Annotated in this window: 52 protein-coding genes and 2 tRNA genes (2 of these 54 cut by a window edge); 24 read left to right on the forward strand and 30 right to left on the reverse strand. The window is 69.0% G+C overall.

All coding sequences use genetic code 11. The features are described from left to right. The 3 genes in view from prpD to FCG67_RS01005 are tightly spaced (at most 1 nt apart) and all read left to right on the forward strand, a layout consistent with a single transcriptional unit that may run on beyond the window. Positions 1–1,274: the 3' portion of a 2-methylcitrate dehydratase PrpD gene (gene prpD, locus FCG67_RS00995; RefSeq protein ID WP_136906363.1), read on the forward strand. 229 nt of this gene lie to the left of the window's left edge; the window shows 1,274 of its 1,503 coding nt (coding positions 230–1,503); the start codon falls outside the window, past its left edge; its stop codon occupies positions 1,272–1,274. A 1-nt stretch (position 1,275) separates the two neighbouring features. Continuing rightward, on the forward strand, positions 1,276–2,217 hold the full coding sequence (prpB, locus tag FCG67_RS01000) for a methylisocitrate lyase (protein WP_136906365.1): 942 nt from the start codon (positions 1,276–1,278) through the stop codon (positions 2,215–2,217). Then, positions 2,214–3,335, forward strand: a complete 1,122-nt coding sequence (locus FCG67_RS01005; protein WP_136906367.1) for a bifunctional 2-methylcitrate synthase/citrate synthase — start codon at positions 2,214–2,216, stop codon at positions 3,333–3,335. The genes prpB and FCG67_RS01005 overlap by 4 nt, the downstream gene beginning before the upstream one ends. Positions 3,336–3,343: 8 nt before the next feature. Here the strand turns inward: FCG67_RS01005 and FCG67_RS01010 are convergent, their stop codons facing one another. Genes FCG67_RS01010 through FCG67_RS01020 form a run of 3 tightly spaced genes read right to left on the reverse strand, consistent with a single transcriptional unit; the run spans position 3,344 to position 7,967 of the window. Beyond that, positions 3,344–4,066, reverse strand: coding sequence for an HNH endonuclease family protein (locus tag FCG67_RS01010; RefSeq protein WP_136906369.1), 723 nt, complete (start codon positions 4,064–4,066; stop codon positions 3,344–3,346). Between the two features lie 17 nt (positions 4,067–4,083). Further along, positions 4,084–6,324: an ATP-dependent DNA helicase RecG gene (gene recG, locus FCG67_RS01015; protein ID WP_136906371.1), complete on the reverse strand. Its 2,241-nt coding sequence runs from the start codon at positions 6,322–6,324 to the stop codon at positions 4,084–4,086. Between the two features lie 8 nt (positions 6,325–6,332). Further along, a complete protein-coding gene (locus tag FCG67_RS01020) occupies positions 6,333–7,967 on the reverse strand; it encodes a DAK2 domain-containing protein (protein ID WP_246044709.1) in 1,635 nt (544 codons plus the stop codon). 225 nt (positions 7,968–8,192) lie between these two features. Between FCG67_RS01020 and rpmB the strand changes: the two genes are divergently transcribed. From rpmB to FCG67_RS01040, 4 genes are all read left to right on the forward strand, one after another. Beyond that, positions 8,193–8,384 (forward strand): 50S ribosomal protein L28, encoded by a 192-nt coding sequence (rpmB, locus tag FCG67_RS01025; protein WP_072750141.1) that lies wholly within the window; start codon positions 8,193–8,195, stop codon positions 8,382–8,384. A gap of 82 nt (positions 8,385–8,466) precedes the next feature. Then, positions 8,467–9,264 (forward strand): enoyl-CoA hydratase/isomerase family protein, encoded by a 798-nt coding sequence (locus tag FCG67_RS01030; protein ID WP_136906373.1) that lies wholly within the window; start codon positions 8,467–8,469, stop codon positions 9,262–9,264. Between the two features lie 402 nt (positions 9,265–9,666). After that, a complete protein-coding gene (locus FCG67_RS24860) occupies positions 9,667–9,819 on the forward strand; it encodes a hypothetical protein (protein ID WP_169310414.1) in 153 nt (50 codons plus the stop codon). A 302-nt stretch (positions 9,820–10,121) separates the two neighbouring features. After that, positions 10,122–11,564, forward strand: coding sequence for an HNH endonuclease signature motif containing protein (locus FCG67_RS01040; protein ID WP_136906375.1), 1,443 nt, complete (start codon positions 10,122–10,124; stop codon positions 11,562–11,564). A gap of 30 nt (positions 11,565–11,594) precedes the next feature. Here FCG67_RS01040 and FCG67_RS01045 read toward each other — a convergent pair whose 3' ends face one another. After that, positions 11,595–11,936: a YciI family protein gene (locus tag FCG67_RS01045; protein ID WP_136906377.1), complete on the reverse strand. Its 342-nt coding sequence runs from the start codon at positions 11,934–11,936 to the stop codon at positions 11,595–11,597. A gap of 165 nt (positions 11,937–12,101) precedes the next feature. Here FCG67_RS01045 and FCG67_RS01050 point away from each other — a divergent pair, with 165 nt between their 5' ends. Then, positions 12,102–12,755 (forward strand): DMP19 family protein, encoded by a 654-nt coding sequence (locus FCG67_RS01050; protein WP_136906379.1) that lies wholly within the window; start codon positions 12,102–12,104, stop codon positions 12,753–12,755. A gap of 83 nt (positions 12,756–12,838) precedes the next feature. Here FCG67_RS01050 and FCG67_RS01055 read toward each other — a convergent pair whose 3' ends face one another. Genes FCG67_RS01055 through FCG67_RS01065 form a run of 3 tightly spaced genes read right to left on the reverse strand, consistent with a single transcriptional unit; the run spans position 12,839 to position 15,025 of the window. Next, on the reverse strand, positions 12,839–13,519 hold the full coding sequence (locus FCG67_RS01055; RefSeq protein WP_136906381.1) for a uracil-DNA glycosylase: 681 nt from the start codon (positions 13,517–13,519) through the stop codon (positions 12,839–12,841). Then, positions 13,519–14,040, reverse strand: coding sequence for a gamma carbonic anhydrase family protein (locus FCG67_RS01060; RefSeq protein WP_136906383.1), 522 nt, complete (start codon positions 14,038–14,040; stop codon positions 13,519–13,521). The genes FCG67_RS01055 and FCG67_RS01060 overlap by 1 nt, the downstream gene beginning before the upstream one ends. 13 nt (positions 14,041–14,053) lie before the next feature. Continuing rightward, complete coding sequence (locus FCG67_RS01065) at positions 14,054–15,025, reverse strand: thiamine-phosphate kinase (protein ID WP_211243098.1); 972 nt, start codon at positions 15,023–15,025, stop codon at positions 14,054–14,056. Positions 15,026–15,157: 132 nt separating this feature from the next. Between FCG67_RS01065 and FCG67_RS01070 the strand changes: the two genes are divergently transcribed. Together FCG67_RS01070 and FCG67_RS01075 are read left to right on the forward strand one after the other, a co-directional pair. Then, positions 15,158–15,385 carry an Lrp/AsnC ligand binding domain-containing protein gene (locus FCG67_RS01070; RefSeq protein WP_077041177.1) on the forward strand — a complete coding sequence of 76 codons (228 nt, stop codon included), beginning with the start codon at positions 15,158–15,160 and terminating at the stop codon, positions 15,383–15,385. Further along, a complete protein-coding gene (locus tag FCG67_RS01075) occupies positions 15,364–15,987 on the forward strand; it encodes a DUF3515 domain-containing protein (RefSeq protein WP_136906387.1) in 624 nt (207 codons plus the stop codon). The genes FCG67_RS01070 and FCG67_RS01075 overlap by 22 nt, the downstream gene beginning before the upstream one ends. A 22-nt stretch (positions 15,988–16,009) precedes the next feature. Here the strand turns inward: FCG67_RS01075 and FCG67_RS01080 are convergent, their stop codons facing one another. Continuing rightward, a complete protein-coding gene (locus FCG67_RS01080) occupies positions 16,010–17,116 on the reverse strand; it encodes a D-alanine--D-alanine ligase family protein (RefSeq protein WP_136906389.1) in 1,107 nt (368 codons plus the stop codon). An 82-nt stretch (positions 17,117–17,198) separates the two neighbouring features. After that, positions 17,199–18,197: an NAD(P)H-dependent glycerol-3-phosphate dehydrogenase gene (locus FCG67_RS01085; RefSeq protein ID WP_136906391.1), complete on the reverse strand. Its 999-nt coding sequence runs from the start codon at positions 18,195–18,197 to the stop codon at positions 17,199–17,201. 109 nt (positions 18,198–18,306) lie between these two features. Here FCG67_RS01085 and cofC point away from each other — a divergent pair, with 109 nt between their 5' ends. The 3 genes from cofC to FCG67_RS01100 all read left to right on the forward strand — a co-directional run bounded on the left by cofC (position 18,307) and on the right by FCG67_RS01100 (position 22,238). Beyond that, complete coding sequence (cofC, locus tag FCG67_RS01090; protein WP_136906393.1) at positions 18,307–19,014, forward strand: 2-phospho-L-lactate guanylyltransferase; 708 nt, start codon at positions 18,307–18,309, stop codon at positions 19,012–19,014. Between the two features lie 128 nt (positions 19,015–19,142). Further along, positions 19,143–21,278, forward strand: a complete 2,136-nt coding sequence (locus FCG67_RS01095; protein WP_425467788.1) for an RNA degradosome polyphosphate kinase — start codon at positions 19,143–19,145, stop codon at positions 21,276–21,278. Between the two features lie 33 nt (positions 21,279–21,311). Beyond that, complete coding sequence (locus FCG67_RS01100; RefSeq protein ID WP_136906397.1) at positions 21,312–22,238, forward strand: NUDIX hydrolase; 927 nt, start codon at positions 21,312–21,314, stop codon at positions 22,236–22,238. An 84-nt stretch (positions 22,239–22,322) separates the two neighbouring features. Here FCG67_RS01100 and FCG67_RS01105 read toward each other — a convergent pair whose 3' ends face one another. The 3 genes from FCG67_RS01105 to leuC all read right to left on the reverse strand — a co-directional run bounded on the left by FCG67_RS01105 (position 22,323) and on the right by leuC (position 25,254). Then, positions 22,323–23,036, reverse strand: coding sequence for an HU family DNA-binding protein (locus FCG67_RS01105; RefSeq protein WP_136906399.1), 714 nt, complete (start codon positions 23,034–23,036; stop codon positions 22,323–22,325). A 154-nt stretch (positions 23,037–23,190) separates the two neighbouring features. Then, the gene (leuD, locus tag FCG67_RS01110) at positions 23,191–23,802 is read right to left on the reverse strand and encodes a 3-isopropylmalate dehydratase small subunit (RefSeq protein ID WP_097213562.1); all 612 of its coding nucleotides are present in this window, start codon (positions 23,800–23,802) and stop codon (positions 23,191–23,193) included. Positions 23,803–23,829: 27 nt separating this feature from the next. Then, positions 23,830–25,254 carry a 3-isopropylmalate dehydratase large subunit gene (gene leuC / locus FCG67_RS01115; RefSeq protein ID WP_211243080.1) on the reverse strand — a complete coding sequence of 475 codons (1,425 nt, stop codon included), beginning with the start codon at positions 25,252–25,254 and terminating at the stop codon, positions 23,830–23,832. Positions 25,255–25,393: 139 nt separating this feature from the next. Here leuC and FCG67_RS01120 point away from each other — a divergent pair, with 139 nt between their 5' ends. The 3 genes from FCG67_RS01120 to FCG67_RS01130 all read left to right on the forward strand — a co-directional run bounded on the left by FCG67_RS01120 (position 25,394) and on the right by FCG67_RS01130 (position 26,956). Beyond that, positions 25,394–26,113 (forward strand): IclR family transcriptional regulator, encoded by a 720-nt coding sequence (locus tag FCG67_RS01120; protein ID WP_136906403.1) that lies wholly within the window; start codon positions 25,394–25,396, stop codon positions 26,111–26,113. A 76-nt stretch (positions 26,114–26,189) separates the two neighbouring features. After that, a complete protein-coding gene (locus tag FCG67_RS01125; RefSeq protein WP_077041172.1) occupies positions 26,190–26,687 on the forward strand; it encodes a pyridoxamine 5'-phosphate oxidase family protein in 498 nt (165 codons plus the stop codon). A gap of 86 nt (positions 26,688–26,773) precedes the next feature. Then, positions 26,774–26,956 carry a DUF5302 domain-containing protein gene (locus tag FCG67_RS01130; RefSeq protein ID WP_077041171.1) on the forward strand — a complete coding sequence of 61 codons (183 nt, stop codon included), beginning with the start codon at positions 26,774–26,776 and terminating at the stop codon, positions 26,954–26,956. 123 nt (positions 26,957–27,079) lie between these two features. Here the strand turns inward: FCG67_RS01130 and FCG67_RS01135 are convergent. From FCG67_RS01135 to FCG67_RS01150, 4 genes are all read right to left on the reverse strand, one after another. Next, a tRNA-Glu gene (locus FCG67_RS01135) sits at positions 27,080–27,152 on the reverse strand. A 124-nt stretch (positions 27,153–27,276) separates the two neighbouring features. Beyond that, positions 27,277–27,348, reverse strand: a tRNA-Gln gene (locus tag FCG67_RS01140). A gap of 138 nt (positions 27,349–27,486) precedes the next feature. Then, positions 27,487–28,962, reverse strand: coding sequence for a glutamate--tRNA ligase (gene gltX, locus FCG67_RS01145; RefSeq protein WP_136906405.1), 1,476 nt, complete (start codon positions 28,960–28,962; stop codon positions 27,487–27,489). A gap of 102 nt (positions 28,963–29,064) precedes the next feature. Then, on the reverse strand, positions 29,065–29,838 hold the full coding sequence (locus FCG67_RS01150; RefSeq protein WP_136906407.1) for a fumarylacetoacetate hydrolase family protein: 774 nt from the start codon (positions 29,836–29,838) through the stop codon (positions 29,065–29,067). A gap of 129 nt (positions 29,839–29,967) precedes the next feature. Here FCG67_RS01150 and FCG67_RS01155 point away from each other — a divergent pair, with 129 nt between their 5' ends. After that, entirely contained in the window at positions 29,968–31,182 is a 1,215-nt protein-coding gene (locus FCG67_RS01155) for an MFS transporter (protein ID WP_211243081.1), read from the forward strand. Between the two features lie 73 nt (positions 31,183–31,255). Here FCG67_RS01155 and FCG67_RS01160 read toward each other — a convergent pair whose 3' ends face one another. The 6 genes from FCG67_RS01160 to FCG67_RS01185 form a co-directional block, all read right to left on the reverse strand. Further along, positions 31,256–32,269, reverse strand: a complete 1,014-nt coding sequence (locus FCG67_RS01160) for a 3-isopropylmalate dehydrogenase (protein WP_077041169.1) — start codon at positions 32,267–32,269, stop codon at positions 31,256–31,258. A gap of 30 nt (positions 32,270–32,299) precedes the next feature. Then, on the reverse strand, positions 32,300–33,892 hold the full coding sequence (gene serA / locus FCG67_RS01165; RefSeq protein ID WP_136906409.1) for a phosphoglycerate dehydrogenase: 1,593 nt from the start codon (positions 33,890–33,892) through the stop codon (positions 32,300–32,302). Positions 33,893–34,057: 165 nt separating this feature from the next. After that, the gene (locus FCG67_RS01170) at positions 34,058–35,752 is read right to left on the reverse strand and encodes a SulP family inorganic anion transporter (RefSeq protein ID WP_136906411.1); all 1,695 of its coding nucleotides are present in this window, start codon (positions 35,750–35,752) and stop codon (positions 34,058–34,060) included. A 153-nt stretch (positions 35,753–35,905) separates the two neighbouring features. After that, positions 35,906–36,907, reverse strand: coding sequence for a ketol-acid reductoisomerase (gene ilvC, locus FCG67_RS01175; RefSeq protein WP_179800683.1), 1,002 nt, complete (start codon positions 36,905–36,907; stop codon positions 35,906–35,908). Between the two features lie 64 nt (positions 36,908–36,971). Further along, positions 36,972–37,475 (reverse strand): acetolactate synthase small subunit, encoded by a 504-nt coding sequence (ilvN, locus tag FCG67_RS01180; RefSeq protein ID WP_027499209.1) that lies wholly within the window; start codon positions 37,473–37,475, stop codon positions 36,972–36,974. Beyond that, complete coding sequence (locus FCG67_RS01185; protein WP_136906413.1) at positions 37,472–39,424, reverse strand: acetolactate synthase large subunit; 1,953 nt, start codon at positions 39,422–39,424, stop codon at positions 37,472–37,474. The genes ilvN and FCG67_RS01185 overlap by 4 nt, the downstream gene beginning before the upstream one ends. 259 nt (positions 39,425–39,683) lie before the next feature. Here FCG67_RS01185 and FCG67_RS25130 point away from each other — a divergent pair, with 259 nt between their 5' ends. Together FCG67_RS25130 and ilvD are read left to right on the forward strand one after the other, a co-directional pair. Further along, a complete protein-coding gene (locus tag FCG67_RS25130) occupies positions 39,684–40,223 on the forward strand; it encodes a PH domain-containing protein (protein ID WP_211243082.1) in 540 nt (179 codons plus the stop codon). A gap of 142 nt (positions 40,224–40,365) precedes the next feature. Beyond that, positions 40,366–42,207: a dihydroxy-acid dehydratase gene (gene ilvD, locus FCG67_RS01195; protein WP_097213571.1), complete on the forward strand. Its 1,842-nt coding sequence runs from the start codon at positions 40,366–40,368 to the stop codon at positions 42,205–42,207. 98 nt (positions 42,208–42,305) lie between these two features. On the opposite strand, the gene FCG67_RS01200 is transcribed toward ilvD, so the two are convergent. Continuing rightward, on the reverse strand, positions 42,306–43,325 hold the full coding sequence (locus FCG67_RS01200) for a Glu/Leu/Phe/Val dehydrogenase family protein (RefSeq protein ID WP_246044715.1): 1,020 nt from the start codon (positions 43,323–43,325) through the stop codon (positions 42,306–42,308). Between the two features lie 422 nt (positions 43,326–43,747). Here FCG67_RS01200 and FCG67_RS01205 point away from each other — a divergent pair, with 422 nt between their 5' ends. Beyond that, positions 43,748–45,280 carry an amino acid permease gene (locus FCG67_RS01205; RefSeq protein ID WP_136906417.1) on the forward strand — a complete coding sequence of 511 codons (1,533 nt, stop codon included), beginning with the start codon at positions 43,748–43,750 and terminating at the stop codon, positions 45,278–45,280. A 28-nt stretch (positions 45,281–45,308) separates the two neighbouring features. Here FCG67_RS01205 and FCG67_RS01210 read toward each other — a convergent pair whose 3' ends face one another. Then, positions 45,309–46,145, reverse strand: coding sequence for a DoxX family protein (locus tag FCG67_RS01210; RefSeq protein WP_246044717.1), 837 nt, complete (start codon positions 46,143–46,145; stop codon positions 45,309–45,311). A 98-nt stretch (positions 46,146–46,243) separates the two neighbouring features. On the opposite strand from FCG67_RS01210, the gene FCG67_RS01215 reads away from it, so the two are divergent. Then, positions 46,244–47,383: a PQQ-dependent sugar dehydrogenase gene (locus tag FCG67_RS01215; protein WP_136906419.1), complete on the forward strand. Its 1,140-nt coding sequence runs from the start codon at positions 46,244–46,246 to the stop codon at positions 47,381–47,383. Positions 47,384–47,447: 64 nt separating this feature from the next. On the opposite strand, the gene FCG67_RS01220 is transcribed toward FCG67_RS01215, so the two are convergent. From FCG67_RS01220 to FCG67_RS01230, 3 genes are all read right to left on the reverse strand, one after another. Beyond that, on the reverse strand, positions 47,448–48,659 hold the full coding sequence (locus FCG67_RS01220) for a cation:proton antiporter (protein ID WP_136906421.1): 1,212 nt from the start codon (positions 48,657–48,659) through the stop codon (positions 47,448–47,450). A 62-nt stretch (positions 48,660–48,721) separates the two neighbouring features. Next, positions 48,722–50,242, reverse strand: a complete 1,521-nt coding sequence (gatB, locus tag FCG67_RS01225; RefSeq protein ID WP_136906423.1) for an Asp-tRNA(Asn)/Glu-tRNA(Gln) amidotransferase subunit GatB — start codon at positions 50,240–50,242, stop codon at positions 48,722–48,724. 10 nt (positions 50,243–50,252) lie between these two features. Beyond that, positions 50,253–50,879, reverse strand: coding sequence for a TetR/AcrR family transcriptional regulator (locus FCG67_RS01230; RefSeq protein WP_136906425.1), 627 nt, complete (start codon positions 50,877–50,879; stop codon positions 50,253–50,255). Positions 50,880–51,013: 134 nt separating this feature from the next. On the opposite strand from FCG67_RS01230, the gene FCG67_RS01235 reads away from it, so the two are divergent. Next, on the forward strand, positions 51,014–52,636 hold the full coding sequence (locus FCG67_RS01235) for an MFS transporter (RefSeq protein ID WP_136906427.1): 1,623 nt from the start codon (positions 51,014–51,016) through the stop codon (positions 52,634–52,636). A gap of 7 nt (positions 52,637–52,643) precedes the next feature. Here the strand turns inward: FCG67_RS01235 and FCG67_RS01240 are convergent, their stop codons facing one another. The 3 genes from FCG67_RS01240 to FCG67_RS01250 all read right to left on the reverse strand — a co-directional run bounded on the left by FCG67_RS01240 (position 52,644) and on the right by FCG67_RS01250 (position 55,678). Further along, entirely contained in the window at positions 52,644–53,675 is a 1,032-nt protein-coding gene (locus FCG67_RS01240) for a 6-phosphofructokinase (RefSeq protein WP_136906429.1), read from the reverse strand. 86 nt (positions 53,676–53,761) lie between these two features. After that, a complete protein-coding gene (locus FCG67_RS01245; RefSeq protein WP_097213578.1) occupies positions 53,762–54,424 on the reverse strand; it encodes a response regulator in 663 nt (220 codons plus the stop codon). A 9-nt stretch (positions 54,425–54,433) separates the two neighbouring features. After that, positions 54,434–55,678 carry a sensor histidine kinase gene (locus FCG67_RS01250; RefSeq protein ID WP_425467776.1) on the reverse strand — a complete coding sequence of 415 codons (1,245 nt, stop codon included), beginning with the start codon at positions 55,676–55,678 and terminating at the stop codon, positions 54,434–54,436. A gap of 166 nt (positions 55,679–55,844) precedes the next feature. Between FCG67_RS01250 and FCG67_RS01255 the strand changes: the two genes are divergently transcribed. Further along, positions 55,845–56,495, forward strand: a complete 651-nt coding sequence (locus FCG67_RS01255) for a hypothetical protein (RefSeq protein ID WP_246044718.1) — start codon at positions 55,845–55,847, stop codon at positions 56,493–56,495. Further along, positions 56,492–57,131 carry the 5' end (the start) of an alpha/beta-hydrolase family protein gene (locus FCG67_RS01260; RefSeq protein WP_136906433.1) on the forward strand. The gene runs 773 nt beyond the window's last position, so only the first 640 of its 1,413 coding nucleotides appear in the window; its start codon is at positions 56,492–56,494; the stop codon falls past the right edge of the window. Before FCG67_RS01255 ends, FCG67_RS01260 begins: the two co-directional genes overlap by 4 nt.

A 57,131-nucleotide genomic window follows, 5' to 3' on the forward strand; every position in this document is an offset into this window, starting at 1 on the left:
CCGGATCGACCGTGTTCGGAATCGGCGGCACCTTCTCCCCCGAGTGGGCCGCCTGGGCCAACGGCGTCGCGGTCCGAGAACTCGACTTCCACGACACCTTCCTGGCCGCCGAGTACTCGCACCCCGGTGACAACATCCCGCCGATCCTCGCCGTTGCCCAGCACGCCGGTCGTAGCGGTGCCGAGCTGGTCCGCGGGCTGGCCACCGGATACGAGATCCAGGTGGACCTGGTGCGCGCGATCTGCCTGCACGAGCACAAGATCGACCACGTCGCGCACCTCGGCCCCTCCGCCGCCGCGGGCATCGGCACCCTGCTGGGCCTGGACACCGAGACGGTGTACCAGGCCGTCGGCCAGTCGCTGCACACAACTACCGCGACGCGTCAGTCCCGCAAGGGCGAGATCTCCAGCTGGAAGGCGTACGCACCGGCGTTCGCCGGCAAGATGGCCGTCGAGGCCGTGGACCGCGCGATGCGCGGCGAGGGCGCCCCGTCACCGATCTGGGAGGGCGAGGACGGCGTCATCGCCTGGCTGCTCGGCGGACCGAAGGCCGAGTACCAGGTTCCGCTGCCCGGACCTGGCGAGGCCAAGCGCGCGATCCTGGATACCTACACCAAGGAGCACTCGGCGGAGTACCAGAGCCAGGCCCCGATCGACCTGGCCCGCCGGATGCGTGGCCGGATCGGTGATCTGGACGAGATCGCCTCGATCGTCCTGCACACCAGCCACCACACCCACGTGGTGATCGGTACCGGCTCGAACGATCCGCAGAAGTTCGACCCCACCGCGTCCCGCGAGACCCTCGACCACTCGGTGATTTACATCTTCGCCGTCGCCCTGCAGGACGGCACGTGGCATCACGAGCGCTCGTACGCGCCCGAGCGGGCGCAGCGCGCGGACACGATCGAGCTGTGGAAGAAGATCTCCACGGCCGAGGATCCGGAGTGGACCCGCCGCTACCACTCGACCGATCCGGACGAGAAGGCGTTCGGCGCCCGCGCCGAGGTGACGCTCAAGAGCGGCGAGGTGATCGTCGACGAGCTCGCGATCGCCGACGCACATCCGTTGGGCGCGCGCCCGTTCACGCGGGACCAGTACATCGCCAAGTTCCGCACGCTCGCCGAGGGCGTCGTCGCCCCGGCCGAGCAGGACCGCTTCCTGGACGCCGCGCAGCGCACCCCCGACCTGAAGCCCGGCGAGCTGAACCAGCTCACGTTCACCGTCACCGAGGACGTGCTCGACCGCGCACCGAAGTCGCCGAAGGGGCTGTTCTGAGATGACCGGGCTCATCGCCGCGTCCGCCACGGCCGCCGACAAGCGTGTGGCCTTCCGCGCGGGGCTGGCGTCGGGCACGATCCAGCGTCTGCCGGGTGCGATCAATCCGTTGACGGCCAAGCTCATCCAGGAGATCGGATTCGAGGGCGTCTACGTCTCGGGCGGTGCGTTCTCGGCCGGACTGGGCCTGCCGGACATCGGACTGACCACGCTCACCGAGGTCGTCTCCCACAGCAGGCAGATCGCCTGCGTCACCGACCTGCCCGTGCTGATCGACGCGGACACCGGATTCGGTGAACCCATGTCGGCGGCACGCACCGTCCTCGCCGCCGAGGACGCCGGCATCGCCGGTCTGCACCTCGAGGATCAGGTCAACCCCAAGCGCTGCGGACACCTCGACGGCAAGGCCATCGTGCCCACCGACGAGATGGTGCGGCGCCTTCGGGCCGCGGTATCGGCGCGGCGTGATCCGAACTTCGTGATCTGCGCCCGCACCGATGCCGCCGGGATCAGTGACACGACCGCCTCCGGCAAGGGCGGCATCGACGACGCGATCGAGCGGGCCAAGGCCTACGCGAACGCGGGCGCCGACCTGATCTTCACCGAGGCCCTCCACACCGAGGCCGAGTTCGAGAAATTCCGCGCCGCCGTGGACATCCCGCTTCTCGCGAACATGACCGAGTTCGGCAAGTCCCAGCTCATCCCGGCGAAGACGCTCGAGGACATCGGCTACAACGCGGTGATCTACCCGGTCACCACGCTGCGGCTGGCGATGGGCGCGATCGAGCGGGGCCTGCGCGAGATCCACGCGACGGGCACACAGGAGGGTCAGCTCGATCAGATGCAGACCCGCTCCCGCCTCTACGAACTGCTCGAGTACGAGCGCTACAACGAATTCGACAGCGGCATCTTCAACTTCCGCATTGAGGAGAGTGGCTCATGACCGAGGCGATTCCGACCATCTACAAGGGCCTCGCGGGCGTCGTCGTCGACACCACCGCGATCTCCAAGGTGGTCCCCGAGACCAACTCGCTGACCTATCGCGGGTACGCGGTGCAGGACCTCGCGGCGCACTGCAGCTTCGAGGAGGTCGCGTACCTGCTCTGGCACGGAGAACTCCCCACGCCCGCGCAGCTGGAGCTGATGTGCCAGCGCGAACGAGCGGCACGCCGGGCCGACCGCTCGCTGCTATCGCTGTTGGCGAAGATGCCCGACAACTGTCACCCCATGGACGTCGTGCGCACCGCGATCAGCTACCTCGGCGCGGAAGACCCTGCGGAGGAGGACAACTCGCCCGAGGAGAACCTCGCGAAGGCGCTGCGGATGACGGCGGTGCTCCCGACGATCGTCGCGGCCGACTTCCGGCGCAGGCGCGGGCTCGATCCGATCGCGCCGCACTCACATCGGGGTTTCGCGGAGAACTTCCTCAACATGTGCTTCGGCACCGTCCCCGACCCGGCGATCGTGCGGGCCTTCGAGGTGTCGCTGATCCTGTACGCGGAGCACAGCTTCAACGCCTCGACCTTCGCCGCGCGGGTGGTCACCTCGACGCTCTCGGACATCTACAGCGCGGTGACCGCCGCAATCGGCGCGCTCAAGGGCCCGCTGCACGGCGGCGCCAACGAGGCCGTCATGCACGACATGCTCGAGATCGCCACCCCCGACCGTGCCGAGGAGTGGCTGCTCGCCAAGCTCGCCGCCAAGGAGAAGGTGATGGGCTTCGGGCATCGGGTCTACAAGAACGGTGATTCGCGAGTGCCGACGATGCGGTCCGCGCTGGTCGATGTCGCCGCGCACACCGGCGGCGAGAACTGGGTGCGGATCTACGAGATCCTCGAGAAGACGATGGTCGGCGAGACGGGCATCAAGCCGAACCTCGACTTCCCGACCGGGCCCGCGTACTACCTGATGGGTTTCGACGTGGAGATGTTCACGCCGATCTTCGTGATGAGCCGGATCACCGGGTGGACCGCGCACATCATCGAGCAGGGTGGCTCCAACGCACTGATCCGTCCGCTGAGCCAGTACTCGGGGGTGCCGCAGCGCACGGTCGTCGCCTGACCCCGGGATCAACAAGCCTGCAGCACACCGCGCAACGCCTCGGCGGACGCCCTGTCGATGGGCAGCCCGTACTGCCGCAGCACCGAGGTGTAGCGATCTGCGTAGTCGCAGCGGAAGGCCTCGTTCGGCGGCATCCAACTGGCGGGCGTGTGCGAGGCCTTGGCGAAGTTGGCCTCACCCGCCACCGCGATGAGGTTCGCGGGGTCGTTCGCGAACCTCGCCCGCAGTTCCGGGGTCCAGGTGCTCGCGCCCATGTCCCAGGCGAGGGCCAGCGAGACGATGTGGTCGATCTGGACCGCGTTGCTGGTGTCCTCCCCGTGCTGGAACGCGATGACGGCGCCGCTGTACGGGTCGTGCAGGGTCCCGCTCCGCACCGCCCACGGGCAGCGCCAGATGTCGAAGTTCACCCTGTCCACCAGGTCCCGCTCGAGAATGTCGTTGCGGGTATCGCAGCCGTTGCGGCCGAGCGGGGCATCGGTGTCGTCCGTCCACGCCGGGCCGAAGTCGTCGCGGTCGTAGCCGGGCACCTTGGTGCGCTTGGCCACGACCGCGATGCCCGCCAGCGGATCGGGCGCCGGATCGCCTACCGGCGCGGTGCTCACCGCACCGGATCCGGCGACGGCCGGGTCGCTGTCGGTCCCGCGGGACTGCAGTAACCCGACCACGATCAGGCTCGCGACGGCGAGCAGCACCACCAGCCCGAGACCGCCGCGAAACCCCAGACGCCGCATGGCAGGAAGTATGCCGCCTAGGACTTCTCCAGGTACTCGATCTTCTCGGCATCGATCGCGGCGGTCACCATCGAGGCCAGGCCCGGATGCCGGGCCAGGTCCGGATCGGCGTCGATCACCGCGCGCGAGAACTCGCGTGCGGCCACGATCACGTCCTCGTGGTCGAGCAGCGAGAGCAACCGGAGGGTGGTGGTGCTGCCGGACTGCGCGGCACCGAGCACGTCACCCTCGCGCCGCTGGGCGAGGTCCAGCTGGGCGAGCTCGAAGCCGTCGTTCGTGCCCGCCACCGCGGTCAGTCGTTCGAACGGCGGTGAGCCCGGCTTCGTGTCCGTGATGAGCAGGCACAGCCCCTGGTGGGCACCACGACCCACCCGGCCGCGGAGCTGGTGGAGCTGACTGACGCCGAACCGGTCCGCGTCCTTGAGCACCATCACGGTCGCGTTCGGGACGTCCACGCCGACCTCGACCACGGTGGTGCACACCAGCACGTCGATCAGTCCCGCGGTGAAATCGCGCATCACCGAGTCCTTCTCGTCCGCGGGCAACCGGCCGTGCAGCAGACCGACCCGCAGATCGGACAGCGGGCCGAACCGAAGCTCCTCGAACAGCGCCAGCGCCGCCGTCGTGGGCTGCTCCTTCGCGTCCGGGGCGTCGTCGCCCTCGCCGATCCGCGAGCACACCACATAGGCCTGCCTGCCGTCGGCGACCTCCTCGCGGATCCGTTCCCATGCGCGGTCCACCCACGCCGGCTGGGTCAGGGCGGGCACGACCTTGCTGACGATGGGCGACCTCCCGCCGGGCAACTGCCGCAGCGTCGAGGTCTCCAGGTCGCCGAGCACGGTCATCGCGATGGTTCGGGGAATGGGCGTCGCCGTCATCACCAGCAGGTGCGGGCTGAGCCCCTCGCGCGCACGGCCACGCAACTCGTCGCGCTGCTCGACGCCGAACCGATGCTGCTCGTCGACCACCACCATGCCGAGGTTGAAGAACTCGACACCGTCCTGGATGAGGGCGTGGGTGCCGATCACGATCCCGGCGTCGCCGGTCACCGCCTCCAGCAACGCGGCGCGGCGAGCCGCGACCGACATCGACCCGGTCAACAGGGTCACCCGCGTGGCCAGCTCGTCGGCGCCGAGTTCGCCTGCCATGGCGAGGTTTCCGAGCATCTGCCGCAGCGACCGGGCATGCTGCGAGGCGAGGACCTCGGTCGGCGCCAGCAGCGCGCACTGGTAGCCGGCATCGACCACCTGCAGCATGGCGCGCAACGCGACGACGGTCTTACCCGAACCGACCTCACCCTGCAGCAACCGGTTCATCGGGTGCGCCCGGCCGAGATCGGCGGAGATCTCCTCGGCGACCGCGTGCTGCCCCTCGGTCAGGGTGAACGGCAGCCGCGTCTCGAATGCGGCAGCGACACCGTCCGGCTTCGGCGGGCAGGCGGGTGCCACCCGTCCCGCCACCTCATGGCTGCGCTGCGCCAGCACCAACTGCAAGGCGACCGCCTCGTCGAACCGGAGGCGCTCGCGGGCGAGATCCACCTCGTCCTTCGTCTCCGGCAGGTGCACCGACCGCAGCGCCTCGTCGAGACCGATCAGACCGTGCTCACGCCGAATCTCCTCGGGCAGCGGGTCCTGCACCTCGTCGAGTTGGTCGAGCACCTGGCGGATGCACCGGAGCAGCGTCCAGCTCTCGACCTCGCGGGTCGCCGGATACAGCGGGATGAGGTTCCGTTCGAAGATCGACATGTCGACTCCTGCGCCCGGATCCTGCGCGCTGCGCGCCATCCCGGCCAGGGCGCCACCGCCGCGCACCTTGCCCGCGGCCACCACCGAACCGTCGTCCTCGTCGCGGTTCGGCAGGATGAGATAGCTGGGATGCGTGAGACCCAGCTTTTCCCTGAAGTACTTCACGTTCCCCGAGAACATCGCCCGCACACCAGGTTTGATGGCATGGGCCACCTTCTGCGGATTGAAGAAGGTGGCGTCGACCTTTTGCGTGTCGGAGGTGAGGACGACCTTGAGCATCTTCCCGGGTCGCGACTTCATCGATACCAGCGTGGCGGAGGTCACCGTCGCCAGGATCGTCAGGTGAGTGCCCTCGGGAGGCTCCTTCTCGCCGAGCTCGGCGCCCTGCGTCGCGTACCGGTGCGGATAGTGCCGCAGCAGGTCCTGCACGGTCTCGATCCCGAACGCCTCCGCGAGCGGCTCCGCGACCTTGCGGCCGAGCAGGTGATCGATCCGATCGGTCAGAGTTGCCATCACACCGCCTATTCGACGCCGAGCTGCAGCAGATCCCCGGACTGCCCGCCCTCGTAGATCAATACCTCGACGCCCGGGTGGCGCGCGGCGACATGCTCCGACAGGAGGTCGGCGAAGCCCGCGGGAATCTCGGCCCCCAGCAACAACGTCAACAGTTCGCCGCCGACCCCGAGAACCTGGTCGATCAGGCGCCTGCCAGCCTCGGCCGGGTCGGGCGCGATCACCACGACCTCGCGTCCGATCAGACCGAGCCCGTCGCCTGCCTCGCACGTACCCATCAGGGTGAGCGCCCGCTCCGTCGCCACGCGCAACGATCCCCAGCGCGTCGTCGCGGCCGCCTCGGACATCGCGAACACGTCGTCGACGGCGGCCCGCCCCGGGTCGTGCACGGCGAGGGCGGCGAGTCCCTGCACCATCGACGAGCAGGGCAGCAGCAGCACCTCGTGGCTCTCGTCGCGGGCGGCGACACCGATGGCCACCAGCTCCGGCGCCGAGAGTGCCCCGTTCGGGAGCACCAGCACCTCACCGCAATCGAGCCCGCGAATCGCGTCGAGCAGCTGATCGGGGGTGACCGGTTCGTCGCAGCGGAGCACCGTCGCACCCTCCCCCGCGAAGAGGTCGGCGGCGCCGTCGCCCGCGACGATCGCGAGGACCCCGCGGTCGGTCGAGTCCGCACGCCTGCCGACCCGCCCGGCCCGCGTCTCGTCGAGGGCAAAGCAGGAGATCCGGATGTCGTGGGTGCGACCCGCGGCGAGTCCGGCCTCGACCGCGGGGCCGGGATCCGAGCAGTGCACGTGCACCGACCAGGAGCCATCGCCGTCACCGACGATGATCACCGAGTCGCCCAGCTCACCGAGCCGGGACCGCAGGGTGTCCACCCGTCGCGAGTCGGACCCGGAGAGCAGGTACATCACCTCGTAGTCCTGGTCGCCCGGCTCGTCCGCGCAGGCGGACGGCGGTGCGACCGCGCCGGGGGACGCAAGCGTGACCGGCACGACCACGATGTCCTGACGCTCGGGTGTCGCCCCCGTGACCACGCCGACGAGCGCGTCGAGAATGACCAGCAGCCCGAGCCCGCCCGCGTCGACCACGCCTGCCGCGCCGAGAACGGAGAGCTGCGAGGGGGTGCGCGCGAGCGCCTCGGCGGCGGCGTCGGCGGCCTCCGCGGCCACCACAGACAGCGCCGCGTCGTGCGGGCACCCGTCCGCCGCCGCTGCTGCGTGCCGGAGCACCGTCACGATCGTGCCCTCGACCGGGATGCTGATCGCCTCCGTCGCCAGCACGGCGGCCTCGTTCAGCGCACCGCGAAGCAGCCGGGCGTCCAGCGGCTCGTCGCCTGCGACCTCGGCGATCCCACGCAGCACCTGGGACAGGATCACGCCGGAGTTGCCGCGGGCTCCCGCTACTGCGCCTCGGGCCAGGGCCGCGGCCACCGCGCCCACCGAGGCGGCCGGGCCGACGACCTCGGCGCTTTCGGCGGCCGCGCGCATGGTGAACAGGAGATTCGTGCCGGTGTCCGAGTCCGGAACCGGGAAGACATTGAGGCTGTTGATCTCCTCGCAGCGGGCGACCAGGCCGTCCACGCACCGCCGCGACCAACGCAGCAACGCCTCGCCGTCCACGCTGTCCAGGGCAATGAGCAACTCGACTCTTCCTCTCTGCCCTAGTGGGAACTGCTCGGCTCGGCCAGACTATCCTTCTCCACAGACGGTCCGCCCGGCTCCACGTGCGGGACAGGCCGGTTTGGTCAATCAACACGGATACGGTTACTCTTGCAGGGTTGCCTCGCAAGGGTCACTTCGGTGTCCCGTGTTCGTAGGCCAGCACCAAAGAAGATATCCGTACATCAATTCAAGGAGTTCGCGACTATGGCTGCCGTCTGCGACGTATGCGCCAAGGGGCCCGGCTTCGGTAAGTCGGTCTCGCACTCGCACCGGCGTACCAACCGTCGTTGGAACCCGAACATTCAGACTGTCCGGGCCCAGGTTGGACCCGGTACCCGTCAGAAGCTCAACGTGTGCACCTCCTGCCTCAAGGCAGGCAAGGTCGTCCGCGGCTGACGCGTTCCACGCTTTCACGACTGTGCCCCGACACCTCAGGTGTCGGGGCACAGTCGTATTTGCGGCCCGATATGGTTCATCGGTGACTTCACTCGACGGCTTCAGCCACGTCCGCCTCGAAGGCGACGTACTCCGAATCGCAATCGCCACCGCCGACAACGGCACCTCCCTCGACTTCGACGGGGTGAGCCAGGGCACCACGGCGCTGCAGGCCTTGGCGGCGGGCACCCTCGCCGCGCGCAGCGTCCTGTTGATCGGCGAGGGCGCCAACTTCTGCGCGGGCGGCAACGTCCGGGCCTTCGCCGCCGCCGAGAACCGCGGCGAGTTCGTCGACTACCTCGCGCGCACCCTGCACGACTTCGTCCGCGCGATCGATGCCACCGAGATCCCGGTCGTCGCCGCCGTTCAGGGCTGGGCGGCCGGCGCGGGCATGAGCCTGGTCTGCGCCTCCGACGTCTCCATCGGTGGCCCGTCCACCAAGCTCCGCCCGGCCTACCCCTCGATCGGGTACACCCCCGACGGCGGCATGTCCTGGACGCTGCCGCGGATCGTCGGGATCGCCAAGGCCCGCGAGATCCTGCTCACCGACGCGATCATCGGCGGTGACGAGGCGGTGCGGCTCGGCATCCTGAGCCGGCTGGTCGGCGACGACGAGATCCGCGAAGAGGCGCTGCGGGTCGCCCGCACCCTCGCGGCAGGTCCGACCGCCGCCTATGCGGGCATCAAGCGCCTGCTCGCGCAGTCGGGTCAGCGTTCGCTGTCCGAGCAGCTGGACGCGGAGACCGCCTCGATCTCGGCCGCGGCCGCCGGCCCGACCGGCAGGGAGGGCGTCGACGCCTTCGTCGAGAAGCGCCGCGCCGACTTCGCCGCAGGCCAGTAGCTCGACCAGCGCTTCCGACAGATTCACCACGTGCGATAGGAGGCCGGAGGGAGTGCTCGCGAGCTGTCCCTCCGGCCCACGTATGCGGTCTGGCCGACTCAAAAGGCCACCCGGGCAACGGACCCAAGCGTCTACGGGAGTTGGAAAACACCGATCCCAGGGCTGACCGGCACCTGAGGCCAGGTGCCGCTCCCGTGTGGGAAGGCGCGGGCGTCGACGCCGGCGATCGAGGCGACCGTGCCGCTACCGGCGACCACTGTCGCGGGGGCGTATCGGCACCACTCGTCTGGTGCGATGGACCGACTGAAGTCAGCGGGCTGCAGGGCTCGGAGCACGGTGGTACCGGCCGCGCCTGTGGTCAGGTTTCGCCAGTTCACCGAGACGTCAATACAGTCGAGCGTGGTGATCGAGGTCGTCGTCGGAGGACCGGCCGCGAACGTCACCACGCCGGGTGCACCCGTCGTGGCCGTCGGCGTCACCGCTGCCAGCTGGTGCGGCACCCAGCACCTGAACCCAACCGTGCTACACGCCGAGACGAACGTCACCGGGACCTGAAACACCGTGGTCGCCGGGGTCGGCATGGGCGGCGCGTCCGCCTGCGCCGCGGCGGGTGGGCCGAGAGGGAGTGCCAGAACCGCCACGGACGCAACGGCCCCGGCAACGAACCGACGATGACTCGCGACATAGCGCATGGCGTGACCCTCCACGACGGAATCCGCCCCGACCTGCTGCAATGTCAGCGTACTCGCGAGTTCCGACCGCCCCGCCGAACGCTGATTCGGCGGCCACAAAATGTTTGCCGACCGGATCCGAATTCGATGCTGTGTCGTGTCGGACCCCGGCGGTAGAATTCGAACATGAGTTCGAACGACGTCGTCGGGGTCTCGGAACAGGTGCACGGCCACCTGTCCGCATTGGCCGCCGCCATCGACGGGCTCACTGAGTGCGATCTGACGGGGTTGCCGGGCGGCGAGCTGACATCGGTCATGCAACAGGTCGAAATATCACTTCGCCGGGCCGGTACGGTGGGGCACCGGCTGATCGTGGAAACAACCGAACGCTCACCCCCGACCGAGCTGGGCCACACATCCCTCAACAAGTTCCTGATCGCCGTGCTTCGGATCTCCGCCGCTGACGCCTCCGCAAGGGTCACCGCGGCAAAGTCACTGGGCACCTGGCATGCGCTGTCCGGCCAGCCGCTACCTGCAGATCTGCCTGAAACCGCTGCCGCGCAACGCGACGGCGATATCGGGGCGGATCACGCCCGGGCAATACGCGAGGTCATGCGCAAGACCCCCCACGCTGTGAGTAGTTCCGACGTCGCCGCCGCGGAGCAGATCCTGGCGGAACTCGCACGCTCGGCCACCCCCGAGGACGTCGAGAAGGCCGGACACAACCTGCTCGCGCATCTGAACCCGGACGGCAACCTCACCGACGAGAGAGATCGCAAGCGTCTGCGCGGGATCCGGCTCGGCCGCCAAGACAAGAATCTGATGACCCCGATCTCTGGTCACCTCGACCCCGAGGCCCGCGCATTGCTCGACCCGATTTTGGCGAAGTGGGCTCGGCCCGGGATGAACAATCCCGACGACCCCGAATCACCCACCGGCGCCGCCGAACACCCCGGTGTCGACCGCGACCAGCTCGCCGCCGCCGCGGGCCGCGACACCCGCACCGCCGCGCAACGCAACCACGACGCTGTCAAGGAAGCGCTGCGCACACTCCTCGGCTCCGGCATCCTCGGTTCCCACCGAGGCCTGCCGGTGACGACGATCATCACCATGACCCTCGATCAACTCGAGCACGCCACCGGCGTCGCCACCACGGCGTCCGGCGGGACCCTCCCGATTCGAGACGCATTGAAGATGGCCCAACGGTCACATCCGGTGCTGGTGCTCTTCGACCACAACGGCAGACCACTGCACCTCGGACGGAGCAAACGCCTCGCCACCGCCGACCAACGACTCGCATTGATCGCCGCCGACGGTGGCTGCACCCGGCCCGGCTGCGACGCCCCCGCCACGATGACCGCCGTCCACCACATCCACGACTGGTCCAAGGGCGGCGCCACCGACATCGGCGTCCTCACTCTGGGCTGCGACGGCTGCCACGCCCTCATCCACGACGGCCCCGGCGGCTGGCACACCCGCACCGCACCCGAAGGCACCGAGTACGCCGGACGCACCGAATGGATCCCGCCGCCGCACATCGATCCCGACCGAAAACCCCGGATCAACCACCGCCACCACCCGAAAGAGCTCCTCGCGCGTGCCCGACGAAAAGCGCGGGCGCGTCGATAGACAGCGAGCGCCCACAATGCAGCCGTACGTTCAGCTCGCGGGGTCGTAGTGGAACGCGCGTACCTCCTGCGCGCACCGGCAGGCAACCGCGATCTTCGCAGCCCATTCCAGTGCCGCCTCGCGGGAGGGCAACTCCAGCACCGTGTAGCCGCCTTCGAGCTGCTTCGTCTGCGGGTACGTGCCCTCGGTCACCGTGCCATCCCCATCGACCAGGACAGGCGGAACGCTCTCGTCGATTCCACCGCCGAACACCCAGACGCCTGCGGCCTTCGCCTCCTCCACCACCGCGTGCGATGCATCCGACGCTGCCTGCAGAACCTCGTCGGGAAAGTCCATGGCGCCACTCGGGAACGAGATCAGGTACTTCGTCATCGCGTCGACTCCTTCTTGACGTTTCAGGGATCGGATCCATCCTCGCCGAGGCGGGCGCGCGCTGCACACAAGATGAGACTCGACTCGGACCCCAGTACCCGCGCTCACCGGATCCGAGAGGGACGTGTCATCACCCCAGTTCAGGAGGCTGATTAGGATTTCCGCGTGACGGACGAACGATCGGACACCAATGAGACCTACCGCATCACCGGCGTCGCCCTCACCGATACCTCCATCCTGCTGACACTCGCCGACGGGCAAACACTCACAGAGCCGCTCCGGCGCCACGTTCGTCTGGAGAAGGCGACACCAGCGGAGCGGGAACGGTGGGGGCTGACCGATGACGGTCACGGCGTGAACTGGCCGGAGCTGTGGGAGCCGAGCCCGGAGGGAATGGTGAGCGTGTGGGAGATCCTGCAGGATCGCCTCTACGACGCCGCACTCGGCCGACTCAAGACCGCCGATTGGAACGTGGACGCGATCTCGCCGCGCGACTTCGACCTGGTCGCGCTGTGGCGGGCGGAGGCCGATATCAACAACGGCGGGTTCCTGCAGTTCCTCGGAAACTGGGGCATCCGCAATCACGAGACCGCGGTCGAGGCGCTGGATGCGATCGGCGCTACGGCGGCCGCGGGCCTCGTGCGGGCGATGTTCATCGTCGTCGAGCCGCACCTCGCCGCAGGCGGGATCGAATCGATCTCGGACATCTACGGCCGTCTGACCGAAGCCGAGAACGAACGCCTGGGCGTGCTGGACGAAGCCTTCTGGGATTACCCCGACCCGCTCACCCGCCTCGTCGTCGAGCATTACGGCCCCTGATCTCAAGGGAGCCAAGCGTTCCTAACGGATGCTCAGTTCCCCCGACACCGTTGCATGAATACCGACCTACGGCGGGCAATGACTCAGGAGGGCAGCCGCCAGTCGACCGGCCCCTCCCCCAATTCGTCGAGGAGCCGGTTGGCGCGGCTGAACGGCCGCGACCCGAAGAATCCGCGGCGGGCGGACAGCGGCGACGGGTGTGCGGACTCGATCACCGGCACATCGCCGAGCATCGGCTTCAGGGTGCCCGCGTCCCGCCCCCACAGGATCGCCACCATCGGCTCGGCCCGCGCTACCAGCGCCCGGATGGCCTGCTCGGTCACGGCCTCCCAGCCCTTTCCTCGATGCGCGGCCGCCTTGCCGGACTCGACGGTGAGCACCCTGTTGAGCAGCAACACCCCCCGCTCGCTCCACGGCGTCAGGTCGCCATTGCCGGGCGTCGGCAACCCCAGATCCTCGCTGTACTCGGCGAAGATGTTGCCGAGGCTTCGCGGCACCGGACGCACGTCGGGCGCCACCGAGAAGCTCAGTCCCACCGCATGTCCCGGCGTCGGGTAGGGATCCTGGCCCACGATCAGCACCCGGACGTCACGAAACGGCTGCCGGAAGGCCCGCAGCACGTTCTCCTGGGCAGGCAGGGGGTCGCGGCCCTGCGCGGCCTCGTCACGAACGAACTCCTCCATCGCGGAGATCTGTCCCGCGACCGGCGCCAGGGCCTGCGCCCAGCCCGCCTCCATCAGCTCGTCCAGAGATCGGGCCGGCATCAGTCGAGACGCCGGAGCGCGTCCCGGTAGAACGCGGCGTTTGCCGAATAGGTCTTCACGTTGATATCCAGGTGCCCCTCGGGCACCTCGTAGCCCTCGCGGATCTTCGCGGGCACACCGAGCGCCATCCGGCGCGCAGGCACCTCGAACTTGAACGGGATGACGGCTCCGGCGCCGACGATCGCGCCGCTGCCGACCTTCGAGCCGTTCAGCACGACCGATCCGGACGCGATCAGGCAGTTGTCGCCGATGGTGGCGCCCTCGATGTGCGCGCTGTGCCCCACCACGCAGCCCGACCCGATCACCGTCGGATCGATCGGGGTGCAGTGAATGACGGTGCCGTCCTGGATGTTGGTGTCCGCACCGATCGTGATGGTCCCGTAGTCGCCGCGCAGCACCGCCTGCGGCCACACCGAGGCGCCCGCGGCCAGGGTCACCGCACCGATCACCACGGCGTCGGGGTGGACGTACGCGTCCGGATGGATGTCGGGAACGCGGTCGCCGAGGGCGTAGATAGGCATGGGGGCAATCTATCTAATCGAAGCTCTGCCATCCGCCGCCGCCCGCCCAGGAACGGCCGTCGACCTGCACGCCGTCGCCGTCCAGGACCCACCCGATCCGACGCCAGCCCGCAGGTAGCGACGTATCGGCGGGGAAGGTCGCGGCCAGGGCATGGTCCTCGCCACCGGTGAGTACCCAGTCGAGCGCGTCCGCCCCCAGCGCCGTCGCGGCTCCGGAGAGCTCTGGCCCGGGTTCGAGCAGCGCGCTGTCCAGGTCCATCGCGACCCCCGAGACTGTGCACATGTGCCCCAGATCGGCGATCAGTCCGTCGGACACATCGGTCATCGCGGTGGCCCCTGCGCGCGCCGCAACCGGACCGCTCTCGTAGGGCGGTACCGGAACCGTGTGCGCGGCAACCAGTTCCGGGAAACCATCCGATTCGGCGAGCAGCGCGGCCAGTCCCGCCGCCGACCAACCGAGCCGCCCCGCGACGGCCACCTGATCGCCGGGACGCGCCCCCGATCGCAGCACCGGCGCATGCCCGCCCAGGTCTCCGAGCACCGTGATCGAGACCACCAACTGCTCCGCCTGCACCATGTCCCCGCCGATCACACCCGCGCCGAACCCGGCCACTTCGGCCCAGATCCCGTCCGTCAGCGCGTCGGTGACGGCCACCGGCGTGCTCGGCGGGCACCCGATCGCCACCAGGAACGAGGTCGGCCAGGCCCCCATCGCGACGATGTCCGCGCCGTTCTGCGCGACCGCCTTGCGCCCGACCTGGTCGGGCGTCGACCAATCCAGCCGGAAGTGCCTGCCCTCGACCAGCATGTCGGTCGAGGCGACCACCGCGCCATCCGGCGCCCGCACCACCGCGGCGTCGTCACCGGGGCCGAGGAGCGTGCTCTCGGGTTGCGCTCGACCCGCCACCGCCCGGTCGATCACCGCGAACTCGCCGATGTCGGCGACCGTGCGCCCGGCATCGGTGCCGCGATCAGTCGATTCGATGACGCACCTCCGAGGAATGAGAACCGGTACCCTTTATCGCAGCCGGGAGTGACCCGACCGTGCAAGTGGCAGGCCAGGGCCACCGCGACTCTACCGAGGTCGCGGGCACTGCACCGAGAAGGGGCGTCAGCGATGCAAGCTTTCGTTCTGATCCAGACCGAGGTCGGCAAGGCCCTGCTCGTCTCCGAGGTGATCAGCCAGCTACCTGGCGTTCTCAGCGCGGAGGACGTCCTCGGCCCCTACGACGTGGTGGTCCGGGTCGAGGCCGCGGACACGACCGAGCTACCAGGCGTGGTGCAGCGGATTCAACGCGTCCAGGGAATCACCCGGACCCTCACATGTCAGGTTGCGGCACACTAGTAACCGTGAACGACCCCGATCTCCCCGATTCCGCTGACGCTCCCGAACCCGCAGAACCCCATCCCACCGCCCGGCGCAGCCCGGCACTGATCGCCGTCGCGGTCGCCCTCCCTGTCGCCCTTGTGGTCGGCGTGCTCGTCGCTGCCGTGATCGCCGGACGCGACCCCATCCGGGAGCCGGTCGCGCTCGGCACGGTGCCCGCCCCCGCCGCCGAGTCCCCCGAGTGCGCCGCCCTGATCGCGGCGCTGCCCGAGAACCTCGGCGACTTCGAGAGGGCCGAGCTGATGGATCCGGCCCCCGTGGGCGCGGCCGCCTGGCAGGCGGACGACGCCAAGGAGGTCGTGCTGCGCTGCGGGGTGGACCGTCCGCTCGAGTTCAACGCGGCATCGCCGTTGACGGTGGTCGACGCGGTGCAGTGGTTCGAGGTTCCCGGCGAGGAGGGACTGGACGCGAGCACCTGGTTCGCGGTCGATCGGGGCGTCTATGTCGCACTGACCGTGCCGCACGGATCAGGTCCGACGCCACTGCAGGACGCCTCGGCCGCCATCACCGGCGCTCTGGAGCAGCAGCCGCTGGACCCGGCACCCGTGCCGACCCCCTGACCCCGGGCCTACCGGCCTGCGGTCAGCGCAGGCCGGTCCCCCGGGCCAGCGCCGTCTCGACCAGAGTGGAGACCAGGGTCCGGTAGTCGATCCCGGCCGCGTCCCACATCCGCGGGTACATCGAGATCGAGGTGAACCCGGGCATCGTGTTGATCTCGTTGATCACCGGGCCGTTCTCGGTGATGAAGAAGTCGACCCGGGCGAGCCCCTGGCAGTCGAGCGCGGCGAAGGCCCGCACGGCGATCGCCCGGATCTCCTCGCTGATCGCGTCGTCGAGCTTGGCGGGGACATCGAACTCGCAGATGTCGTCGAGGTACTTGGTGTCGAAGTCGTAGAAGGCGCCGTCGTCGCCCGCGAACTCCGGCATCCTGATCTCCGCCACGACGCTGGATTTCACTGAGCCATCCGGGAATTCGAGGACACCGCACTCGACCTCGCGGCCGACGATGCCCGCCTCGACGATGACCTTCGGGTCGTGGCTGCGGGCCATTTCGATCGCCGCGTCGAGCTGATCCCAGGACGATACCCGGGAGATACCGATCGAGGATCCACCGCGGGCGGGCTTGACGAACACCGGGAGGCCGAGCCGCTCGCGATCGGCGGGCGACACCGTCGCGGTGCCTGCACGCAGCACCACCTGCTCCCCGATCGGCAGTCCATCGGCCGCGAGCAGCTTCTTGGTGAACTCCTTGTCCATGCCAGCCGCGCTGGCCAGCACGCCGGGACCGACATAGGGCAGGCCCGCGAGCTCGAGCAGCCCCTGGATGGTGCCGTCCTCGCCATAGGCGCCGTGCAGGACCGGGAACACCACGTCCACAGACGCGAGTACCGCGCCTGCCTCGTCGTTGCTCAGGGACACCAGCGCGCCCGAACGGGTCGGGTCGGCGGTCAGGGTCAGTGCGGTACCCGCCGCGTCGACGGTCGGCAGGGAGCGGCCCGCGATGGTGAGGGCGTCGGGATCCGTCGGACCGAGCACCCAGGCACCGTCAGGGGTGATGCCGATCGGCACCACCTCGTAGCGCTCGGGATCGAGGTTGCGAAGCACACTGCCAGCGGAAACACAGGAGACGGAGTGCTCACTGCTACGGCCACCGAAGACCACAGCCACCCTCGTACGCGGATTACTCACATACCGAACCGTACCGTTGGACCAACCGATCTGCCGCGTCAGGTCACCGCTGATCGGGACCGCTCGAACCGTTCGGCCGTACTCACTCGGGCTTGGTGCGTCGCCCCAGGAGCAGTCCGACGGCATCCGGGACCGACATGCCCTCGTGGCAGACCCGATGAACCGCGTCGGTGAGCGGCATCTCCACGTCGTGACTCGCCGCCAGCGCCCGCACCGAGGTGCAGGACTTCACACCCTCGGCAACCTGCCCCTTCGTGGCCCGCTGCGCGCTCTCCATGGACCCGCCCGCACCGAGGTGGTGGCCGAAGGTCCGGTTTCGCGAGAGCGGCGAGGAGCAGGTCGCGACCAGGTCGCCGACGCCCGCCAGCCCGGCCAACGTCGCCGGGTTCGCGCCGAGCGCCACCCCGAGCCTGATCATCTCCGCCAGCCCGCGGGTGATGATGGTGGCGTTCGTGTTCTCTCCCAGGCCGATCCCCGACGCCATACCGCAGGCGAGGGCGATCACGTTCTTGCACGCCCCGCCCACCTCGCAGCCGATCACGTCCGAATTGGTGTACGGACGGAAATATCCAGTGGCGCAAGCCTTTTGAAGATCAACCGCGCGAACAGAATCGGTGCACGCGATCACCGTGGCTGCCGGCTGTCCCACGGCGATCTCCCTGGCCAGGTTGGGCCCCGACAGCACCGCCACCCGCGACGGATCCGCGCCCGCCACCTGGCTGATGACCTGACTCATCCGCATCAGCGTCCCGCTCTCGATGCCCTTCGCCAGGGACAACAGCGTCGAATCGGGCTCGATCGACGGCGCCCAGGCGCCGAGGTTCTCGCGCAGCGACTGCGAGGGCACGGCAAGGACGACGATGTCGGCACCCTCGAGCGCGACGCGATGATCACTGGTCGCCGACAGCGAGGGCGGCAACGCGATCCCCTCGAGGTAGAACGGATTCTGGTGATCAACCGAGATCGCCTCGGCCACTTCGGGTCTCCGCGCCCACATCGTGACATCGGTGCCGGCATCGGCCAACACCTTCGCGAACGCCGTCCCCCAGGACCCCGCCCCCAGTACCGCTGCCTTGCTCATGGAATGTCCCTTCCCCTCGCCACCCGCTGCCGCCGGGACCCAAGAGTAGACGGCCGCAGGGGCACCGCGGTCTGCTCGCCCGCGGCGGCGTGCTGGCAGGATTGCCGGTATGGACCCAGCGCATCGCACGCCGCCCGCGGGGCAGGCGCACGTGTTGATCGCGGTCAAGGAGCTCGGCCGGGCCAAGAGCAGGCTGGCCGCCCGCCTCGGGCCGCAGGAGCGGACCGCGCTCGTGCTGGCCATGCTGCGCGACACCTTGACGGCGGCCGCGAACGCGTCGGGGATCGCCGAGCTCACGGTCATCACCCCTGACCCGTCCGTGGCCCGCGTGGCGCGCGAGTGCGGGGCCGGGCACTACGCCGACCCGGCAGGCGAGGGCGGCGATCGCCTCAACACCGTCCTTCGAGCCGCCGCCACCCATCTGCGATCGACCCACGGCCGCGGACCCATCGTGGCGTTGCAGGGTGATCTCCCCTGCCTACGCCCGGGCGAGCTGACGGCGGCGCTGGCCGCGGGCGCACGGGCACCCCGCTCTTTCGTTGTCGATCACCACGGCACCGGGACCGCGGCGCTGATCGTCGGGGATCAGGAGGCCGACCTCGACCCCGCGTTCGGCCCGGACTCGGCGCGGCGCCACCGCCTTTCCGGGGCCGCGGAACTGACCGGCGACTGGCCGGGGCTGCGACTCGATGTCGACACCGCGGCCGACCTCGATGCCGCGGTGATGCTGGGGCCCGGCCGGGCGACCGCCGCGGAGCTCGACCGGATCGGCTGGCCCGGCGTCGCGGGAACCGCCCGGCGAATTCATCGAAGATAAATGCGCATCGATTGTCGCCCACTCCCGATCTGGGGGATGATCTACGCGTGAGTAACGGTGAGGTACGCGGACAGGACGCCGGGCAGCACACGGCGTCGGGCACCGGCGAGCGCGAATGGAGCGCACCGATCGTCAATCACCTTCCGGTGATCCCGACCGCGCCGCCGGCCGCCACCCCGGTGGTGGTCGACGGTTCGGTCATCCCCCTGCCGGAGGAGCGCTACCTCAACCGCGAGCTGAGCTGGCTCGACTTCAACTCCCGGGTGCTCAGCCTCGCCGAGGATCCGTCGCTTCCGCTGCTCGAGCGCGCCAAGTTCCTGGCGATCTTCGCCTCGAACCTCGACGAGTTCTACATGGTCCGGGTCGCGGGCCTCAAGCGCAGGGACGAGACCGGGCTCTCGGTCCGTTCCGCCGACGGCCTGAGCCCACGCGAACAGTTGGCGCTGATCGGCCGGCGGACCCAGGAGATCGCGGAGAAGCACGCCAGGACCTTCCTGGACAAGGTGCTGCCCCAGCTCGCCGAGGAGGGCATCTCCATCATCGGCTGGGCCGACCTCGATGCCGACGAGGAGGAGCGCCTGTCCGCGCACTTCCGCGAGCAGGTGTTCCCCGTGCTGACCCCCCTCGCGGTCGACCCGGCGCACCCGTTCCCCTACATCAGCGGCCTGAGCCTGAACCTCGCGGTGACCGTGAAGGATTCGTCGACCGGCGGCGAGCACTTCGCGAGGGTGAAGGTGCCCGACAACGTCGACCGGTTCGTCCGCGTCAACCGCACCGATTCCCCCGCGACGACCCCGGCCTTCCTGCCCATGGAGGCGCTCATCGCGGCGCACCTGAACGCGCTGTTCCCCGGGATGGAGATCGTCGAACACCACGCCTTCCGGATCACCCGCAACGCCGACTTCGAGGTCGAAGAGGATCGCGACGAGGATCTGCTGCAGGCCCTCGAGCGCGAGCTGGCCCGCAGGCGGTTCGGGTCGCCGGTGCGGCTCGAGGTCGCGGACGACATGACCGAGCACATGCTCGAACTGCTGCTGCGCGAGCTCGACGTGGATCCGGGCGACGTGATCCAGGTCCCCGGCCTGCTAGACCTGTCCTGCCTGTGGCAGGTCTACGGTGTCGACCGCGCCAACCTCAAGGACGCCCCCTTCGTGCCCGCGACCCATCCGGCATTCGGAGAGCGGGAGACCCCGAAGAGCGTGTTCTCGACGCTGCGCGACGGCGACGTCCTGGTGCACCACCCCTACGACTCGTTCTCCACCAGCGTGCAGCGGTTCATCGAGCAGGCGGCGGCCGATCCGCATGTGCTGGCGATCAAGCAGACTCTGTACCGCACCTCCGGCGACTCCCCGATCGTGAACGCGCTGATCGACGCCGCGGAGGCGGGCAAGCAGGTGGTGGCGCTCGTCGAGATCAAGGCGCGCTTCGACGAGCAGGCGAACATCAAGTGGGCGCGCAAGCTCGAACAGGCGGGCGTGCACGTGGTGTACGGGCTGGTCGGACTCAAGACCCATTGCAAGACTTGCCTTGTCGTGCGCCGGGAGGGCTCGGCGATCCGCCGGTACTGCCACATCGGCACCGGGAACTACAACCCGAAGACGGCCCGGCTGTACGAGGACGTGGGCCTGCTCACCGCCGCGCCGGAAATCGGCGCGGACCTCACGGACCTGTTCAACTCGCTGACCGGATACTCGCGTAAGGCGCAGTACCGGAACCTGCTGGTCGCTCCCTACGGTGTCCGCGACGGCATCATCAAGCGAATCGACGCGGAGGTCGCGCGCCAGCTCGAGGGCAAGTCCGCGGGAGTCCGCCTCAAGGCCAACGCCCTGGTGGACGAGCAGGTGATCGACGCGCTCTATCGCGCCTCGCAGGCAGGCGTGCAGGTGCAGGTGGTTGTCCGCGGTATCTGCGCGCTCAAGCCAGGGGTGCCGGGACTGAGCGAGAACATCGAGGTCCGTTCGATTCTCGGGAGGTTCCTCGAACACTCACGCATCCTGCATTTCGTCGGCGCGGAGGAATTCTGGATCGGCAGCGCGGACATGATGCACCGAAATCTCGACCGGCGGGTGGAGGTGATGGCCCAGGTGAAGGATCCGCGGCTGTCCCGTCAGCTCGGCGACATCTTCGACTCCGCTCTCGACCCGACCACCCGATGCTGGGTGCTCCAGTCCGACGGGCACTGGGCGGCCTCGCCCGCCAGGGGTGAAAGCGTGCGCGAGCACCAGCAGGAGCTGATGCGCGGCCGCCGAGCGATCGGCTCGTAGGAACGTTTTCCGGCCACCACAGGAAGGCAGCCAGTGAGCTCGAAGTCGGATCGACCCATCAAGGCCAATATCTTCGCGGCAGGTGCCGTGCTCTGGCGTAAGTCACCGACCAATCCCTACGAGATCGAGATCGCACTGATCCACCGGCCGAAGTACGACGACTGGTCCTTCCCCAAGGGCAAGCTCGACCCCGGGGAGACGCCGATCGTCGCGGCGCTGCGAGAGGTACAGGAGGAGACCGGGCTACGGGTGCGCCTGGACCGGCGCGTGACCCGGGTCGCCTACGAGATCCCCGGCCACCGCAAGCGCAAGCGGGTCGACTACTGGGCCGCCGAATCACTCGGGGGCGAGTTCGTACCGAATCCCGAGGTCGACGAGCTCCGGTGGGTGGCACCCGAGGACGTGGCGGGCGAACTCTCGTACTCGGTGGACGGCAAGGTGATGCGCCGGTTCCTCCGTGTTCCCGCCGACACCACCACCATGCTCGTCGTCCGGCACGGCAAGGCCGGACGACGGAAGGACTCACCGGACGACGCGCTACGACCGCTGGACGAGCTCGGGCGCGTCCAGGCAGAGGCGCTGGTGCCCCAGCTCCTCGCCTTCGGTGCGACGGCGGTCCATTCAGCCGATCGCATCCGCTGCGAGCAGACGGTGGAACCGCTGGCACGTGCGCTGGGCACCGATATCGTGGCGGAACCGCTGCTCTCGGAGGAGGCGTACGCGGAGGATCCGGCGGCGGCCCGGTCCCGCGTGCGGAAGATCGCCACGCTCGGCGGCGTCCAGGTGATCTGCAGTCAGAGCGGGGTGATCCCCGACCTGCTGAGCTGGTGGGCGGAACGGGACGGGATCACCCTGCCGCCTGCCCGCAACCGGAAGGCCAGCACCTGGGTTCTCTCGTTCTCCGGGGGCAAGCTGGTGGACGCCAGCCACATCGACAGCCCGCTGCCCGAGAACACCTGAGGCGGCCACCGATCCGACGGAGGGCGGCGACGGTTTCCCGTTGCCGCCCTCGATCTCGTGCGAGGCACGAGTAGTCGGTCGTGCCTACTTCTTGCGAGCGGGCGCCTTCTTGGCCGGAGCCTTCTTCGCGGGCGCCTTCTTGGCCGGAGCCTTCTTGGCCGGTGCCGCCTTCTTGGCGACGACCTTCTTGGCCGGAGCCTTCTTCGCCGGCGCCGCCTTCTTCACGACCGCCTTCTTCGCGGGCGCCGCCTTCTTCACGACCGCCTTCTTGGCCGGTGCCGCCTTCTTCGCCACGACCTTCTTGGCCGGAGCCTTCTTCGCGGGCGCCGCCTTCTTCACGACCGCCTTCTTGGCCGGTGCCGCCTTCTTCGCGACAACCTTCTTGGCCGGAGCCTTCTTCGCGGGCGCCGCCTTCTTGGCCGCAACCTTCTTCGCTGCGGTCTTCTTCGCCGCTGCCTTCTTCGCAGGTGCGGCGGCCGCCGAGCCACGCTTGACCGCGGGTCCGCTGGCCGGAAGCTTCTGGCTACCGGCGATCACGGCCTTGAACTGGGCGCCAGGACGGAACGCCGGCACCGAGGTCGGCTTGACCTTGACGGTCTCGCCGGTGCGCGGGTTGCGCGCGACGCGGGCCGCACGGCGACGCTGCTCGAAGACGCCGAAGCCGGTGATCGTGACGCTCTCGCCCCTGTGCACGGCGCGCACGATGGTGTCGACAATGTGCTCGACCGCATCGGTGGCTGTACGGCGATCCGAGTCCAACCGTTCGGTCAAGATGTCAATGAGCTCTGCTTTGTTCATGGAAGTCCTCCGCAAACTGATGGCCCATTGTCGGACCGACTAGCAAACACGGTAATCCGGAAAAGGGCAAGAGTCTATGTGCCACGCCAATTCTCATGTCCCTCTCAGCGGCGTGGCACCCTCTTTCGTGCCTGAATCCCGTTAGTCGGTCGTATTAGTTTCCCTCGGCAACCCGTGCCGGGAGGGTGGCAGGTTTCCATGACGGCCTTGACTTTTCGAACTCCGAAATCGCATCTACCTGCCGCAATGTCAATCCGATATCGTCCAGACCCTCGAGTAGACGCCACCGTGTGTAGTCATCAATGTTGAAGCGCACCACCAGCGTTCCTGCGGTCACCGTGCGCTCCGTGAGATCCACAACAATTTCGAGACCGGGCTGCTCTTCAAGCAACTTCCAGAGCAGTTCGACGTCCGACTGGTCGACCTGAGCGGCCAGCAGGCCGGCCTTGCCGGAGTTGCCGCGGAAGATGTCCGCGAAGCGAGAGGCGATCACTACGCGAAATCCGTAGTCCGATAGCGCCCACACCGCGTGCTCACGGGACGAGCCGGTGCCGAAGTCCGGACCCGCGACGAGAACCGAGCCCTTGTCGTACGGCGGAATGTTCAGGATGAACTCGGGGTCGGCCCGCCAGCCCGCGAAGAGGCCCTCCTCGAAACCGCTACGAGAGACCGACTTTAGGTAGACCGCCGGAATGATCTGGTCGGTGTCGACATTGGAGCGCCGCAGGGGGACGCCGATTCCCTTGTGTGTCGTAAAGGCTTCCATCAAATACTCCTGTCGTTCCGGTGGTCTTCAGTCCAGGTCCGCGGGCGCCGAGAGCGTGCCTCGCACCGCCGTCGCAGCCGCAACCAGCGGCGAGACGAGATGGGTCCGCCCGCCCTTGCCCTGCCTACCTTCGAAATTCCGGTTGGAAGTCGATGCCGAGCGCTCACCCGAGGACAGCTGATCGGGATTCATGCCGAGACACATCGAGCACCCCGCCTGCCGCCATTCCGCACCCGCTGCGGTGAAGATCTCACCGAGGCCCTCCTTCTCGGCCTGCGCACGAACCCTCATCGAGCCGGGGACGACCAGCATCCGCACGCTCTCGGCCACCTTGCGACCCTTCAGCACGCCCGCCACGGCCCGAAGGTCCTCGATCCGGCCATTGGTGCAGGAACCGACGAAGACCGTGTCCACGGCGATCTCACGCAGCGGAGTGCCTGCCGTCAGACCCATGTAGGTCAACGCCTTCTCGGCGGCCTGCCGTTCGCTCTCGTCGACCATCTGCGTGGGATCCGGCACCGAGTCGCCGAGCGGCGCGCCCTGGGCCGGGTTGGTCCCCCAGGTGACGAACGGGGTCAGCGAGTTCGCGTCGATGTAGACCTCTTGGTCGAAAGTCGCGCCCTCGTCGGTCTTCAGCTGCTCCCACGCCGCGACGGCGGCATCCCAGTCCGCGCCCTGCGGCGCGTGCGGCCGTCCCTTGATGAACTCGTAGGTGATCTCGTCGGGCGCGATCATGCCCGCGCGGGCACCGGCCTCGATCGACATGTTGCAGACCGTCATTCGGGCTTCCATCGACATTTGACGGATTGCCGATCCGCGGTACTCCAGCACATAGCCCTGGCCGCCGCCTGTCCCGATCTTCGCGATGACGGCGAGCACGACGTCCTTGCTCGTCACCCCGGGCTGGAGTTCGCCGTCGACGTTGATCGCCATCGTCTTGAACGGGCGCAGCGACAGCGTCTGGGTCGCCATCACGTGCTCGACCTCGCTGGTACCGATTCCCATTGCGAGAGCACCGAAGGCGCCGTGGGTGGAGGTGTGGCTGTCGCCGCACACCACCGTCATGCCGGGCTGGGTCAGGCCCAGCTGCGGACCGACGACGTGCACGATGCCCTGATCGAGGTCGCCCATCGGGTACAGGCGGACACCGAACTCCTCGCAATTGCGACGAAGGGTCTCGACCTGGATACGGGAGACCGGGTCCGCGATCGGCTTGTCGATGTCGATGGTCGGGACGTTGTGGTCCTCGGTGGCGATCATGAGATCGGGGCGGCGCAATGGCCTGCCCGCCAACCGAAGGCCGTCGAAGGCTTGAGGACTGGTCACTTCGTGTATGAGATGCAGATCGATGTAGATGAGGTCCGGGTTGCGCGAGGCGCCCTCCCCCTCGCCCTGGACGACGACATGCTCGTCCCACACCTTCTCTGCCAGGGTGCGCTTTCTACTGACCATGTTCTCCACCTCTCAGTGTGACTAGTGCGTCCCGGACATCGGGCGGCCTGGAGTGCGCCACTTCCATCATCTCCCCGATCACGCCCGATCGAAGCCGTCCGAATTTCCATCTCAGAATGCGAGACGGTAGTATCGCCCTATGAGACAGCATAGCGGCTCCCCCGCCTCGAGCGGGATCGGGGTGCTCGACAAGGCGATGACCGTTCTCCACGCCGTTGCGGAGCAGCCCTGCAACCTCGGAGAGCTGTGCGCCCGCACGGGTCTGCCCCGGGCGACGGCTCATCGACTGGCGGTCGGCCTCGAGGTGCACCGGCTCCTCGCCCGCGACGGCGACGGACTCTGGCGCCCGGGCCCCGGGCTTGCGGAGTTGGCCCCGACCGCACACGACAGCCTCCTCGAGGCGGCCTCCATGATCCTGCCGCGACTGCGCGAGATCACCGGCGAGAGTGTGCAGCTGTACCGCAGGGAGGGCACCCAGCGGGTGTGTGTGGCCTCCATGGAGCCGCCGACCGGCCTCCGGGACACGGTACTGGTCGGCGCACGCCTGCCGATGACCGCCGGCTCGGGAGCCAAGGTGCTGCTGGCATGGGCGGATCCGCAGACCCAGCGGGCGGTGCTGGCCGACGCGCTCTTCAGCGAGCGGGCACTGCTCGAGGTGCGCAAGCGGGGCTGGGCGCAGAGCGCGGCCGAGCGCGAACCCGGTGTGGCGAGCGTCGCGGCGCCGGTGCGCGACGGCGCGGGCGCGGTGATCGCGGCGATCTCGGTCTCGGGCCCGATCGACCGAATGGGCAGGCGCCCCGGCGCCCGCTGGGCCGCCGACCTCCTCGCCGCCGCGGACGCACTCCACAAACGCCTGTAGCCGCCTGCGCGTCCGGTGTGGCCCATGGCACAGTGCATGCGAGAACAGGTTCCAATCCCCATGGGAGGACAGCGCAGTGGGCACCAACCAACGTAGCCAGATCACGATGAACGACGACGAGATCGCCGGATTCATCGAGCGCAGCCGGATCGCCACCTTGGCGACGGTGGGCGCGAAGGGTGCGCCGCACCTGATCGCCATGTGGTACGCCGTGATCGACGGTGAGATCTGGTTCGAGACGAAGTCGAAATCACAGAAGGCCGTCAACCTACGCCGGGACAACCGGATCACCGTGATGATCGAGGACGGTGACACCTACGACACCCTGCGCGGCATCTCCATCGAGGGCACCGCCGAGATCGTCGACGACCGAGACGCCCTCTGGCAGGTCGGCGTCAGCATCTGGGAGCGCTACACGGGCCCGTACTCCACCGACGTGGACCCGGCGATCGAGATGATGCTCAACAAGCGGGTCGCCGTGCGGGTGAAGATCGATCGCATCCGGTCCTGGGATCACCGCAAGCTCGGATTGCCCCAGATGCCCGTTGGCGGCACCACCGCGGCCTTCCTGTAGCGGCGCCACCGCAGAAACCTGCGGGACTTCCCGCGGCGGCGGCGGTACCGTCACGGTGCGACCAAACAGAATGGGAGGAGCGCACCGTGACTGACTCCGCGAAGGATCAGAACGAGAACGATCAGATCAAGCAGCAGTTCCGCGAGGCACTAGAGCGCAAGAACCACAAGAACGCTAACCCGACGGCCGCCACGGCCGGCGATTCGAAGATTCATCACACGCACGGCCCCGCAGATCACAAACGAGAATTCCGCCGCAAGAGCGGCTGAGCATTTCCGAGCGAAGGCGCTCACCCGACTCGGGTGGGCGCCTTTTTCGACGCCGCCCGTTCGAGGTCGAACCGAAGCAAGAAAAAGACCCCCTGGCATGTGCCAGAGGGTCTTCTTCATTTGTAGCCCCGACGGGATTCGAACCCGCGCTACCGCCTTGAGAGGGCGGCGTCCTAGGCCGCTAGACGACGGGGCCAAGAACACGCTGTACTGATTTGTTGCGCTGCTGTGGAACTCTTCCGAAGAGAAGTTCCGCATCAGTGGAAGCTCGGCTAGCTTAGCTGGCCGGAGTTCAGAGTCAAAATCGTCTGAACTCTCCGCTGGGGTACCAGGACTCGAACCTAGAATGGCGGTACCAGAAACCGCTGTGTTGCCAATTACACCATACCCCAATGACCTCGGCGGCTCGCTCAACCTTGCGGCTGTGCTCTCCGTTTCGGACGAGGAGAACAATAGCAAAGCCCTAGGGCCATTCTCCAAATCGGCTGGTCAGGGGCCTGAAATCGCCCCTGGCCAGCCGACGGGAACTCCTACTGACCCACCTGAGCGCGTGCCGAGCGCAGCCGGGACATCGTCTTCTCCCGGCCGAGCAGCTCCATCGACTCATAGAGCGGCGGGCTGATGTGCGAGCCTGTCACCGCGACCCGCACGGGCGCAAAGGCCTTGCGCGGCTTGAGTTCCAGGCCATCGATGAGAGCGGCCTTGAGAGACTCCTCCAGGTCCGCGCTCACCCAGTTCGACGTCGCCTCGAGCGCGGCGATCGTGGCGTCGAGCACGGGAGCGGAATCCGCGCCCAGGTTCTTCGCGGCCGCGGCCGGATCGATCGCGAACTCGGACTCGTCCACGAAGAGGAACTTGAGCAGGTCCCACGCATCGGCGAGGACGACGATGCGCGTCTGCACCAGTTCGGCTGCGACGGCGAACGAGGCCTCGTCGAGCGCGTCCACGGGATGACCGTGCCCGGCCAGGAAGGCCCGCAGCCGCGCCGCAAAGTCCGCGGGGTCGAGCAACCGGATGTGCTCGGCGTTGATCGCGTCGGCCTTCTTCTGGTCGAAACGCGCCGGATTGGAATTGACCTTCGAGATGTCGAAGGCCTCGACCATCTCGGCGAGCGAAAACACATCGCGATCGTCCGCGATGCCCCAGCCGAGCAGAGCCAGGTAGTTGAGCAGGCCCTCGGGGATGAAGCCGCGGTCCCGATGGATGAACAGGTTCGACTCGGGGTCGCGCTTGGAGAGCTTCTTGTTGCCCTGTCCCATCACGAACGGGAGGTGACCGAACTCCGGGGTGAGCTCCGCGACGCCGATCCGCTGCAGCGCCTCGTAGAGGGCCAGCTGGCGCGGCGTCGACGAGAGCAGGTCCTCGCCACGCAGCACGTGGGTGATCTTCATCAGCGCGTCGTCCACGGGGTTCACAAGGGTGTACAGCGGAATGCCGTTCCCTCGGGTGAGCGCGAAATCGGGCACCGTGCCCGCCTTGAAGGTGGTCTCGCCGCGAACCAGGTCATTCCAGGTCAGATCGTGATCGGGCATCCGCAACCGCACGACGGGCTTACGCCCTTCGTCGAGGTATGCCTGACGCTGCTCGGCGGTCAGATCGCGATCGAAATTGTCGTACCCGAGCTTGGGGTCACGGCCGGCCGCCTTGTGCCGCTCCTCGACCTCCTCGGGGGTGGAGAAGGACTCATATGCCTCCCCCGCCGCCAGCAGCTTCGCGACGACCTCGAGGTGCAGGTCTCGTCGCTGCGACTGGCGGTACGGCGCGTACGGGCCGCCGACCTCGGGACCCTCGTCCCAGGTCAGGCCGAGCCAGTTCAGCGCGTCGAGGATCGCCTGATAGGACTCCTCCGAGTCCCTCGCGGCGTCGGTGTCCTCGATGCGGAAGACGAACTTGCCGCCGTGGTGCCGGGCATAGGCCCAGTTGAACAGGGCCGTACGGATCAGCCCGACATGGGGCGTGCCGGTCGGCGAGGGACAGAAACGAACACGCACTTCGCTGGAGGTCATGGCTCACTTGGGTCGGAGGGGGAATCGGTCCCCTACAGGCTAGTCTTCCCCGCCCCCACCCGGCCCGGCAGTGACCACCGACCCGTCGCCACGCAGCAGGACTCAGCCCTTGGCGGCCACCGGGTTGGCGAGGGTGCCGATCCCCTCGATGGTGACGCTCACGGTGTCGCCCGCGACGATCGGGCCGACCCCCTCGGGGGTGCCGGTCAGGATGACGTCGCCGGGGAGCAGCGTCATCACCGCGGAGACCCACTCGATGATCTTCGGGATGTCGTGCAGCAGAAGCGAAGTCCGGCTGCGCTGCTTGACCTCACCGTCGACATCCGTCTTGATCTCGAGATCGGAGGCGTCGAGGGAGGTCTCGATCCACGGTCCGAGCGGGCAGAACGTGTCGTGCCCCTTGGCCCTGGTCCACTGACCGTCCTGGCGCTGATGATCGCGCGCGGAGACATCGTTCGCGGCGGTGTAGCCGAGCACCACGTCGAGCGCCTTCGCGGCGGGCACGTCCTTGCAGGGACGCCCGATGACGATCGCGAGCTCGCCCTCGTAGTGCACCTCATTCGAGCTGGGCGGCAACATGATCGGCACGCCGGGGCCGATGATCGAGGTATTCGGCTTGAGGAAGATCACCGGATCCTCGGGCGCCTCGGAACCCATCTCGGCCGCGTGGGCCGCGTAGTTCTTACCGATGCAGATCACCTTGCTGGCCAGGATCGGCGCGAGCAGCCGGACATCGGCGAGCGGCCAGCTCCGGCCGGTGAAGGTCGGGTTGCCGAACGGATGCTCGGCAATCTCCTTCGCGGTCTGCGCGTCGCCCTCCCCTTCGATGGAAACAAAGGCGACCCCATCAGGGCTGGCGATTCGACCTAGACGCATGTCGGCAGTCTATCGGCCGCGACCGAGGCTGCCCGCGTCCGCCCGTGGCGCGCAGCCGGGACGGCGCGATACACTCGATCCCAAATTCCATTCTATAAGATTCTCATTCCATATATTGGGACGGCTTGCATGAGTGTTCAGGAACAGAACAGACAGGATCCGCAGATCACCGCGCCGAGGCGGTGGTCCATGCTCGGCCTCGGTGTCCTCGCCCAGGCGGCGGGCGGGGTGTTCGCCAACGCACCCGCCTTCCTCATCCCGACCCTGCACGACTCGCAGGGCATGAGCCTGGCCCGCGCCGGACTGATCGCGGCCGCACCGACGGTCGGCTTCCTCGTCAGCCTGTTCGCGTGGGGTGTGGTGGTCGACCGGATCGGCGAACGCCGGGTGCTGGCCATCGGACTCGGCGCCGCCGCCCTCGCGAGTACCGCGGCCGCGGCACTGAGCGCGTCCTTCCTGGCACTGGGGGCGTTCCTGTTCCTCGGCGGCGTGGCCGCCTCGAGCGCCAACGCCGCAAGCGGGCGGGTGGTGGTGGGCTGGTTCCCGCCGCACCGGCGCGGATTCGCGATGGGCGTGCGCCAGATGGCACTGCCCCTCGGGGTTGCGGTGGCCGCGCTGACCGTCCCGAACCTGGCCGCCGACCACGGGATCGGCTGGGCGCTGACCGTGCCCGCGATCATCTGCGCGGTCGCCGCACTGGCCTGCCTGGTGTTCGTGGTCGACCCACCGCGGCCCAGCCGCGCGGCCGCGTCGTCGCAGGGCCTGTTGGCCAACCCGTACCGGAACCAGAGCGTGCTGTGGCGAATCCACTCGGTCTCGGCGGTGCTGGTGGTGCCGCAGTACCTGGTGTGGACCTTCGTCCCGGTCTGGCTGATCACCGACCGGCACTGGTCGGCGGCGTCGGCGGGCATCCTCATCACCGCGACCCAGCTGCTGGGCGCGCTTGGCCGGATCGGTGCGGGCATCTGGTCGGACCGGGTCGGCAGCAGGATGGGCCCGCTGCGGACCGTCGCGGTCGCCGCGGCGCTGTCCATGGCGGCGCTGGCGATCACGGACTGGCTCGACTCGCCGATCTCCGTCGCCCTGATGGTAGTGGCCTCGGTGATCACGGTGGCCGACAACGGACTCGCCTTCACCGCGGTCGCGGAGATCGCGGGCCCGTACTGGAGCGGCCGGGCACTCGGCGCCCAGAACACCGGCCAGTTCCTGGTTGCCGCATTCGTGCCGCCGGTGTTCGGTGCGGTGATCGGGACCCTCGGCTTTCCGGCCGCCTTCGCGCTCGCCGCCGCGCTGCCGCTGGCCGCCGCCCCGCTGGTCCCCGCCGATCCACCGCCATCGACGTGAACCACCCCGAACGCACTCCGCCCGCGAACCTTTCGGTTCGCGGGCGGAGTGCTGCTACAGAGTGTCGCCGAGCCTAGAGGCTCGCGGCGATGCGGTCGCCGACCTCGGAGGTCTTGATCGGACCGTCACCGCGGGCCGCGAGGTCGGCCTCGACGGCCTGCTCGACGCGGGCCGCATCCTCCTCGCGCCCGAGGTGACGCAGCATCAGCGCCACCGACAGGATCGCGGCGGTGGGATCGGCGATGCCCTTGCCTGCGATGTCCGGAGCCGAGCCGTGCACGGGCTCGAACATCGACGGGTTGGTGCCGGAGGCGTCGATGTTGCCGGACGCCGAGAGACCGATACCACCGGTGACCGCGCCTGCCAGGTCGGTGATGATGTCGCCGAACAGGTTGTCGGTGACGATCACGTCGAAGCGCGACGGGTCGCTGACCATGTAGATGGTGGCGGCGTCGATGTGGCAGTACGCGGTCTCGACGTCCGGGTACTCGGCGCCGACGGTCTCCACCGCACGAGACCAGATCGCGCCCGCGTTGGAGAGCACGTTGGTCTTGTGGATCAGGGTGAGGTGCTTGCGTCGCGTCTGCGCCAACTCGAAGGCGTAACGGACGACGCGCTCGGCACCGAACCACGTGTTGATCGACACCTCGGTGGCGATCTCGTGCGGCGTGCCGACGCGGATGGCGCCGCCGTTGCCGGTGTACGGGCCCTCGGTGCCCTCGCGCACCACCACGAAATCGATGTCCGGGTTGGCCGCCAGCGGCGACGTCGCGCCCGGGTACAGCCGCGACGGACGCAGGTTCACGTGGTGATCGAGCTGGAACCGCATGTTCAGCAGCAGGCCACGCTCGAGGATGCCGGGGCCGACGAGGCGCGGGTCGCCGATCGCGCCGAGCAGGATCGCGTCGTGCTCGCGGATCTGCGCGAGCTCCGCGTCCGGCAGCAGTTCACCGGTCGCGTTGTAGCGCGTCGCGCCGAGGTCGTACTCGGTGGTCTGCAGGTCAGGGACCAGCTTGCGCAGCACCTTGAGCGCCTCTGCCGTGACCTCGACCCCGATGCCGTCGCCGGGAATGACTGCAAGCTTCATGTACTTACTCACTTCCTCGCAGAGACGAAATCAGGACAGGTCGACCTGGGCCACGCGGGCGTCGAGCTGAGCGACGATCTCCGAGACCTCGGCGTCGCCGACCACGCGGTTCACGCGCAGGATGACGGTCGCGCCCTCGCCCTCCACGTCCTGGCTCAGCGCCGCGGCCTGGATATCGATGCCTGCGTTGCCCAGCACGGTGCCGAGAGTGCCGAGCACGCCCGGACGATCCTGGTAGTGCACGACGAGGTTGTGACCCTCGGCGCGCAGGTCGAAGCTGCGGCCGTTGACGTTGACGATCTTCTCGATCTGCTGCAGGCCGGTCAGCGCGCCCGCGACGGCGGTGACGGTTCCGTCGGCCGCGACGGCCCGCACCTCGACCGCGCTGCGGTGCGTGAGCGCCTCGCTGTGCTTGTCGACCTCGACACTCACGCCACGCTGCTCGGCGAGCGCGGGCGCGTTGACGAAGGTGACCGGCTCGTCGCTGCTGGCCGAGAAGAGTCCGCGCAGCGCGGCGAGGCCGAGGATCTCGACGTTCTCCGCCGACAGCTCACCGCTGACGATGACCTGGATGTTCTGCACGGCCTCCGGGGAGAGGGTGCCCGCGAGCAGGCCGAGCTTGCGGACCAGGTCGAGCCACGGCGCGACCTCCTCACCAACCGGGCCACCGGAGACGTTGACGGCCTCGGGTACGAACTCGCCCGCCAGCGCCAGCAGCACGCTCTTGGCGACGTCGGTGCCCGCGCGGTCCTGGGCCTCCGAGGTGGACGCGCCGAGGTGCGGGGTGACGACGACGTTGTCGAGGTCGAACAGCTTCGAGTCGGTGCACGGCTCGGTGTTGAACACGTCCAGGCCTGCGGCGCGGACCTTGCCGGAGACGAGCGCGTCGTACAGCGCGTCCTCGTCGATCAGGCCGCCGCGGGCGGCGTTGACGATGATCAGCCCGTCCTTGGCGGTGGCGAGACGCTCGGCGTTGATCAGGCCGGCCGTCTCCTTGGTCTTCGGCAGGTGCACGGAGATGAAGTCCGAGCGCTTGACCAGCTCGTCGATGTCGACGAGCTCGATGCCGAGCTGCGCGGCGCGGGCCGCGGGCAGGTAGGGGTCGTACGCGATGACGTGGGTCTCGAAGGCCGCGAGGCGCTGCGCGAACAGCTGCCCGATCCGGCCGAGGCCGACGACGCCGACGGTCTTGCCGAGGATCTCGGTGCCGTTGAAGCTCGAACGCTTCCAGGTCTTCTCGCGGAGGGTGCGGTCGGCGGCCGGGATCTGGCGGGCGGTGGCCAGCAGCAGGGCGACGGCGTGCTCGGCGGCGGTGTGGATGTTCGAGGTCGGCGCGTTGACGACCATCACGCCGCGCTCGGTGGCGGCCGGGATGTCGACGTTGTCCAGGCCGACACCTGCACGGCCGACGATCTTCAGCTTGGTGCCCGCGGCGAGGACGTCCGCGTCGACGGTGGTCGCCGAGCGGACCAGGATCGCGTCGGCCTCGGGGACGGCGGCCAGCAGGGCGGGACGGTCGGGGCCGTCGACCCAGCGCACTTCCACGCCATCGCCGAGCGCCTCGACCGTGGACGGCGCGAGCTTGTCTGCGATCAGAACAACGGGACGGCCTGGCTGGCTCACGAGTGAACTCCTGTGTTAGGTGTCGGGCGGATCGTCCGCGGCCCGGCGCCGCCTCGGGCGCCCACGTGAGGCCGTGACCGAAGACAGCTTAGTGTGCGGGCCCCCGGGTTTCGGCACCCTGGGTGCGCCGATACCAGATAGTGGACACCTCGTGGGGCGGATCACTCAACCGGAGCGGCCGGCCTCGAACGCCTCCACCGCGGCGTCGAGGGTCGGATAGAACCGATCGTGGCCGAAGCGGTCGCCGACCCCGAACAGGATCAGCCGATCCTTCACCGGTCCCTTCATCTCCGCGAAGACCAGTCGTACCCCGTGGCTGTCCAGATATTGGTCGAGCTCCACCAGCTCGTCCACCGCGGTGGTGTCGAGCCCGGTCAAGGGTTCCGAGGCGATCACCACCCATCGGACCGGATCGGGCGCATCGGTGAAGAGCCCCCGCACGTAGTCGTCGAACAGCGCACCGTTCGCGAAGAAGAGCTGTGCGTCGAACCGCGCGATGACCAGGCCAGGGATCCGGTGGCCCTCGGGGTGCCGGGCGAGGTCGTGGTAGCCGTCGAGGCCGGGCACCACCACCAGTTCCGCACGGTACGGCTGCCACGCGTGCACGACGACCGCCACGAAGGACAGGGCGATCGCCACCACGATGCCCTCCAGCACCCCGACCAGCGCGACGCCGAGGAACGCGGCGATCGCCAGGGACGCCTCCACCTTGCTCATCCGCCACATCGCCACCATGCCGCGGACGTCCACCAGCGAGGTCGCCGCCACGATCACCACCGACGCCAGCACCGCCGACGGCAGGTAGCCGGTGACGCCGGGCGCGACGAGGATGAACAAAACGATGGCCAGCGCTCCGACCACCCCGACGAGCTGGGTCTTGGCGCCGTTCTGTTCCGCGACCGGGGTGCGCGAGGAGCTCGCGGACATCGGGAAACCACCGAGCAGCCCGCTGGCCACGTTGGCGGTGCCGATCGCGCGCATCTCGATGCTGCCGTTGACGCTCTCGCCGCGCCGCGCCGCGAAGGTGCGCGAGAGCACCCCGGTGTCGGCGAACGCGATCAGCGCGATGCCCGCGGCCGGGACGATCAGGTCGGCGACGTCGGACCAGGTCAGCCCGCCGAGAGCGGGCGCGGGTAGGCCTTGCGGCAGCGCGCCGACCATCGGGAGATCGTCCTTCAGGCCCAGGACGTAGGCCAGGACGATCGCGCCCACCACCGCGACCAGCACACCGGGGATGCGGCTGTGCATCAGCTTGAAGGCCAGGATGACCGCGATGCCCCCGATGCCGAACGCGGCGGCGGTCGGGTCGATCTCGCCGTCGGCGATCGCGACAACGGTGTTGCGGGCCTCGTCGATGAGGTTGACCCCGTCGACGGAGAAGCCGAGCAGCTTCGGTATCTGGCTGACGACCACGACCAGGGCGATGCCGTTGAGGTAGCCGAGCCGAATCGGTTTGGACAGCAGGTCCGTGACGAAGCCCAGGTTCAGCAGGCCACCGGCGACCAGGATCAGGCCCATCAGGATGGCGAGCAGTCCGGCGAGGGCGACGGCCCGGTCCGGGTCCCCGGCAGCGAGCGGGAGGACGGCCGCGCCGATGATCGGGGCCAGCGACGAATCGGGTCCGAGCACCAGGATCTTCGAGGGACCGACCAGCGCGTAGACGAGCAGCGGGACGATGGTGGCGTAGAGGCCGGTCTCCGGAGGCAGGCCGGCCGCCTCGGCGTACCCCATGCCCGCGGGGATCAGCAGCGCGGTGAGCGCGACGCCTGCGGTGAGGTCTGGGCGCAACCAGGACCGCTCGTATCGGCGGGCCACCTCCACACCAGGAAGCCATGACCGAAGGGACGATTGTCGTGCCATCCATCACCTACCCCGGACAACGCAAGGGCCCGATGCCCTCCGTGACAGTCTGCACCGTCACGGGGTGACATCGGGCCCCAAAATGCACTTCGCGCCCCGTGAGTCCTTCTGGCCCCCTACGGGACCGAAAGGACTCACGGGCGGCGCAGCCGCCTAAGCGGTTTCGGTGATCGGACGATCGACCCAGCTCATCAGGTCGCGCAGCTTCTTGCCGGTGACCTCGATCGGGTGCTCGGCGTTGGCCTTGCGCAGGCCCTCGAGCTCGGTGTTGCCGTTCTCGACGTTGGCGACCAGGCGACGGGTGAACTCGCCCGACTGGATGTCGGCCAGGATCGCCTTCATGCGGTCCTTGGTGCCGGCGTCGATGACGCGCGGGCCGGAGAGGTAGCCACCGAACTCGGCGGTGTCGGACACCGAGTAGTTCATGCGTGCGATGCCACCCTCGTACATGAGGTCGACGATCAGCTTGAGCTCGTGCAGGACCTCGAAGTACGCCATCTCGGGCGCGTAGCCGGCCTCGACCATGACCTCGAAGCCCGTCTTGACGAGCTCCTCGGTGCCGCCGCAGAGCACGGCCTGCTCGCCGAAGAGGTCCGTCTCGGTCTCTTCCTTGAAGGTGGTCTTGATGACGCCCGCGCGGGTGCCACCGATCGCCTTGGCGTAGGACAGTGCCAGGGCCTGGCCCTCGCCCTTCGGGTCCTGGTCGACGGCGATGAGGGCGGGGACGCCCTTGCCGTCGACGAACTGACGACGCACCAGGTGGCCGGGGCCCTTCGGGGCGACCATGCCGACGGTGACGAACTCCGGGGCCTTGATCAGGTCGAAGTGGATGTTCAGGCCGTGCCCGAAGAACAGCGCGTCGCCGTCCTTGAGGTTCGGCTCGATGTCGTTGGTGAAGATCGACGCCTGCGCGGTGTCGGGTGCCAGCACCATGATCACGTCTGCCCACTCGGCGACCTCGGCAGGCGTGCCGACGGTCAGGCCCTGCTCCTCGGCCTTGGCCCGAGACTTCGAGCCCTCCTTGAGGCCGATGCGCACATCGACGCCCGAATCACGCAGGCTGAGCGAATGCGCGTGTCCCTGGCTGCCGTAGCCGATCACAGCGACCTTGCGGCCCTGGATGATCGACAGGTCGGCGTCATCGTCGTAGAACATCTCGACTGCCACTGGTATTACCTCTCCTCGGTTATCTGAAGACTTGATTCGTGAATAGAAAGTACTAGCGGGCCGCGGTGATGGACTTCGGCCCACGGCCGACAGCCACGACACCGGACTGCACGATCTCCCGGATCCCGTAGGGATCGAGCATCCGCAGCAACGCATCGAGCTTCGACCGGGTGCCGGTCGCCTCGATGGTCACCGACTCAGGCGAGACGTCGATCACCTTGGCGCGGAACAGGTTCACCGTCTCGAGGACCTGGGTCCGAACGCTGGCGTCGGCCCGCACCTTGATCAGCACGAGCTCACGGGCCACCGAGGCCTCGGTGTCCTGCTCGACGATCTTGAGCACGTTGATCAGCTTGTTGAGCTGCTTGGTCACCTGCTCGAGCGGGAACTCGTCGACGGTCACGACGATGGTCATGCGGGAAACGTCGGGGAGTTCGGTCCCCCCGACCGCGAGGGACTCGATGTTGAAGCCCCGGCGCGAGAACAGCGCGGCCACCCTGGCCAACACTCCCGGCTTGTCCTCGACGAGAACGCTGAGGGTGTGGCTGGTGCTCACTGGTTGTCCTCCCTTGCGGCGGCAGCGGCCTGGCCGGACTGCTGCTCGCGCTCCATGGCCTCGTGGATGACGGCGGGCTCGTTGACGGCCTCGTCGTCGTCGAACAGCGGCCGGATGCCCCGCGCCGCCTGGATCTCGTCGTTGCTGGTGCCCGCGGCCACCATCGGCCACACCTGGGCGTCGGCGCCGACGATGAAGTCGATCACCACCGGCTTGTCGTTGATGGACTGCGCCTCGCGGATCGCCGCCTCGACGTCCTCCTCGCGCTCGACGCGGATGCCGTGGCAGCCCAGCGCCTCGGCTAGCTTGACGAAGTCCGGGATCCGGATCGCGCCGTGGGTGCCGAGGTTGGTGTTGGAGTACCGCTGGTCGTAGAACAGCGTCTGCCACTGCCGGACCATGCCGAGGTTGCCGTTGTTGACCAGCGCGACCTTGATCGGCACGCCCTCGAGCGCGCAGGTCGCGAGCTCCTGGTTGGTCATCTGGAAGCAGCCGTCACCGTCGATGGCCCAGACTTCCTTGTCCGGCATGCCCATCTTGGCGCCCATCGCGGCGGGCACCGCGTAACCCATGGTGCCGAGGCCGCCGGAGTTGAGCCAGGTGCGCGGCTTCTCGTACTTGACGAACTGCGCCGCCCACATCTGGTGCTGGCCGACGCCCGCGCAGTAGATCGCGTCCGGGCCCGCGAGCCTGCCGACCGCCTCGATCACGTACTCCGGGGACAGCGCGCCGTCCGACGGCTTGCCGTAAGCCAGCGGGTAGGTGTCGCGCAGACCGTCCAGGTACGACCACCACTCGGCGTAGTCGAGCGTGGTCCCGGTGGCCTGATCCGCCTTGATCGCCTCGATCAGCTCGGTGATCACCTCGCCGCAGTCACCGACGATCGGGACGTCCGCGTACCGGTTCTTGCCGATCTCGGCCGGGTCGATGTCGGCGTGGATGACCTTGGCGTCGGGTGCGAACGAGTCGAGCTGACCGGTCACCCGGTCGTCGAAACGCGCGCCGAGGGTGATCAGCAGGTCACTCTTCTGCAGCGCGCCGACAGCCGCGACGGTGCCGTGCATGCCCGGCATGCCGCAGTGCAGCTGGTGGCTGTCGGGGAACGCGCCGCGGGCCATCAGCGTCGTCACGACGGGGATGCCGGTCAGTTCCGCGAGCTCGAGCAGCTCGGCGGACGCGTCGGCCTTGATGACGCCGCCACCGACGTAGAGCACCGGCGACTTCGACTCCGCGATCAGCCGGGCCGCCTCGCGGACCTGCTTGCCGTGCGGCTTGCTCACCGGGCGGTAGCCGGGCAGGTGCATCTCCGGCGGCCACGAGAACGTGGTCTGCGCCTGCAGCACGTCCTTCGGGATGTCGACGAGGACGGCGCCGGGCCGACCGGAGGCCGCCAGGTAGAAGGCCTCCGCCATGATCCGCGGGATGTCGGCGCCGTCGGTGATCAGGAAGTTGTGCTTGGTCACCGGCATGGTGATGCCGGAGATGTCGGCCTCCTGGAACGCGTCGGTCCCGATCAGGCCGCGGCCGACCTGGCCGGTGATCGCGACGATCGGGACGGAGTCCATCTGCGCGTCGGCGATCGGGGTCACCAGGTTGGTGGCGCCTGGGCCGGAGGTGGCCATGCAGACACCGACCTTGCCGGTGGCCTGGGCGTATCCGGTCGCGGCGTGTCCGGCGCCCTGCTCGTGCCGGACCAGGACGTGCCGAACCTTCTTCGAGTCGAAGAGCGGGTCGTAGACGGGCAGAACGGCGCCGCCGGGAATGCCGAATACAGTGTCGACCTCGAGCTCCTCGAGGGCCCGAACCACGGACTGGGCGCCGGTCACTCGCTCGGGGGCGATCTGACGGCGGGTACCGGGCTGGGCGGCCGGCGCTGACGCGGGGCTGGGCTGACCCGTTCCCCCCGACTTGCGCGGCGTGGGCTGCGGCCGTGCGGTTGGTGCGCTCACTGCATAATCCTCTGGTCTTGACGGTTCAAGCTGGCTCCGGGCAAGAAAAAACCCCCGTCAGCAATCTTGCTGTACGAGGGTGGCGCGTCGTGCTTGTGAGTTGACGAAATCGACTCAGGCGGCGACGCGCCGGCCGATTACGAGCAACTCATTCTGCTTCACGCGCTCGAAGGTAGGCGCGTCAAGGGTGAACAGTCAACTTGGTGAGTCGGCTGTCCCAGAATGTGAGAAGCGCTGACCGCAATGCAAGGATGGTGCGGTGTCATCCTCATCGCAGCCCGTGCCACCGAACTCATCCTCGCACACCGCCGAACCGATCGAGCAGTCCATACACATCTCGAAGCTCGGACTCCTCGCGGTTGGCCTGCTGGCGATCTGCCTGAGCCCGGTCGTGCTCACCAAGCCGGTCCCCCTTTTGATCCTGCTGCTGATCCCCGTCGCGGTCGCCTGGTGGATGCTGCGGGTACGGACCACGGTCACCGCCGAGGGACTGCGCCTGCGCCGGATGTTCTCCACCGAGACCATCGAGTGGAGCCAGATCAAGGGCTTCCGCTTCCCCAAGCGGGGATGGGCGCGCGCCGACCTGACCGACGGCCGCGAGGTGAGCCTGCCCGTGGTCACCTTCGGTCGGCTCCCCCAGATCGCGGCGGCCAGCGGCGGCCGGGTCACCGACCCCTACGCGGCCGCGGATCGTGCGGCCCGCGAGAAGGCCGCGGCCGAGAGGGCCGCGGCCGAGAGGGCCGCGGCCGAGAAAGACGAGACCGAGTCCGGCACGGAGTCGGATCCGGGAACGAAATAGCCCGCGAGTAGCGTTGCTACGGACACTCGACGCCCGGGCGCCGACGGCACCAACCCATGCCGAAGACCCGCCCACCGGCCCAGCCCGCCGGAGCCGCTCGAGTCACGGCAACGTTCGCAGTTCGACGATTAAGGACAGTCCTATGCCCCCGTTGAGGTCACGCACCACCACCGTCGGACGCAATGCCGCCGGAGCCCGCGCCCTGTGGCGCGCCACCGGAATGACAGACTCCGATTTCGGCAAGCCGATCGTCGCGATCGCGAACTCGTACACCCAGTTCGTCCCCGGGCACGTGCACCTCAAGGACGTCGGCGAGATCGTGGCCGAGGCCGTGCGCGCCGCGGGCGGCGTTCCCCGCGAATTCCACACCATCGCGGTCGACGACGGAATCGCGATGGGCCACGGCGGCATGCTCTACTCGCTGCCCAGCCGCGAGATCATCGCCGACTCGGTCGAGTACATGGCGAACGCGCACACCGCCGACGCCCTCGTCTGCATCTCCAACTGCGACAAGATCACCCCCGGCATGCTCAACGCCGCGATGCGCCTGAACATCCCGACCGTCTTCGTCTCGGGCGGTCCGATGGAGGCAGGCAAGGCCGTCGTCGTCGGCGGCGTCGCACAGGCCCCCACCGACCTGATCACGGCCATCTCGGCATCCGCGAACGACGCGGTGTCCGAGGAAGGCCTCGACGAGGTCGAGCGCAGCGCCTGCCCGACCTGCGGTTCATGCTCCGGCATGTTCACGGCGAACTCGATGAACTGCCTCACCGAGGCACTCGGCCTTGCGCTGCCCGGCAACGGCTCCACCCTGGCCACCCACGAGGCCCGCCGCGCGCTGTTCTCCCGCGCGGGCACCACGGTCGTCGAGGCCGCGCTCAAGTACTACCGCGACGAGGACGAGTCGGTGCTCCCCCGGAACATCGCCACCCCCAAGGCGTTCCGCAACGCGATGGCCCTCGACGTCGCGATGGGCGGCTCGACCAACACGGTCCTGCACACCCTCGCCGCCGCCCAGGAGGGTGAGGTCGACTTCGACCTCGACACCATCGACGAGATCAGCCGCCTGGTGCCGTGCCTGTCGAAGGTCTCGCCCAACTCCGACTACCACATGGAGGACGTGCACCGGGCGGGCGGAATCCCCGCGCTGCTCGGCGAGCTGCGTCGCGCGAACCTGCTCGAGACCGATGTCTCCACGGTCCACACCAAGAGCTTCGACCAGTGGCTCGACGACTGGGACATCCGCTCCGGCAAGGCAACCGACGAGGCGATCGAGCTCTTCCACGCCGCACCCGGCGGGGTCCGCACCACCGAGCCGTTCTCCACCTCCAACCGCTGGAGCGCGCTCGACACCGACGCCGCCGGCGGGTGCATCCGGGACAAGGAGCACGCGTACACCGTCGAGGGCGGACTCGTCGTGCTGCGCGGCAACATCGCGCTGGACGGCGCCATCCTCAAGACCGCGGGCATCGACGAGGAGCTGTTCTCCTTCCAGGGTCCCGCGCTCGTCGTCGAATCGCAGGAAGAGGCCGTCTCGGTGATCCTGCAGAAGAAGATCAAGTCCGGCGACGTCCTCGTGGTCCGCTACGAGGGCCCCAAGGGCGGACCGGGCATGCAGGAAATGCTGCACCCCACCGCATTCCTCAAGGGTGCGGGCCTAGGCAAGGAGTGCGCGCTCATCACCGACGGCCGCTTCTCCGGCGGCACCTCCGGCCTGTCCATCGGTCACATCTCCCCGGAGGCCGCGGCGGGCGGCGTGATCGGCCTGGTGGAGAACGGCGACCAGGTCCGCATCGACGTCGCGACCCGGACCCTCGAGATCCTCGTCGACGACGCCGTGCTCGCCGAGCGCCGCGCCAAGATGGAGGCGTCCGAGCGTCCGTGGCAGCCGGTCGACCGCCAGCGCACCGTCACCACCGCGCTGCGCGCCTACGCGGCGCTGGCGACCTCCGCGGACAAGGGTGCCGTTCGCTACGTCCCGTAGTCCCCACCGTTCACAGACAGCGCCCCTGCGGTGCCGGGAATTCCCGGAACCGCAGGGGCGCTGTCGTATCGGCGGGATGCTCCCGCTCAAGCTCGGGCTCAGGCCGCGCGAACCTCCGCGATCCGTCGCTCTGCCAGCTCGATCGCGGCGGTCGAGGTGTCCACCCCGGTTACCCGGGCCCGGTCGAGGATCTCCATCACCACATCCGCGATGCGGTCCACCTTGCCGACGAAGTCCGTCAGCCCGTTCACCTCGGCGTCGCAGGAGATCAGGCCGCCCGCGTTCGACACGAAATCCGGGACGTGCACGATGCCGCGGGCCGTGAGCGCGTCGCCTGCTGCCGGAGAGGCGAGCATGTTGTTCGCCGCACCGACCAGCGCCACCGCCTTGAGCCGGTCGACCGCACGCTCGTCGATCACCAGACCCGGGCCCGCGGGGCACACCACATCGACGTCGGTCTGCAGGATCTCGTCCAGCGAAATCGCCTGCGCACCAAAACCTTCCACCGCGAGTCGCACCCGCTCCGGATCGGGGTCGGCCACCAGCACCGTGGCCCCGGCAGCGGAGAGGAGCTCGACGATCCCGAGGCCGACATTGCCGGCACCCTGCACGGCAACCCGCAACCCCTCGACGCCGTCACGCCCCAGATGGTCGGCGACCGCCGAGATCGAGGCGACCACTCCCCTGGCCGTGTACGGCGAGGGATCGCGTCCGTCGCTCGAGACCCGGGGGGCGTGCTCGGCGATCACCTTCAGGTCCGCGGGTCCGGTGCCCATGTCGGCGCCGGGGATGTAGCGGCCACCGAGCAGCCCGATGTGCCTGCCGTGCGCCTCCAGGAGCGCGCGCGTCTTCTGACTGCGGGGATCGGCGTTGATCACGCTCTTTCCGCCGCCGAGTGCCAGGCCGGCGAGCGCCGCCTTGTAGGTCATCGCGCGCGCGAGGCGCATCGCGTCCGCCGCGGCCGCATCGTCGGATTCGTACTGGCGGATCCGGACTCCCCCGAGCGCGGGCCCGAGGGTGGTGTCGTGGACGGCGATGATGCTGGCGAGACCGTTCTCCACGCGCTGGATCGACAGCTGCTCGAAGTCCTGCTCGGCCAGGGAATTGATGGCGCTCACTACTGCTCCTGAGGTCAGCCCACGACAGATGACACCCTTGTGGGGCTGATCCATTGCGGGACAGAGAGTTACGGCACTTGTGGCCGCGACGGGCGGAGTACCTGCCCGGCATGAACTGTAAGGCGCGTCACACGGATGTCAAGCCGTTGCGCGTCCCGCGCACGGCGACGCCGGGGTCGCGATCACGAGCCAAGACAGCAGAATCGGCGAAACGGCCCAACCCAGGTGTGCACATCGCGCAATTCACCCGAACGATTCGGCGCGCAACTGAGCACGATGCACCATCGAGCGACCGGGTGTTGCGCATCGAGTTCACAGGTGGTTCTCTCTTCACGCCGATGAGACACAGATCACATCCGGTCAAGCACAGCCCCCACCCGGCGACCCACAAGGTCATCGGGAGTCAACCAAGGAGCCCATCCATGCCCGGAGTCGGTATTTGGCGCACCAAGTCCGTCGAACAGTCGATATCAGATACCGATGAACCCGGTACCCGCCTACGCAAAGAGCTGACCGCCTGGGACCTGACCGTCTTCGGCGTCGCCGTGGTCATCGGGGCGGGCATCTTCACCCTCACCGCGAGGACGGCCGGAAACGTAGCCGGGCCGTCCATCTCACTCGCCTTCGTCCTCGCCGCCATCGCGTGCGGGCTCGCAGCCCTCTGTTATGCCGAGTTCGCCTCCACCGTCCCGGTCGCAGGCAGCGCGTACACCTTCTCCTATGCGACGTTCGGCGAGTTCGTCGCCTGGATCATCGGATGGGACCTCATCCTCGAGTTCGCGCTCTCGTCGGCGGTGGTCGCCAAGGGCTGGTCGCTGTATCTGGGGAACGTGCTCGGAGCCAGCGGTTCGACCACCGCGCATCTCGGCCCGATCGACTTCGACTGGGGTGCCCTGCTGATCATCGGCGCGATCACCACCGTGCTCGCAATCGGAACCAAGGTGTCCTCGCGGGTGTCGGCCATCATCACCGCCATCAAGATCGCAGTGGTCCTGCTCGTCATCGTGGTCGGCGCGTTCTACATCAACAAGGACAACTACTCGCCGTACATCCCGCCCGCCGAGGGCGCGGCCAGCACGGCCAGCGGCGTCCACCAGACCCTGTTCTCGTTCCTCACCGGCGCCGACGGCAGCAGCTACGGCTGGTACGGCCTGCTCGCCGCGGCCAGCCTCGTGTTCTTCGCGTTCATCGGGTTCGACGTCGTGGCCACTACCGCCGAGGAAACCAAGAACCCGCAGAAGGCGCTCCCCCGCGGCATTCTCGGTTCGCTCGCCATCGTCACCGTCCTGTACGTCGCGGTGACTCTGGTTCTGACCGGCATGGTCAAGTACACCGACCTGAAGACAGGCAGCCCGCTCGTCGGCGACAGCAGCGCCACCCTCGCAACCGCATTCGAGGCGCACGGGATCACCTGGGCCCAGTGGGTGATCAACTTCGGCGGTCTCGCCGGACTGACGACCGTCGTCATGGTCATGATGCTCGGCCAGACCCGGGTGCTGTTCGCGATGTCGCGGGACGGGCTGATGCCGCGCGGACTCGCGAAGACCGGAACCAAGGGCACCCCGGTGCGGATCACCGTCGTCGTCGGCGTGATCGTCGCGCTGCTCGCGGCCTTCTTCCCGATGGGGACCCTCGAGGAGATGGTCAACATCGGCACCCTGTTCGCCTTCGTCCTGGTCTGCATCGGCGTCATCGTGCTGCGCAAGACGCGACCCGACCTGCCGCGCGGATTCAGGGTCCCGCTGGTTCCCTTCGTGCCGATCCTCGCGGTACTGGCCTGCGGGTGGCTGATGCTGAACCTGTCCGTGGAGACCTGGATCCGGTTCCTGGTCTGGATGGCGATCGGTGTGGTGATCTACTTCGCCTACGGCAAGCGCAAGTCGGTGCTCGGCCAGCGGCTCGCCGCCCAGGCAACGCAGCCCCCGGAGGAGCAGCTGGAGACGGTCACCGCCTGACCGACCCGATCGCGAACCCCCTGATCACTCAGATCAGGGGGTTCGCCCCGTTGAAGAAGATCCATAGGCAGACGCCTGCCGCGACGCCGACGATGAGTGCGACGAAGGAACCGATGTGCGGCCTGGTGGCCCACTTCCGGCCTCCGTCCACCGAGAACCGGCCGGGGCCGGTCAACACCACCGCGACGGCCGCGGCGACCAGCATCGTCTCGTGCTCGACGCCTGACGGCGCGAAGAACTGCAGTCCCGGCTCCGCGACCTGGCGAACGCACCACGCGTTGATCAGCACCGCGAGCACCGCGGCGCCGGCCAGCGGCGTCACCAGACCGATGATCAGGAGGGCGCCTGCCGCGACCTCACCGACCGCGGTGAGGATCGAGAGCAGTCGAGCCTGCTCGAAGCCGGCGTCGAACAGTGTCGTCTCGAAGCCGTCGAGTCCGGGGCCGTTCCACCAGCCGAACAGTTTCTGCAGCCCGTGGAACAGCGCGACCGTCCCGAGCCCGACACGAAGGACGAGCAGGCCGAGGTCGAGCGTGCCCCGCCCGGACGGCGTCTCCGGCACGATCGTCTCCGGCATCGCCTGCTGGACGGGCGAGGTGAAGGCAGACACGACGGCGGGCTCGGACGGATCGGCGAACCGCAGTTCCTCGGTGGGATACACCTCGTCGGTGGGGTACACCTCGTCGACCGAACTGCCGCGGTAGGTCGGGATCTGCTCGGTGGGCATCAGCCCGAGGTCGTCGTCCGATACGGGCAGCGCACCGCCGGAGGAGGTGGGAAGTTGCTCCGTCGGCAGGTCGAACGGACTGGAGGCGGTGCGCTCGGTGCCGTCACGGTCCGGGTCCCCTTGCTGCTTCGCTGTCACGATGGACAGCGTAAAGGCGAGCGGCGGATACGCGGTCCGGCGCGCCGCACCGGGCCGCCGTGGCGCCGCCCGCACCGGATTCCGTACCGTTTGCAGTCATGGGAGCAAGTCGGGTCAGGGTGTTGGCGGCCGTGTCCATCGTCGTCGCGGTGGCGGGCTGTGCCCGGTTCGACGACTCGGCGACGAGCCCGTTCACCCCCGCGCCGACGTTCGACGCAGGCGGAGAGGTCCGGCCCCGACCGCCCGGCACGCCCCCGACCAGCCCCCGCGAGCCCCTCCCGACCGTCGAACCGGCGCCCTGCATCGACCCGGACCCCGCCGTCGTGGTGACCTGCCTCGACACCACCGGCGGCATGGCGATGCTGCCCGGCGGTGATTCGGCACTGGTGACCGAGCGCCGCACCGGCCGTATCCTCCGCGTCACCCCGGGCAAGCCCACCGAGGAGTTCGCCCGACTCGACGTGGACGGCTCCTCCGACGGCGGACTGCTCGATGTCGCGCTGTCGCCGACCTTCGTCGAGGACAACCTGGTGTACGCCTATGTCTCCACGCCAGGGGACAACCGGGTGGTGCGGGTCGCTCCGGGCGATGTGCCCAAGGACGTCCTGACCGGCATCCCGCGCGGATCCGTCGGCAATACCGGAGCCCTGACCTTCGCGGGTCCCAACGAACTACTGGTGCTCACCGGTGACGCCGGGAACGCCTCCGCCGCAACCGATCCCGGATCGCTGGCAGGAAAGCTGCTCCGGGTGACCGCGCTGACCCCCGGACCTCCCGGGTCACAGCCGTTCCCCCAGGTCGCGCTGTCGGGCATCGGCGGCGCGGGCGATGTCTGCGTGGACCCGACCGACCAGAACATCTGGGTGACCGACCGAACCCCGCTCGAGGACCGACTGCAGAAGGTCGCGCCGAACGGCGCCGCAGGCGTCCCGGTGTGGACCTGGCCGGACAAGCCCGGTGTCGCGGGCTGCACGGCGGGCGGCGGTTCGGTCGCCATCGCGCTGACCGCGGGCCGGGCACTCGCGCTGCTCGACACCGATCCGCAGACCGGAGCCGTGACCGCGGCGCCGTCACTGATCGCCCAGGACCGGTACGGCCGACTCGGTGCGGCCGCGCTCGGCGCCGAGAACACGATCTGGGTATCGACCGTCAACAAGGCCGACGGCCAACCCGGCGGCCCGACCGACGACCGGGTGGTCAAGATCCCCGCACCGCAGGGCGGCGGCGGCTTCGACTGACCGTCGAGTGTGCACCTCCCGGGGCATCGGCCGAGAACACCCGACGGCTAGTGCACACTCGGCGCTAGCGGGCGGTGGGGGCCGGAACCTTCTTCGGCGCCTTCGGCGCGAGCAGCGAGGCGGACAGCGGCAACACCAGCACGGTGATCGCGCCCGCGGCGACCAGGATCGAGGCGTTCGACTCGGTCATCTGCCCGGCGTTCACCGCGACCTCCGTCACCGCGACGATCAGCGGTAGACCGGTGGCGGCGTAGAGCGCCACCTGCCCCCGCTCGCGCACGGTCGGCTGCGGATCCTTGAGTTCCGGACCCCGGTCGAAGCGTTCGGCGAAGAACACCGGCAGCCCGCGCACCAGCAGGATCAGCACCAGGAACGCGAGCAGTACGCCCGGCGCGGCGGCCACGGCCTTGACGTCGATCGCCATGCCCGAGGTGACGAAGAAGATCGGGATGAGCAGACCGAAGGCCAGCCCGTCCAGCTTCGCCTCCAGCTTCTCGTCGCCCGACGGCATCGCGCGGCGCAGGATGAAGCCCGCGGCGAAGGCGCCAAGGATGATGTCGAGATCGAAGATCGTCGCGACCGCGATCAGCGTGACCAGCAGCAGGATCGTCAGCCGCACGGTGGTCTGCGCGGTGGTCTCGGAGCCGAGCCGGATGATCGAGGCCAGCTTCGAGCCCTCGCGGCGCAGGCCCGCCGGGATGAACGCGACCCCGACCGCCGCCGCCGCGAACGCCGCCAGCACGACAAGCGACGCCCCCGCACTACGCGAGCTCAGCAGGATCGCCATCGCGATCACCGGTCCGAGCTCACCGAAGGCGCCATGATTGAGAACCGTTCGGCCCAAGCGGGTTCCGAGCATGCCGCTGTCCTTGAGGATCGGCAGCAGTGTGCCGAGCGCCGTGGAGGTCAGGGCGATGGCCACCGCGATCTCCGCGTTGATCGCGCCGGTGAGGCCGAGCAACCCGACCACCACGAAGGCCAGCACCAGGCAGGACAGCCAGGTGATCAGCGCCCGACGCCCGCCGCGACCGGTCAGCTCACTGGTGTTGATCTCGTAGCCCGCGAGCAGGAACAGCATGCCGAGGCCGAGCTCGCGGAGCAGGTCGATCTCGCTGCCCATGACGGCGAGGTCGAGAACGTGCGGCCCGACGATGACGCCCGCGATCAGCAGCAGCACGACCTCCGGCACCAGCTTGCGGGGCACCAGCCCAGCGACCAGCGGAGCGATGACGGCGCAGAGCGCTATCCAGAAGAACGAAGCGGAGACTGAGGGCACCCGCCTGATTCTGCTAGACGAGCACCACCATCGACGACAGGACCCTCACGCCGTGTGTCGGCTCAGGAGCAGGCCGCGATGACCATGTCCTTGACCTGTGCGGGGTCGGCCTGGCCCCGGGTTGCCTTCATGACGTCGCCGACGATCTTGCCCGCCGCCGCGACCTTGCCCGCGCGGATCTTCTCGGCGATGTCCGGGTTCGCGGCGAGCGCGGCGTCGACCGCGGCCTGCAGCGCCGAGTCGTCGCGCATCACGGCGAGCTCCCGCTTGGCCACGACCTCGTCCGGCTCGCCCTCGCCTGCGAGCACACCGTCGACGGCCTGCCGCGCCTGCTTGTTCGCCAGCGTGCCGTCGGCGACGAGCGCGATGACCCGCGCCAGCTGCGCCGGGGTGATCGGCAGCTCGGCGAGCGTCACGCCGCGGGTGTTGGCCTGCTGCGAGAGGTACGCCACCCACCAGGACCGCGCCGCATCGGCGGGCGCGCCCGCCTCGGTGGTGGCGATGACCAGTTCCAGCGCACCGGAGTTCACCAGGTCGCGCATCTCCTCGTCGGAGACGCCCCAGTCCGCCTGGATGCGGGCGCGGCGGATCCACGGCAGCTCGGGCAGCGTGCCGCGCAGCTCCTCGACCCACTCGGCGCTCGGGGCGACGGGCTCGAGGTCCGGCTCCGGGAAGTACCGGTAGTCCTCCGCGGTCTCCTTGCGGCGCCCGGCGGAGGTGGTGCCGTCGGCCTCCTGGAAGTGGCGGGTCTCCTGGATGACCTCACCGCCCGAGCTGAGCACGGCGGCCTGGCGGCGCATCTCGTAGCGGACGGCCACCTCGACGCTCTTGAGGGAGTTGACGTTCTTGGTCTCGGTGCGGGTGCCGAACTCCTTGGCGCCGATCGGCATCAGCGAGATGTTGGCGTCGCACCGCATCGATCCCTGATCCATCCGGACGTCGGACACGTCGAGCGACTTGAGCAGATCACGCAGCGCGGTGACGTACGCGCGGGCGACCTCGGGGGCGCGCTCGCCCGCACCGGAGATGGTCTTGGTGACGATCTCCACCAGCGGGACGCCTGCGCGGTTGTAGTCGAGCAGCGAGTGGCTGGCGCCGTGGATCCGGCCGGTGGCGCCGCCGACGTGCAGCGACTTACCGGTGTCCTCCTCCATGTGCGCGCGCTCGATCTCGACCCGCCAGGTGGTGCCGTCGTCGAGCACCACGTCGAGGTAGCCCTCGGTGGCGATCGGCTCGTCGTACTGCGAGATCTGGTAGTTCTTCGGCTGATCCGGGTAGAAGTAGTTCTTCCTGGCGAAGCGGCCCCACGGGGTGATCGAGCAGTTCAGTGCAAGACCGATGCGGATGGCGGACTCGACCGCCGACTGGTTGACCACCGGCAGCGAGCCCGGCAGGCCCAGGCAGACCGGGCACACCTGGGTGTTGGGCTCGGCGCCGAAGGCCGTGGGGCACGGGCAGAACATCTTCGTCGCGGTGTGCAGCTCGACGTGTACCTCCATGCCCATGACGGGCTCGAAGCGGGCGAGCACCTCGTCGTAATCGAGAAGGTCAGTACTTGTCGCCACCCGGCCGGCTGCAGTCATGGTCACGAGTTTATGCGCCCCGCTTCGGCAGCAGCAGGTCGGCCAGGTTGTCGATCTGCTCGTGCACATCCGGCCAGGGTTCGCGGGCCTTGTTGAGTCGCAGCGCCACCATGCCGTGCGTCGCGCTCCACACGTGCATCCCGAGCATCACCGTCTCCTTCGCGTCCGCAGGAAGGTCCAGGTATCGCCCGACCTCCTCGGTGAGGAGCAGGATCGCGCGGTGCGCGTGTGAGTCGGCCAGCCGCTCGCCGGCCTGATGGCGCAGGTTGGAGACGAACAGCACCCGATAGTGACCGGGATTGGCAAGCCCGTAGCCGACGTAGGCGTGCCCCATCGCCCGCAGCCGGGCGCCCGGGTCCTCCCCCGCCTCCTCGGCGGCCGCCTGCAGCACGGCGGCGAACTCCTCGAACCGGAGCTGCTTCACCGCGAGGTGGAGCTCCTCGCGATCGGCGAAATGCAGATAGATGGAGGTCGGTGTGACGCCGACGCGCCTGGCGACGCCGCGCAGCGACACCGCGTCGACATCGCCGGTCTCGCCGAGCATCTCCGCGGCGGCCGCGAGGATGTCCGTTCGCAGCGACTCGCCCGCGCCCCGCCTGGACGGCGTGCGCTGGGCCTTCTTCCTCGTCGAGATCACGCGAGCCACCTTAGTCGCGGGCGCTCGGCCGTCCGGGGCCGGGCGCACCGCATTGACACCCGTAGGGCTACGCCTGTTAATTTACACCCGTAGCGCTACCCGATCCGGCACGGCGCGTCCGCACAGGAGGACCGATGGCCGGTACCGGCTCGCTCACCGACATTTCCGACCGGCTGCCTCGAGCGACCTGCAAGCAGTCGCGAGCGGAGGCCACCGCCGCGTCGACCGCCGCCCACCCGACCGCCACGCTGATCACGGTCTGCATCGGGATGTTCATGCTGATGCTGGACATGACGATCGTCGCGGCCGCGCTGGCCAACATCCAGTCCGCGCTCGACGCCTCCCTCAGCGGACTGCAGTGGGTGGTCGACGCGTATACGCTGCCGGTCGCGGCGCTCCTGCTGACCGCGGCGACCCTCGGTGACCGGCTCGGCCGACGCCGCCTCTACATCGCGGGCATGGCGATCTTCACCCTCACCTCGCTCGGCTGCGCGCTCGCGGGCGACATCGTCACGCTGAACATCGTGCGCGCGGTCCAGGGCGTCGGCGCGGCGCTGCTGTTCGGCGTCTCCCTGCCCCTCGTCGCCGCGGCCTTCCCCGATCCGATGAAGCGGGCCAGGGCGATCGGCATCTACGGCGCCGTGATGGCATCGGCGACCGCCGCCGGTCCCCTGGTCGGCGGTGCCCTCGTCACGGCGATCGGCTGGGAGTGGATCTTCCTGATCAACGTCCCCATCGGCATCGTCGCGGTGGCGTTGGCGTACCGGTACGTCACCGAATCCCGTGCGGACAGTGCGGCGCCTGCGGACTGGGCGGGCACCGGGCTGCTCACCCTCGCGCTCCTCCCCGGGGTGCTGGCGCTCATCGAGGGCAACGAGTGGGGCTGGTCGTCCGCGCGGGTGATCGCCCTCGCCGCCACCTCGATCGCCGGACTGCTCGCCTTCATCGCCTGGGAGCTACGTGCCGCTCACCCGCTGCTGGACCTGCGTCTGGTCGTCCGGCCCGCCTTCGCGGCGAACGCGCTCGCGGCATTCGCCGGCGCCGGAACCCTCGTCGCCGCAACGAATTTCCTGGCGCTGTACTTCATCAACACGCTCGGCCACGACCCGTTCCAGGCGGGCCTGCGGGCCCTGCCGCTCACCCTGTCCGCGCTCGTCGTCGCCCCGCCGATCGCCGTGCTGCACGACCGCCTGCCCGCGAGGTGGTCGCTGCCGGTCTCGATGGGGGTGGTCGCGGCCGGCCTGTTGCTGTGCACCGGCGCGGATGCGTCCACCACGTGGACGCACTACATCGCCGGGTCGATCCTCGGCGGCGCGGGACTCGGCGCGGTCACCGTGATCGCCTCGCAGTCCGCGCTGACCTTCGTCGAGGTGGACCGGGCCGGCATGGCCACGGGCGCGGTCAACACCGCCCGCCAGGTCGGCATCGTGGTCGGGGTGGCAGGCCTCGGCGCGGTCTTCTCGCACGCGGTCGCCGCCGAGGCGGGCGCCGGGCTCGCCGCGCTGACCGTCGGGACGATGACCGTCTCCGTCCCGGACGAGCAGGCCGGCATGATCACCGAGGCGCTCAGTTCCGGTGCCGGACAACGGGTCATCGAGTTCGTCCCCGATCAGTTCGCCGCTGCGGTGCCCGCGCTGTCCGAACTGGCACGCGGGGCGACCGCGCAGGGACTGGACGCCGTGATGGCGACGAGTTCGGCGATCGCGGCCGTGGCCACCCTCACGGTTTTCGTGCTGCTGCGGATCGGGCGGCGCTGATCCGGGTTCACCCGAAGATGACCCGCATCTCCTGATACCGGTGCGCGGGTACGGACTTGTGGTCGACGAGCGCCTCGTCGAAACCCACCCGCACGATCTCGGTTCCGTGCAGCGCCACCATGTGGCCCCACTCCTCATCCGCCACCAGATCGGTCACCGCCATACCGAGCCTGGTCGCGAGGACACGGTCGAACGCGGTCGGGACGCCGCCCCGCTGGATGTAACCCAACACCGTAGCCCTGGTCTCGATTCCGGTGCGCTCCTGGATGATCGGTGCCAGCAGTTCGGCGATCCCACCGAGCCGCGGGCGGTCGAAGCCGTCCATGCCCTTGGTCGAATGGGCCGCCGTCATGTCCGGCAGGGTGAAGCCCTCCGCGACGACCACCATCGGCGACCGGCCGCGTTCGCGGACGCTGTTCACCCACGAGCAGATCTGCTCGATGCTCTCGGGCTGTTCGGGAATCAGGATCGCGTGCGCGCCGCCGGCCGTCCCCGAGTGCAGGGCGATCCATCCGGCGTTGCGCCCCATCACCTCGAGCACCATGCACCGCTTGTGCGAGTTGCCCGTCGTCCGGAGCCGGTCGATCGCCTCGGTCGCGATCTCCACCGCGGTGTCGAATCCGAAGGTGTAGTCGGTCTGGTCGAGGTCGTTGTCGATGGTCTTCGGGACCCCGACGATCCGGATGCCCTCGTCGAACAGGCGTTGCGACGCGGCGGCGGTGCCCTCGCCACCGATGGCCACCACGGCATCGACCCCGAGCCGCTCCATGGTGCGGGCGATGTTCTCCGCCCCACCGTTCGGTCCCTGATACGGACCGATGCGGCTGGTCCCGAGAATGGTCCCGCCCTCGTGCGAGAGTCCGCGGACGCGGCTGCGGTCCAGGGGCATCGCGTCACCCTCGACCAGGCCGCGCCACCCGTCGAGGAATCCGACGAACTCCTGACCGTGCACCTCGGAGCCCTTGAGCACCGCGCCCCGGATCACCGCGTTGAGGCCGGGGCAGTCGCCGCCGCTGGTGAGAATGCCGATCGTCGTCATCGTCAATCGCCCGTTCTGCGTGCAGGTGGATGCTCAGTGTCCCACTGCATACTGCCCCCGCCCGGCGGTTCGGGCACGCCGACGGGTCAGCCGGGGGTGACCAGGCCCGTCTCGTAGGCCAGCACCACGGCCTGCGCCCGGTCCCGCAGGTGCAGCTTGCCGAGCACCTTGCCGACGTGCGTCTTGACGGTCTGCTCGGCCACGAACAGCGACTCCGCGATCTCCACGTTCGACAGCCCGCGGGCGATCAGTTCCAACACTTCCCGTTCACGGGGAGTCAGCGCCGCGAGCTGCGCCGGCTCGCGCCGTGCGGGCGCGCGCCTGCTGGTGACGTCGGCGATAAGCCTGCGGGTCACGGTCGGCGCGAGGAGGGCCTGCCCGTCGGCCACCACCCGGACCGCCCGGATGAGCTCCTCGGCGGGGGCGTCCTTGAGCATGAAGCCGCTGGCGCCGACGCGCAGCGCCTCGTAGACGTAGTCGTCGATGTCGAATGTGGTCAGCATCAGCACCCGCACCGGCTTGTCGAACGAGACCGACAGGATCTGCTGTGCCGCCTCCAGCCCGTTGAGGTTCGGCATCCGCACGTCCATCAGGACGACGTCCGGGCGAAGGCGCATCACCTCGTCGACCGCGATCTTCCCGTCCGGGGCGTCGCCGACCACGCTGATGTCGGGCTGCGCGCCGAGCAATGCGCCAAAACCCTGGCGCACCATCGCCTGATCGTCCGCAATGAATACCGTGATCGCCACCCGATCACCCTATGCCGGGGCGACGTGGCCGCTCGACACCGCCGCCCCCGGCACCGCGGGCACCCGCGCCAGCACCTCGAATCCGCCGTCGGGGCGCGGTTGCGCGATCAGGCTTCCACCCACCGACGAGGCCCGATCGCGCATGCCGGTGATGCCGTGCCCCCCGGCATGATCGGCCACGGTCGACACAGCGGTTCCGACGGGCGGGTCGTTGACCACCGCCATGGTGGCGAGGCCCCCGTCGCCGCTGAGGATGACGCGAACCGGCGCCCCCGGTGCGTGCCGGGCCGCGTTGGACAACGACTCCTGCAGGATCCGGTACATCGTGAGCCCCGCCGAATCGGACAACCGCTCGGGCACCCCGAACCGCTCCACTCGCACCTGCATGCCCGCCCGCCTGCTGCCCTCGACCAGCTCGTCGATCCGGTCGAGGCCCGGCATCGGGGCGTCCTCGGCGAGCTGTCCGTCGCTGCGGAGGACACCGAGCATGCCCCTGATCTCGTTGAGGGCGTCGCGGGCGGTGGCGCCGATGGATTCGAACTCCGCCCGCGCCGCGGGCGAGACGTCATCGATCCGGTACGGCGCGCTCTGCGCCTGCACCACGACCAGCGACATGTGGTGCGCGACGACGTCGTGCAGGTCGCGTGCGATGCGCGCCTTCTCCTCGAGGATCGCCCGGCGCGCCCGCTCGACCTCGGTGACCTCCTCCTGGCGGGCGAGCTGCCGGCGGGAGAGCACCAGCCAGCGGATCAGCAGCCCGAACAGCACCAACGCGGTCAGCCCGACCGCCCAGCCCCTCCCGTCCTGGCCTGGGGCGTTCGCGAGGAACAGCAGCGCGGTCGCCATCCACGAGACGCCGACGACGGCGAGCGGCGAACGCATGCTGACGGCGAGGAGCAGCGCCATGATCACCATGACGTGCACGACCTGCCACGGAAAGTCGTAGTCATCGGTGCGATCGAACACCAGCGGGATCACCAGCGCACCCGCCGCCGAGATCGCCCAGCCGAGAGCGGGATTCGACCGGATCAGCAACAGCGGCAACGCGGCGAGACCGGCGATGACCGGCTGCACCCCGGCCGGCACATGGTGGGTCACCTGCAGCGTCGGCCAGGCGATGGCGAAGAGCACGCCCGTGACGAACACGATGAAGATGTCCACCCACAGACTCGAGCTCACCCGCTTGAGGCGCGGCGCGGCCGCCACCGCGGCCTCGTTCGCGACCTTCTTGAGCGCACGATTTGTCTTACTCACATCCAGAACACTAGGAACCGGGGCCCGAAAAGTCCTCATACTGCGGGGTGAGACCGGCGCGGCACCAGGGTATGAGGGCGCCGCATCGACGCCACCTACGCGGGAACCCGGGAACCACGCTGCGGGGTGATGTGCCCTGGTCCTGCGGATTCCTAGCGTTTTCTCCATGCGGAAGACGACCTGGACAGCGCTGACGGTGGCCGCGGCGGCCGCCCTGACGACCACCCTGATGGCCGACCCGGCTGGAGCAGAACAGCCGCGCGAGAGCACCCCGACCGCGGCGGCGATCGCCTCGCTCACCACCGCCGACCACGAGGCACCCGCCTCGTCGATACCGGCGGACTTCGTCGCCACGATGGGCTACCGCCCGGCCGTCGAATCGGGGATGCTCGTGAACCCGGGTGGCGACTGTTCCTCTCCGGTCACGCTGCCCGCGGAGTTCGAGACCGCCTGCAAGGCCCACGATCTCGGCTACGACCTGCTGCGCTATGCGGACCGCCGCGGCGCCGCCCTCGGACCGTGGGCGCGGAAAAGCCTTGACGCGCAGCTGGACCGGCGGATGCACGGCGCCTGCGACGCGCGCACCGTCGATGCGGCGCGGACCTCCTGCTACGTGATGGCCAACATCGCGAGCGCCGCGGTGACCTCGAACTCCTGGCGGCAGGGATATGTCGCACCTCGACCCGAGTCGATGACCGGCTACGCCCTCGCGGGTGGGGTGGGAGCGGTGCTGATCGTCGGCGCGGTCACCGCGACCGGTCGGCGCGGGCGCATCACCACCGCCGCCGTAGCGCCGACCGGATCGGCGCTCGCATGACCGCCGTGATCGATCGGCCCACCGCGACCGTCGACGTTGCCGCCGTCGCGCTGCCCCGGGTGCTCACCAGCGTCGCCGTCACCTCGACGGTCGCGGTCTCGCTCGCGCCCTCCCTGCTCCCCCGCAGCGCCGTGGTCCAGGCGATCCTCACCGGACTGCTCGCGGCGCTCGGCTGGGGTCTCGCGAACGCGTGGCATCACCGGCCCCGACGGCGCAGGACAGGTGATCCCGCGCCGTCGCGGGACTCCGCACGGCTGCTGGTGCTGCTGGCGGGCGCGGTGACCGCTGCCGCGGCGATGCTGCTCGCCGATCACTGGCAGGACTCGCTGCGCGTCGCGATGGGCGTGCCGACGGTCGGCGGCGGACATTGGGCGCAGGTGGTCGTGGGCGGAGCCGCGATCGCGCTGATCCTGGCGGCCGGGACGAGGGCGGTGGCGGCCGGGGTTCGTCGACTCGGCGCGGCGCGGTCGGCCGCGGTCGTCGCCGCGCTCGCGATCGCGACACAGTTCTGGGCCGGGCCCGCGCTCTGGCAAGCGCGCGCCCAGTCGTATCACGCGGCGAACACGACCGTCGACACCTCACTGCGGCAACCGGTTTCGTCGTCGATCTCCGGAAGCCCCGACTCGTTGACGTCCT

It is taken from the genome of Rhodococcus oryzae, assembly GCF_005049235.1.
Lineage (GTDB): Bacteria > Actinomycetota > Actinomycetes > Mycobacteriales > Mycobacteriaceae > Rhodococcus_G > Rhodococcus_G oryzae.

What these genes read in the sequence shown, in the direction of transcription:
- prpB (WP_136906365.1), top strand. Translation starts at nt 1,276, where the DNA reads ATGACCGGGCTCATCGCCGCGTCCGCCACGGCCGCCGACAAGCGTGTG.
- FCG67_RS01005 (WP_136906367.1), top strand. Translation starts at nt 2,214, where the DNA reads ATGACCGAGGCGATTCCGACCATCTACAAGGGCCTCGCGGGCGTCGTC.
- FCG67_RS01010 (WP_136906369.1), bottom strand. Translation starts at nt 4,066, where the DNA reads ATGCGGCGTCTGGGGTTTCGCGGCGGTCTCGGGCTGGTGGTGCTGCTC.
- recG (WP_136906371.1), bottom strand. Translation starts at nt 6,324, where the DNA reads ATGGCAACTCTGACCGATCGGATCGATCACCTGCTCGGCCGCAAGGTC.
- rpmB (WP_072750141.1), top strand. Translation starts at nt 8,193, where the DNA reads ATGGCTGCCGTCTGCGACGTATGCGCCAAGGGGCCCGGCTTCGGTAAG.
- FCG67_RS01040 (WP_136906375.1), top strand. Translation starts at nt 10,122, where the DNA reads ATGAGTTCGAACGACGTCGTCGGGGTCTCGGAACAGGTGCACGGCCAC.
- FCG67_RS01045 (WP_136906377.1), bottom strand. Translation starts at nt 11,936, where the DNA reads ATGACGAAGTACCTGATCTCGTTCCCGAGTGGCGCCATGGACTTTCCC.
- FCG67_RS01055 (WP_136906381.1), bottom strand. Translation starts at nt 13,519, where the DNA reads ATGCCGGCCCGATCTCTGGACGAGCTGATGGAGGCGGGCTGGGCGCAG.
- FCG67_RS01060 (WP_136906383.1), bottom strand. Translation starts at nt 14,040, where the DNA reads ATGCCTATCTACGCCCTCGGCGACCGCGTTCCCGACATCCATCCGGAC.
- FCG67_RS01070 (WP_077041177.1), top strand. Translation starts at nt 15,158, where the DNA reads ATGCAAGCTTTCGTTCTGATCCAGACCGAGGTCGGCAAGGCCCTGCTC.
- FCG67_RS01075 (WP_136906387.1), top strand. Translation starts at nt 15,364, where the DNA reads ATGTCAGGTTGCGGCACACTAGTAACCGTGAACGACCCCGATCTCCCC.
- FCG67_RS01085 (WP_136906391.1), bottom strand. Translation starts at nt 18,197, where the DNA reads ATGAGCAAGGCAGCGGTACTGGGGGCGGGGTCCTGGGGGACGGCGTTC.
- cofC (WP_136906393.1), top strand. Translation starts at nt 18,307, where the DNA reads ATGGACCCAGCGCATCGCACGCCGCCCGCGGGGCAGGCGCACGTGTTG.
- FCG67_RS01105 (WP_136906399.1), bottom strand. Translation starts at nt 23,036, where the DNA reads ATGAACAAAGCAGAGCTCATTGACATCTTGACCGAACGGTTGGACTCG.
- leuD (WP_097213562.1), bottom strand. Translation starts at nt 23,802, where the DNA reads ATGGAAGCCTTTACGACACACAAGGGAATCGGCGTCCCCCTGCGGCGC.
- leuC (WP_211243080.1), bottom strand. Translation starts at nt 25,254, where the DNA reads ATGGTCAGTAGAAAGCGCACCCTGGCAGAGAAGGTGTGGGACGAGCAT.
- FCG67_RS01120 (WP_136906403.1), top strand. Translation starts at nt 25,394, where the DNA reads ATGAGACAGCATAGCGGCTCCCCCGCCTCGAGCGGGATCGGGGTGCTC.
- gltX (WP_136906405.1), bottom strand. Translation starts at nt 28,962, where the DNA reads ATGACCTCCAGCGAAGTGCGTGTTCGTTTCTGTCCCTCGCCGACCGGC.
- FCG67_RS01150 (WP_136906407.1), bottom strand. Translation starts at nt 29,838, where the DNA reads ATGCGTCTAGGTCGAATCGCCAGCCCTGATGGGGTCGCCTTTGTTTCC.
- FCG67_RS01155 (WP_211243081.1), top strand. Translation starts at nt 29,968, where the DNA reads ATGAGTGTTCAGGAACAGAACAGACAGGATCCGCAGATCACCGCGCCG.
- FCG67_RS01160 (WP_077041169.1), bottom strand. Translation starts at nt 32,269, where the DNA reads ATGAAGCTTGCAGTCATTCCCGGCGACGGCATCGGGGTCGAGGTCACG.
- FCG67_RS01170 (WP_136906411.1), bottom strand. Translation starts at nt 35,752, where the DNA reads ATGGCACGACAATCGTCCCTTCGGTCATGGCTTCCTGGTGTGGAGGTG.
- ilvC (WP_179800683.1), bottom strand. Translation starts at nt 36,907, where the DNA reads ATGTTCTACGACGATGACGCCGACCTGTCGATCATCCAGGGCCGCAAG.
- ilvD (WP_097213571.1), top strand. Translation starts at nt 40,366, where the DNA reads ATGCCCCCGTTGAGGTCACGCACCACCACCGTCGGACGCAATGCCGCC.
- FCG67_RS01205 (WP_136906417.1), top strand. Translation starts at nt 43,748, where the DNA reads ATGCCCGGAGTCGGTATTTGGCGCACCAAGTCCGTCGAACAGTCGATA.
- FCG67_RS01215 (WP_136906419.1), top strand. Translation starts at nt 46,244, where the DNA reads ATGGGAGCAAGTCGGGTCAGGGTGTTGGCGGCCGTGTCCATCGTCGTC.
- gatB (WP_136906423.1), bottom strand. Translation starts at nt 50,242, where the DNA reads ATGACTGCAGCCGGCCGGGTGGCGACAAGTACTGACCTTCTCGATTAC.
- FCG67_RS01235 (WP_136906427.1), top strand. Translation starts at nt 51,014, where the DNA reads ATGGCCGGTACCGGCTCGCTCACCGACATTTCCGACCGGCTGCCTCGA.
- FCG67_RS01240 (WP_136906429.1), bottom strand. Translation starts at nt 53,675, where the DNA reads ATGACGACGATCGGCATTCTCACCAGCGGCGGCGACTGCCCCGGCCTC.
- FCG67_RS01255 (WP_246044718.1), top strand. Translation starts at nt 55,845, where the DNA reads ATGCGGAAGACGACCTGGACAGCGCTGACGGTGGCCGCGGCGGCCGCC.